Origin of the sequence: Halomonas sp. AOP25-F1-15, from assembly GCF_052378675.1 — a bacterium.
Lineage (GTDB): Bacteria > Pseudomonadota > Gammaproteobacteria > Pseudomonadales > Halomonadaceae > Vreelandella > Vreelandella casei.
The window spans coordinates 168,156-219,556 of the sequence record NZ_JBQSXV010000007.1 but is presented as its reverse complement, the minus strand read 5'-3'; the positions used below and the strand labels follow the sequence as shown (position 1 = coordinate 219,556).

The 51,401-nt window shown below is 55.1% G+C and carries 44 protein-coding genes, 4 tRNA genes and 1 pseudogene (1 of these 49 only partly in view); 25 read left to right on the top strand and 24 right to left on the bottom strand.

Annotated elements, in window-relative coordinates; all coding sequences use genetic code 11:
- From ACT3TF_RS14540 to uvrA, 4 genes and pseudogenes are all read right to left on the bottom strand, one after another.
- Positions 1-266: pseudogene (locus tag ACT3TF_RS14540) on the bottom strand (SDR family NAD(P)-dependent oxidoreductase); the annotation flags it as partial.
- 155 nt (positions 267-421) lie between these two features.
- A complete protein-coding gene (locus ACT3TF_RS14535; protein WP_096282225.1) occupies positions 422-952 on the bottom strand; it encodes a hypothetical protein in 531 nt (176 codons plus the stop codon).
- 47 nt (positions 953-999) lie between these two features.
- The gene (locus ACT3TF_RS14530; protein WP_096276611.1) at positions 1,000-1,743 is read right to left on the bottom strand and encodes a Crp/Fnr family transcriptional regulator; all 744 of its coding nucleotides are present in this window, start codon (positions 1,741-1,743) and stop codon (positions 1,000-1,002) included.
- A 162-nt stretch (positions 1,744-1,905) separates the two neighbouring features.
- Complete coding sequence (uvrA, locus tag ACT3TF_RS14525; RefSeq protein ID WP_444672410.1) at positions 1,906-4,752, bottom strand: excinuclease ABC subunit UvrA; 2,847 nt, start codon at positions 4,750-4,752, stop codon at positions 1,906-1,908.
- 204 nt (positions 4,753-4,956) lie between these two features.
- On the opposite strand from uvrA, the gene ACT3TF_RS14520 reads away from it, so the two are divergent.
- From ACT3TF_RS14520 to ACT3TF_RS14505, 4 genes are all read left to right on the top strand, one after another.
- The gene (locus ACT3TF_RS14520; RefSeq protein ID WP_444672409.1) at positions 4,957-6,336 is read left to right on the top strand and encodes an MFS transporter; all 1,380 of its coding nucleotides are present in this window, start codon (positions 4,957-4,959) and stop codon (positions 6,334-6,336) included.
- Between the two features lie 78 nt (positions 6,337-6,414).
- The gene (gene ssb / locus ACT3TF_RS14515; RefSeq protein ID WP_444672408.1) at positions 6,415-7,080 is read left to right on the top strand and encodes a single-stranded DNA-binding protein; all 666 of its coding nucleotides are present in this window, start codon (positions 6,415-6,417) and stop codon (positions 7,078-7,080) included.
- A gap of 52 nt (positions 7,081-7,132) precedes the next feature.
- Positions 7,133-8,023 carry a sugar nucleotide-binding protein gene (locus tag ACT3TF_RS14510; protein ID WP_444672407.1) on the top strand — a complete coding sequence of 297 codons (891 nt, stop codon included), beginning with the start codon at positions 7,133-7,135 and terminating at the stop codon, positions 8,021-8,023.
- A complete protein-coding gene (locus ACT3TF_RS14505; RefSeq protein ID WP_441685825.1) occupies positions 8,020-8,754 on the top strand; it encodes a lysophospholipid acyltransferase family protein in 735 nt (244 codons plus the stop codon). Before ACT3TF_RS14510 ends, ACT3TF_RS14505 begins: the two co-directional genes overlap by 4 nt.
- Before the next feature lie 126 nt (positions 8,755-8,880).
- On the opposite strand, the gene fabB is transcribed toward ACT3TF_RS14505, so the two are convergent.
- From fabB to ACT3TF_RS14450, 11 genes are all read right to left on the bottom strand, one after another.
- Positions 8,881-10,104: a beta-ketoacyl-ACP synthase I gene (fabB, locus tag ACT3TF_RS14500; RefSeq protein ID WP_441685826.1), complete on the bottom strand. Its 1,224-nt coding sequence runs from the start codon at positions 10,102-10,104 to the stop codon at positions 8,881-8,883.
- Positions 10,105-10,117: 13 nt separating this feature from the next.
- Complete coding sequence (gene fabA, locus ACT3TF_RS14495) at positions 10,118-10,633, bottom strand: 3-hydroxyacyl-[acyl-carrier-protein] dehydratase FabA (RefSeq protein WP_096276597.1); 516 nt, start codon at positions 10,631-10,633, stop codon at positions 10,118-10,120.
- 294 nt (positions 10,634-10,927) lie between these two features.
- Entirely contained in the window at positions 10,928-11,437 is a 510-nt protein-coding gene (locus ACT3TF_RS14490; protein WP_444672405.1) for a DUF2878 domain-containing protein, read from the bottom strand.
- Positions 11,438-12,706: a class I SAM-dependent methyltransferase gene (locus ACT3TF_RS14485; RefSeq protein ID WP_444672404.1), complete on the bottom strand. Its 1,269-nt coding sequence runs from the start codon at positions 12,704-12,706 to the stop codon at positions 11,438-11,440.
- Positions 12,703-13,458 (bottom strand): DUF1365 domain-containing protein, encoded by a 756-nt coding sequence (locus tag ACT3TF_RS14480; protein ID WP_225734364.1) that lies wholly within the window; start codon positions 13,456-13,458, stop codon positions 12,703-12,705. The genes ACT3TF_RS14485 and ACT3TF_RS14480 overlap by 4 nt, the downstream gene beginning before the upstream one ends.
- A gap of 17 nt (positions 13,459-13,475) precedes the next feature.
- Complete coding sequence (locus tag ACT3TF_RS14475) at positions 13,476-14,843, bottom strand: NAD(P)/FAD-dependent oxidoreductase (protein ID WP_444625730.1); 1,368 nt, start codon at positions 14,841-14,843, stop codon at positions 13,476-13,478.
- On the bottom strand, positions 14,840-15,625 hold the full coding sequence (locus ACT3TF_RS14470) for an SDR family NAD(P)-dependent oxidoreductase (protein WP_096276588.1): 786 nt from the start codon (positions 15,623-15,625) through the stop codon (positions 14,840-14,842). Before ACT3TF_RS14470 ends, ACT3TF_RS14475 begins: the two co-directional genes overlap by 4 nt.
- Before the next feature lie 36 nt (positions 15,626-15,661).
- Complete coding sequence (locus tag ACT3TF_RS14465) at positions 15,662-16,093, bottom strand: nuclear transport factor 2 family protein (protein WP_096276586.1); 432 nt, start codon at positions 16,091-16,093, stop codon at positions 15,662-15,664.
- A gap of 37 nt (positions 16,094-16,130) precedes the next feature.
- Positions 16,131-17,543: a deoxyribodipyrimidine photo-lyase gene (gene phrB, locus ACT3TF_RS14460; protein WP_096276584.1), complete on the bottom strand. Its 1,413-nt coding sequence runs from the start codon at positions 17,541-17,543 to the stop codon at positions 16,131-16,133.
- A 78-nt stretch (positions 17,544-17,621) separates the two neighbouring features.
- Entirely contained in the window at positions 17,622-18,542 is a 921-nt protein-coding gene (locus tag ACT3TF_RS14455; protein ID WP_176483346.1) for a MerR family transcriptional regulator, read from the bottom strand.
- Positions 18,543-18,788: 246 nt separating this feature from the next.
- Positions 18,789-18,962 (bottom strand): hypothetical protein, encoded by a 174-nt coding sequence (locus ACT3TF_RS14450; protein WP_176483345.1) that lies wholly within the window; start codon positions 18,960-18,962, stop codon positions 18,789-18,791.
- Between the two features lie 225 nt (positions 18,963-19,187).
- Between ACT3TF_RS14450 and ACT3TF_RS14445 the strand changes: the two genes are divergently transcribed.
- The gene (locus ACT3TF_RS14445) at positions 19,188-20,090 is read left to right on the top strand and encodes a TIGR01777 family oxidoreductase (protein ID WP_444672403.1); all 903 of its coding nucleotides are present in this window, start codon (positions 19,188-19,190) and stop codon (positions 20,088-20,090) included.
- 13 nt (positions 20,091-20,103) lie between these two features.
- On the opposite strand, the gene rapA is transcribed toward ACT3TF_RS14445, so the two are convergent.
- On the bottom strand, positions 20,104-23,049 hold the full coding sequence (gene rapA, locus ACT3TF_RS14440) for an RNA polymerase-associated protein RapA (protein ID WP_444672402.1): 2,946 nt from the start codon (positions 23,047-23,049) through the stop codon (positions 20,104-20,106).
- 112 nt (positions 23,050-23,161) lie between these two features.
- Positions 23,162-23,965: a TlpA disulfide reductase family protein gene (locus tag ACT3TF_RS14435; protein ID WP_096276575.1), complete on the bottom strand. Its 804-nt coding sequence runs from the start codon at positions 23,963-23,965 to the stop codon at positions 23,162-23,164.
- Positions 23,966-24,042: 77 nt separating this feature from the next.
- On the opposite strand from ACT3TF_RS14435, the gene ACT3TF_RS14430 reads away from it, so the two are divergent.
- The 3 genes from ACT3TF_RS14430 (at position 24,043) to ACT3TF_RS14420 (ending at position 27,181) form a co-directional block, all read left to right on the top strand.
- A complete protein-coding gene (locus ACT3TF_RS14430) occupies positions 24,043-24,279 on the top strand; it encodes a hypothetical protein (protein ID WP_096276573.1) in 237 nt (78 codons plus the stop codon).
- Complete coding sequence (locus ACT3TF_RS14425; RefSeq protein ID WP_444625734.1) at positions 24,266-25,813, top strand: phospholipase D-like domain-containing protein; 1,548 nt, start codon at positions 24,266-24,268, stop codon at positions 25,811-25,813. Before ACT3TF_RS14430 ends, ACT3TF_RS14425 begins: the two co-directional genes overlap by 14 nt.
- 159 nt (positions 25,814-25,972) lie before the next feature.
- The gene (locus ACT3TF_RS14420) at positions 25,973-27,181 is read left to right on the top strand and encodes an ABC transporter substrate-binding protein (RefSeq protein WP_444672401.1); all 1,209 of its coding nucleotides are present in this window, start codon (positions 25,973-25,975) and stop codon (positions 27,179-27,181) included.
- 114 nt (positions 27,182-27,295) lie between these two features.
- Here the strand turns inward: ACT3TF_RS14420 and ACT3TF_RS14415 are convergent, their stop codons facing one another.
- From ACT3TF_RS14415 to typA, 6 genes are all read right to left on the bottom strand, one after another.
- Entirely contained in the window at positions 27,296-28,621 is a 1,326-nt protein-coding gene (locus ACT3TF_RS14415; protein ID WP_444672400.1) for a branched-chain amino acid ABC transporter permease, read from the bottom strand.
- Entirely contained in the window at positions 28,621-29,625 is a 1,005-nt protein-coding gene (locus ACT3TF_RS14410) for a branched-chain amino acid ABC transporter permease (RefSeq protein ID WP_193063255.1), read from the bottom strand. The genes ACT3TF_RS14415 and ACT3TF_RS14410 overlap by 1 nt, the downstream gene beginning before the upstream one ends.
- 16 nt (positions 29,626-29,641) lie before the next feature.
- Positions 29,642-30,301 (bottom strand): ABC transporter ATP-binding protein, encoded by a 660-nt coding sequence (locus ACT3TF_RS14405; protein ID WP_226938602.1) that lies wholly within the window; start codon positions 30,299-30,301, stop codon positions 29,642-29,644.
- Between the two features lie 181 nt (positions 30,302-30,482).
- Positions 30,483-31,253 (bottom strand): ABC transporter ATP-binding protein, encoded by a 771-nt coding sequence (locus ACT3TF_RS14400; protein WP_444672399.1) that lies wholly within the window; start codon positions 31,251-31,253, stop codon positions 30,483-30,485.
- Between the two features lie 49 nt (positions 31,254-31,302).
- On the bottom strand, positions 31,303-32,748 hold the full coding sequence (locus ACT3TF_RS14395) for a sodium-dependent transporter (protein ID WP_444672398.1): 1,446 nt from the start codon (positions 32,746-32,748) through the stop codon (positions 31,303-31,305).
- 274 nt (positions 32,749-33,022) lie between these two features.
- Entirely contained in the window at positions 33,023-34,873 is a 1,851-nt protein-coding gene (typA, locus tag ACT3TF_RS14390; protein ID WP_444625738.1) for a translational GTPase TypA, read from the bottom strand.
- 234 nt (positions 34,874-35,107) lie between these two features.
- Between typA and ACT3TF_RS14385 the strand changes: the two genes are divergently transcribed.
- From ACT3TF_RS14385 to rpsG, 16 genes are all read left to right on the top strand, one after another.
- Entirely contained in the window at positions 35,108-36,115 is a 1,008-nt protein-coding gene (locus ACT3TF_RS14385) for a biotin--[acetyl-CoA-carboxylase] ligase (RefSeq protein WP_193063246.1), read from the top strand.
- The gene (locus tag ACT3TF_RS14380; protein ID WP_096276552.1) at positions 36,112-36,951 is read left to right on the top strand and encodes a type III pantothenate kinase; all 840 of its coding nucleotides are present in this window, start codon (positions 36,112-36,114) and stop codon (positions 36,949-36,951) included. The genes ACT3TF_RS14385 and ACT3TF_RS14380 overlap by 4 nt, the downstream gene beginning before the upstream one ends.
- Positions 36,952-37,082: 131 nt before the next feature.
- Positions 37,083-37,166: transfer RNA gene (locus tag ACT3TF_RS14375), tRNA-Tyr, on the top strand.
- Between the two features lie 145 nt (positions 37,167-37,311).
- A tRNA-Gly gene (locus ACT3TF_RS14370) sits at positions 37,312-37,385 on the top strand.
- 13 nt (positions 37,386-37,398) lie between these two features.
- Positions 37,399-37,473 (top strand) — tRNA-Thr (locus ACT3TF_RS14365).
- Positions 37,474-37,635: 162 nt separating this feature from the next.
- Positions 37,636-37,711: transfer RNA gene (locus ACT3TF_RS14360), tRNA-Trp, on the top strand.
- A 71-nt stretch (positions 37,712-37,782) separates the two neighbouring features.
- Entirely contained in the window at positions 37,783-38,166 is a 384-nt protein-coding gene (gene secE, locus ACT3TF_RS14355) for a preprotein translocase subunit SecE (RefSeq protein WP_193063244.1), read from the top strand.
- An 8-nt stretch (positions 38,167-38,174) separates the two neighbouring features.
- Positions 38,175-38,708 (top strand): transcription termination/antitermination protein NusG, encoded by a 534-nt coding sequence (gene nusG / locus ACT3TF_RS14350; protein ID WP_096276548.1) that lies wholly within the window; start codon positions 38,175-38,177, stop codon positions 38,706-38,708.
- 110 nt (positions 38,709-38,818) lie between these two features.
- Complete coding sequence (gene rplK / locus ACT3TF_RS14345) at positions 38,819-39,250, top strand: 50S ribosomal protein L11 (protein ID WP_007112017.1); 432 nt, start codon at positions 38,819-38,821, stop codon at positions 39,248-39,250.
- Positions 39,251-39,252: 2 nt separating this feature from the next.
- On the top strand, positions 39,253-39,945 hold the full coding sequence (gene rplA, locus ACT3TF_RS14340) for a 50S ribosomal protein L1 (protein WP_193063242.1): 693 nt from the start codon (positions 39,253-39,255) through the stop codon (positions 39,943-39,945).
- A gap of 323 nt (positions 39,946-40,268) precedes the next feature.
- The gene (gene rplJ / locus ACT3TF_RS14335) at positions 40,269-40,775 is read left to right on the top strand and encodes a 50S ribosomal protein L10 (protein WP_096276544.1); all 507 of its coding nucleotides are present in this window, start codon (positions 40,269-40,271) and stop codon (positions 40,773-40,775) included.
- A gap of 112 nt (positions 40,776-40,887) precedes the next feature.
- Positions 40,888-41,256 (top strand): 50S ribosomal protein L7/L12, encoded by a 369-nt coding sequence (gene rplL / locus ACT3TF_RS14330; RefSeq protein ID WP_096276542.1) that lies wholly within the window; start codon positions 40,888-40,890, stop codon positions 41,254-41,256.
- 278 nt (positions 41,257-41,534) lie between these two features.
- The gene (rpoB, locus tag ACT3TF_RS14325; RefSeq protein WP_193063240.1) at positions 41,535-45,611 is read left to right on the top strand and encodes a DNA-directed RNA polymerase subunit beta; all 4,077 of its coding nucleotides are present in this window, start codon (positions 41,535-41,537) and stop codon (positions 45,609-45,611) included.
- 10 nt (positions 45,612-45,621) lie between these two features.
- The gene (rpoC, locus tag ACT3TF_RS14320; protein ID WP_444625740.1) at positions 45,622-49,836 is read left to right on the top strand and encodes a DNA-directed RNA polymerase subunit beta'; all 4,215 of its coding nucleotides are present in this window, start codon (positions 45,622-45,624) and stop codon (positions 49,834-49,836) included.
- Positions 49,837-50,061: 225 nt separating this feature from the next.
- Positions 50,062-50,436 (top strand): 30S ribosomal protein S12, encoded by a 375-nt coding sequence (gene rpsL, locus ACT3TF_RS14315; protein ID WP_008959173.1) that lies wholly within the window; start codon positions 50,062-50,064, stop codon positions 50,434-50,436.
- 138 nt (positions 50,437-50,574) lie between these two features.
- Positions 50,575-51,045, top strand: a complete 471-nt coding sequence (rpsG, locus tag ACT3TF_RS14310; protein ID WP_096276536.1) for a 30S ribosomal protein S7 — start codon at positions 50,575-50,577, stop codon at positions 51,043-51,045.
- On the opposite strand, the gene ACT3TF_RS14305 is transcribed toward rpsG, so the two are convergent.
- Complete coding sequence (locus tag ACT3TF_RS14305) at positions 50,978-51,145, bottom strand: pentapeptide repeat-containing protein (RefSeq protein WP_444672415.1); 168 nt, start codon at positions 51,143-51,145, stop codon at positions 50,978-50,980. The genes rpsG and ACT3TF_RS14305 overlap by 68 nt on opposite strands.
- 145 nt (positions 51,146-51,290) lie before the next feature.
- Between ACT3TF_RS14305 and fusA the strand changes: the two genes are divergently transcribed.
- A protein-coding gene (fusA, locus tag ACT3TF_RS14300) for an elongation factor G (RefSeq protein WP_444625741.1) crosses the window boundary here: on the top strand, positions 51,291-51,401 show its 5' portion. The gene runs 2,013 nt beyond the window's last position; 111 of the gene's 2,124 nt are visible here — the first part of the coding sequence; its start codon is at positions 51,291-51,293; the stop codon falls past the right edge of the window.

The window sequence follows — 51,401 nt, the reverse complement described above, 5'->3', positions numbered from 1 at the left end:
TACCATTCAATAGGCTTACCATTCCAATCCCAAAAACTTCCGCTGTCATCGGGAGTCCTCTGTGAAATCACCGCGAGCAGCTGTTCGGCTACAAATGCGGGACTAAAAAGCTTTTCGCTAGGCACTCTTGCCTGAAAGGGTTTAGAGAGGGCGGTATCGGTGGTGCCTGGATGCAGGCAAAGTACGACCGTCTGTTTGTTAAGCCGCTTAAGTTCTATGGCGGCGGTTTTGAACAGCATATTGTGTGCTGCTTTGCTGGCACGGTAGCAGCGCCGTATAGTGATGAGGCAGCAAGCTAAACATGAGAGGCCTTTGAATGTCCGCTAGATCAAGGCTTCCATTGAAACGTCATGTGCAGAGCTTGTCGAGAGAATGGCGTGATCAGTCAGGGGCGTTAATTGAGTACAACGCTCTGCCGCGATTATTTAGAATCACCCGCACCTTCACACTGGCCAAGCATATGATTAATGGCCGTGTCGGCTCCTTTCAAGCTAAAGGTCATGTACCAAGGCTCTCGGTCTTCTTGATCAAAGCCAAGAAACAGCTGCTCACCCTGACGCATATCGGCCATTAACGTCGTTAAGTCGCTTAAGTAAAAATGTGCGTAAAATCCATCGTCGCCGCGTTCGGTAATAAACTCGGCCATGGTATCTATCACCGGCTGCTCATCGATGCGTAGCCGAGAGGGTACTAAGTTCACCGTGCGGCTCTCATCCTGCTGCTGATCAAGCGTGACGCGCATTTCTAGCCACGGTAGATCGCATATGCCAGCCGTCGCGTTTAGGCTCAGCATCGCGTCCGAGTAGCTAGAGGCTTCAACCGCACGATAGTGCTGTTCACCATCCAGCGAGAGTGTCATTGACTGCCAATCTTCATGGCTTTGCATGTCATCGGTATGAAACGTCACCGCGTTTGCCAAGGGCGTAGCGGCCATCCATGTGATGGCCGTCATAGTAGCAAGCGTTATCGAGCAAGAGCGCAGAGGGTGAATCGCAGACATTATACAGCGTCCCCTAATAGGGGCCGGACGTTGTCGTTGAGATAGCAGTTGTCAAACTCACCTTCGTCGCTGAGTGCTTGTAAGTCCGGAATCGTTAAATGATGGCGATCGCGAAAGACCAGCCCATCATCACTGAGCGCGGTGAAGGTGCGGCTAACGTGTACCGGGCTGAGGCCAAGCACATCGGCCAACTGCTCTTGTGAAAGCGGTAGGCGAAACTGGTTGCTAATATCCGGGTTAGTTTGGCGCAGCCGCAGAAACATCTCGTAAAGAAAATGGGCCATTTTCTGACGAGCGCTGCGTCTAGCGAGGGTGATCAACCGTTCGGTTAGCAGTGCCTGCTGGCGGCTACTAATGGCAAACATAACGGATGTGAGTGGCAGCGACTGACGAAATATTTCCAGCATGCGCTTATGCGGGAAATGGCAAATAACGCCATCTTCAATCATGCGCACACTCTCAAGCCGTTGCGAGAATGCAAACTCGCTTAGCCCAATAATATCGCCAGGCAAAAATACTTCAAGAATTTGTCGATCGCCGTTTTCAAGGTGACGATAAGAATAGGCCCAGCCGCTTTTCAACGTGCAGAACTCATTGGCGGTATCGCCCACCTCCCAAAGTAGCGTGCCTGACTTAATCTCAGTAGGGCTTTCCTCGAGGTTGATGAGCAGCTGTTTCTCCTCATCGGTTAGCGAGCAATAGTGGCTAAAGTGACTGATAATACAGCTTTTTTCATGGCCCATAACGTGTCCCTTTAAGAGAGAGCAAGTATTTCTCTCTCCTGTTTTTGCTCAATACTACAAAAATATGGCTACCAAAAATGCATGGCCACTATACCCCTCTTGTCGCCAGGAGGGGCTCCCTTGTTACCCTGTGCAACTAAATTTAGCCGCCTTCTCTGGCGGTCAGCGTTTAGTCGCGCGATTACCGCGTGCCAGCAATGGTGCTAAGAAGTGGCCAGTATGCGAGGCCTCAAGCTTGGCGATCTGTTCAGGCGTGCCTTCTGCAATAATCTGACCGCCACCTGAGCCACCCTCGGGACCTAGATCAACAATCCAGTCAGCAGTTTTGATCACGTCCAAATTATGCTCAATGACCACGATGGTGTTGCCATGGTCGCGCAGGCGGTGGAGCACCGTGAGCAGTTGGCGAATATCTTCAAAATGCAGGCCGGTGGTGGGCTCATCCAATATATAGAGGGTTTTACCCGTATCACGTTTGGCTAATTCACGAGCGAGTTTAACCCGCTGTGCTTCACCACCCGATAGGGTCGTCGCGCTTTGCCCCAGGCGAATGTAGGAGAGCCCTACATCTAGCAACGTCTGTAGGCGACGAGCAATGGCGGGCACCGGGCTAAAGAACGCCAAAGCATCTTCCACTGTCATGGCCAGCACTTCGTGAATCGTTTTGCCTTTGTAGTGGATATCAAGCGTTTCACGGTTATAACGCTTGCCTTTACACACGTCGCAGGGCACGTAAATATCCGGCAAGAAGTGCATTTCCACCTTGATCATGCCTTCGCCCTGGCACGCCTCACAGCGCCCGCCCTTGACATTAAAGCTGAAGCGCCCTGGCTTATAGCCTCGCGAGCGCGCTTCCTGGGTGCCCGCGAACAGCTCGCGAATCGGTGTGAAAATGCCGGTATAGGTCGCTGGGTTGGAGCGCGGCGTTCGCCCAATCGGGCTTTGGTCAATATCGATAACCTTATCCAGCTGATCGAGCCCCTCAATTTTTTGATAAGGCGCCGGGGTTAGCGTCGTTGCACGGTTCAGTTCTCTTGCCGCAATCGGCATTAAGGTGCCGTTGATCAACGTCGATTTGCCTGACCCAGAGACGCCGGTAATCGCGATAAACAGCCCTAATGGCAGCGTCAACGTAACGTCTTGCAAGTTGTTGCCAGTGGCGCCACGCACAATCAGCTGTTTCTCCGGGTTGCCGGGAATGCGCCAAGGCGGTACGGCGATTTCACGCGTGCCAGAAAGATATTGACCGGTCAGCGAGTTAGGGTTGTCCATCACATCTTGCGGCGTGCCCTGGGCGACAATCTCGCCGCCGTGGACGCCAGCCCCTGGGCCAATGTCCAGCACGTGGTCAGCGGCACGGATAGCGTCTTCGTCGTGCTCGACAACAATCACGGTATTGCCCAAATCGCGCAGTCGCTCAAGGGTTTTCAACAGCCGGTCATTGTCGCGCTGGTGCAAGCCGATTGAAGGCTCATCAAGAATATACATAACGCCGACGAGGCCAGCGCCAATCTGGCTGGCTAAGCGAATACGCTGCGCTTCACCGCCGGAAAGCGTGTCAGCGCTGCGCTCCAAGTTGAGATAGTCCAGCCCTACATTGACCAAAAACTCTAGCCGAGCGTGGATCTCATGAACGATTTTATCGGCAATCTCACCCTTGCGCCCCGGTAAGCTGAGGTCGGCAAAGTAGCGCCATGCTTCGCCAATCGGGAAACGCACAATCTCGGCAATGTTGTGATCATCCACGTACACATGGCGCGACTCTTGGCGTAGTCGCGAGCCACTACAGGTAGCGCAGGGCTGCACCGCGATATACTTAGACAGATCATCGCGCACCATGTTGGACTCGGTTTCCCGATAGCGGCGCTGCATATTGGGCAGAACGCCCTCGAAAGCATGCTCGCGGGTGACTTTGCGACCACGATCACCCACGTAGACAAACGGCACCTGCTCATCACCGCTGCCGTTTAAGATAATTTCCTGCTCGTGGCGAGCGAGCTCCTTCCACGGGGTTTCAAGCTCAAAGCGATAGTGCTGAGCCAACGCCTGGAGCTGAGTGAAGTAGTAAATATTGCGTCGATCCCAGCCTTTGATAACGCCCTCCGCCAAGGAAAGCTCAGGATGGCTGATCAGCTTGTCAGGATCGAAATACTGCTGCACGCCCAGGCCATCACAGGTGGGGCAGGCGCCGGCTGGATTGTTGAACGAGAACATGCGCGGCTCAAGCTCTGCCAGCGAGTAGCCGCACACCGGACAGGCAAAGCGCGAGGAGAAGGCAAGATCACCGCGCTCACCGTCCATGAAGTGAATCATGGCGGTCCCATCGGCTAGATTTAGCGCTGTTTCGAAAGATTCCGCCAGCCGTTGAGCAAGGTCATCGCGCACTTTAAAGCGATCAACCACCACGCTGATATCATGCTTTTTGCGCTTATCGAGCGGTGCAATGTCATCGAGTTCAAGCACCTGGCCGTCGACGAGTGCGCGAACAAACCCCTGGGCCCGCAGCTCAGCTAATAATTGAAGGTGCTCACCTTTGCGACCTTTAACGACCGGCGCCAGCAGCATCAGCTTGGTGCCTTCGGCGAGATTCATGACCTGATCGACCATCTGCGAGATAGTTTGCGCTTCTAAGTCTTCACCGTGTTCTGGGCAGCGCGGCGTTCCCGCGCGGGCAAACAGCAGGCGCAGATAGTCATAAATTTCGGTAATCGTGCCCACGGTTGAGCGTGGGTTGTGGGAAGTGGACTTCTGTTCAATAGAGATCGCAGGCGAAAGCCCTTCAATGTGATCCACATCGGGCTTTTCCATGATCGACAGGAACTGACGCGCATAGGTGGAAAGCGATTCCACGTAGCGGCGTTGGCCCTCGGCATATAACGTATCGAACGCCAACGACGATTTGCCCGACCCAGAGAGGCCGGTAATCACAATGAGCTTGTTACGGGGCAGTTCCACATCGATCTGCTTGAGGTTGTGGGTGCGGGCACCCCTGACCAGAATGCTGTCCATCAACACCTCGAATCGCGCGGTAAAAACGTGATTATACGTTTGTCGTGCCCCTCCCGGCAAAACCGCATTATTAACCTGCGGCAACGTGCGACGTTTCCAGCGTGAGCGCAAACCGCTAGAATGGAGGATTATCTCAAAACGTTATGCTTATTCACCGCATGTTTATCCATCACGTAGCTATTTTTCATTGTACACAGGGGCATTATGCGCAAGGTTTCCGCGTTATTGCTGGGCTCTGAACGCCGTGCAATTAGCGGTTTGGCCGGGCTTTATGCGTCTCGTATGCTGGGTTTGTTCATGGTGCTGCCGGTGTTGGCGCTATACGCCGACACGCTGGAAGGATCGACACCTCTGCTAGTGGGCGTGGCGCTGGGTATTTATGGTCTAACTCAGGCGACGCTGCAAATTCCGTTTGGCTTACTTTCAGACCGTATCGGTCGCAAACGGGTGATTGCACTGGGGCTGGTGATTTTTGCGCTTGGCAGCATGGTGGCGGCCCTTTCCGACACCATGGTGGGCATCATCGCCGGGCGGGCCCTCCAGGGCGGGGGCGCCGTTGCAGCGGCTATTATGGCGCTTCTTGCCGATCAAACCCGTGAAGAGGTTCGTACGGCCGCTATGGCGATCATTGGGTTATCGATTGGCGTATCGTTTGCGATTGCCATGGTGTTAGGCCCTTGGCTGGCGGCCTGGGCAGGATTAGCCGGCGTTTTCTGGTTTACTGCGCTACTGACGCTGGTGGGGTTGCTAGTGCTGTGGCGTTGGGTGCCTGCCGCGCCACGCCGTCGCCGCCATCGTGATGTCAGCATGGATCGTCAGCAGTTCAAAAGCGTGATTATGCGCCCCGATTTATGGCGGCTTGACGTGTCGATTTTTGCACTGCATTTGGTACTGATGGCGATCTTTGTGGCGGTTCCTTTCCGTCTATTGGGTGCCGGTGTTCCGATTGAGTATCATGGGCTGGCTTATCTAGGCATTATGGCACTCTCGTTTGTCGCTATGGTGCCGCTCATTGTTGTGGCGGAAAAAAAGCAGCAAATGCGGCTGATGTGTTTGCTGGCAATCGGCGCTATTGCCATTAGCTTGGCCGGGCTCGGGTTGCCATTTTTCGCGGGAGATTGGCTATTTGTATGGCTGTTTGTGTTCTTTACCGGCTTCAATTTGCTGGAAGCCACATTACCTTCCATGCTCAGTAAGTTGGCGCCAGCCGGAGCGAAAGGCACGGCGATGGGGGTTTACTCTACCAGCCAGTTTTTAGGTGCTTTTTTAGGCGGTACTCTGGGGGGGCTTTTGGCCCATTTCGGAGGGCTCAATGCAGTCTTTATTGGCTGTGCAGGGCTGGCCCTTTGCTGGTGGGTGGCAATGTGGTGGATGCCGTCGCCACCGCCGCTATCCAGTGAAATAGTTGCGTTAGATGACACGCATGCGGATACGCTGGACCTACTCATGGAGCATTTAGCCGACGTGGTCGGTGTTGAAGACGTTATGCTGGTGCCGGAAGAACGCTTGGTCTATTTGAAAGTGAATCGCCAGCAGCTGGATCGAGCGACATTGACTAGGCTAATGTCGCCACCCCAATCATAACCAAGCAGGGCCGCGACATTGGCCTTGGCTGGCAATTAACCCTACGTGACACTTATTAAAAGATAAAAGGAGCACCTTATGGCTCGCGGTATTAACAAGGTCATTTTGATTGGTAACCTCGGGCAAGACCCTGAGATGCGCTTCACGCCAAGCGGTACAGCCGTGGCAAATTTGAACGTGGCGACCAGCGATACATGGATGGATCGCCAGAGCGGTCAGCGCCAAGAGCGCACCGAATGGCACCGTGTCGTTATGTTCAATAAGACGGCCGAAATCGCCCAGCAGTACCTGAAAAAAGGCTCTAAAGTCTACATCGAAGGGCGCCTGCAAACGCGTAAATGGCAGGATCAGAACGGCCAGGATCGCTACTCAACTGAAATCGTTGCTAACGATATGCAGATGCTGGACGGCCGTACGGGTGATTTCCAGGGCGGCGGCGCGCCGCAAAATAGCTATCCTCAAAATAACGCTGCTCAGAACGGCCCTGCCCAGAATGCGCCGGCTCAAAATAGTCCTGCTCAGCATAGCCCGGCTCAAAACCATGCCGCACCGAGCAGCCCGGCCCAGCATAATCAGGGGGGCGGTTATTCTCAGCAGAATAGCCCTCAGTCGACGCCTCGCCCCGCGCAGCCAGCACCGTCGCATCAGGGCAATCAAGCACCTCAGCCTCACCAGCAAAACAACAGCTATGGCGCTCCAGATCCGGGCAACTTCGATGACTTCGACGACGAGATTCCGTTCTGAGAGCGCTATTAGCCGCGCACCTTAGAATGAGGCGTGACGAGGAGATGCTGTCTTGAAGCTGCTGATACTGGATGCCGGACATTGCCTGAGCCTGGCATTGGCCCGGGAAGTAAGTCGTCGCACCGACACAGAGCTGGTCATTGAGCAAGGTACGTCTATCACGGCGTCACGTCTTGAGACAATCGCGCCTGACGCTGTGATTATTCCGCCGCTGGCACGTCCGCTGGAGATGGCGCCAGCGGAGGTCACGGCTCATGCTGATGCGGTTGATGCCTGTTTGGATGCCTGCATATCGCAAGACGTAGCGCTGATATGGTGTGTCTCTGATCAGCTCTATGAAGATGGTTTGGACGTTCCTATCGACGAACATGTCGTGCCTGCCCCGCGAGACGAAAGCCTGCGTCGGCTGGTGCAGGCCGGGGATCGTATCCGCGCCGAGCTGCAGCGTCATTTGATTGTGCGCCTAGGCCCGCTGTTTGCTTTAGAGGGCAGCCATGCGTGGCTCAATGACATCATCGATAGTTTGGTCGCTCAAGAAGCGGTACGCGCGGCGGAAGACGTGATTTTTTGCCCGACATCTGCAGATGCTGTCGCGATGGCGCTAATCGGCATGCTTCAGCAACAGATCGGTGGTGCGAATGCTTGGGGGGCGTATCATCTTGCCGGCACCGAGCCCGTCAGCGCTTTTACGTTCACCTCGATGATACGCACTCAGCTGTTAACGCACCTTGAAGGGCGTGGCGAGCAGATTGTGCTGGGTGAGGTGCAACCGCTGAAGCACCATCACGATGCTAAGCTACGGCGCGTTTTAAACTGTCGGCGAGTGCTCGATGTCTTCGGTGTTCATCAAAAACCTTGGCGTTTAGAGGCGGGGCGTATGCTCGATGCATGGTGTTTGACCCGTGAGAATGACCGTGCTGACGATACAGGAGCATCGGCTTGATAAATGTAGTTCGCAGCCTGATCTTTTATGCTGGCTATTTTCTAGCTATGCTGATGATTGGCGTACTCTTTTTACCGATCGCTCCCTTTTTGCCGCTGTCGGGCCGCTATCGATTACTGAATTTGTATAACTACTTCTTAATGGTGTGGTTTCGAATCGCGTGCGGGGTGAGCTACGATATTCAAGGGCGAGAAAATCTGCCTAGCGGCCCCTGTGTGATTCAAGCCAATCATCAGTGCGAATGGGAAACCGTGTTTCTACAGGTGATGAAACCACCGGTATGCACCGTGCTGAAACGCGAATTACTGCGTCTGCCTATTTTTGGCTGGGGGCTACGACTGTTGCGCCCAATTAGCTTGGATCGCTCTAAACCAGCGCGAGCGATGAAGCAGGTGTTGACTCAAGGCGTTGAGCGGCTGGGCACCGGGCTATCGGTACTTATTTTTCCGGAAGGCACGCGGGTTGACCCCGGTCAGCGTAAACGTTACAACAAAAGTGGCAGCGTAGTGGCATGCCGTGCTGGCGTGCCGGTGTTGCCCGTTGCCCATAACGCAGGGGAGCGTTGGCCTGGGCGTCATTGGGTTAAGCGTCCTGGCGTGCTGCGTGTGCGCATTGGCAAGCCCATTGAAACAGCGGGGCGTATGCCCGATGAAGTGCTCGCCGAAGTGGAAGTATGGATCGAGGCACAGCTGCAAGAAATTTCTGAGGTGCCACGACCTACCACTCGATAACGACATAGCTTTTAACAACATTGTTTTTAACGACATAGCTTTGAACCAATAATGGCGCCCATAGGGCGCCATTATTGTATCAACCGTCGATATTACCCTGCGGTACTTATCAAGCCGGTCGTCGCCCTAGCGTCCATCGTTATAGCGTTGGAAGACCAAGCACGCATTGGTGCCGCCAAAGCCAAAGCTATTAGATAACGCACGCTCGATGGTCACGCCATCTCGGCGTTCGGTGACAATATCAAAGCCATCAGCCTGCTCATCCAACTCTGTGATATTCGCCGAAGCCGCTACAAAGCTGTGCTGCATCATCAGCAGTGAATAGATCGCTTCCTGCACGCCAGTAGCGCCTAACGAGTGGCCGGTGAGCGATTTAGTTGAGCTCATCGCAGGTGTTGTGTTGCCAAAGACCATGCGTATGGCTTTTAACTCCGCAACATCACCTACCGGCGTCGACGTGCCGTGGGTATTGATGTAATCAATAGTGCCGTCAACCGTGGCCATCGCTTGATGCATGCAGCGCATGGCACCTTCGCCGGAAGGGGCGACCATATCATGGCCGTCGGAGGTCGCGCCGTAACCCACCAGCTCGCCATAGATCTTAGCACCGCGCGCTTTAGCATGCTCCAACTCTTCCAGTACCAGCATGCCGCCGCCGCCTGCAATGACAAAGCCATCGCGCGCTTTATCGTAGGGGCGCGATGCCTTATCAGGCGTGTCGTTGTAGTGGGTCGAGAGAGCACCCATGGCATCAAAGAGGCAGGAAAGTGTCCAGTGCTCTTCTTCACCGCCGCCGGCAAACACCACGTCCTGCTTGTTTAGCTGAATTTGCTCCATTGCACTGCCAATACAGTGTGCAGACGTCGCACAGGCAGAAGAGATAGAGAAATTCACGCCTTTGATTTTGAATGGCGTCGCTAAGCACGCAGAAACGGTGCTACCCATTGTACGCGTGACTCGATAAGGCCCAACGCGGCGCAGGCCTTTTTCGCGCAGCACATCGGCTGCCTCGACTTGGTTGGCGCTTGAAGCGCCACCAGAGCCGGCAATAAGGCCAGTACGCTCATTGGATACCTGTTCGTCACTGAGACCCGCATCTTCGATAGCTTGTGCCATAGAAACATACGCGTAGGCCGCGGCGTCACCCATAAATCGGCGCAGCTTACGGTCGATCAGCGCGTCAAGGTCAATATCGACGCTGCCCGCTACATGGCTACGGAAGCCACGCTCAGCATACTCTTCCTTAAAACGAATACCGCTACGCCCATTTTTGAGCGCGTCCAGGACCTGTCGTTGGTCATTGCCAAGGCAAGATACAATGCCAAGGCCGGTGACTACCACTCGTCGCATGGGAGCCTCCTGTTCAGAAATTCGCAGTGGAGGTGAATAGGCCAACGCGCAGATCATTAGCCTGATAGATGTCGCGTCCGTCGACGGTTACCGTTCCGTCGGCGATACCCAAAATGAGGCGGCGGGTAATAATACGCTTAATATTAATACTATAGGTCACTTTTTTAGCCTCAGGCAGGATCTGTCCGCTGAACTTGACCTCACCACAGCCCAGCGCGCGTCCGCGACCTGGATGGCCTAGCCAGCCCAAATAGAAACCGACCAGTTGCCACATGGCATCAAGGCCTAAACAGCCAGGCATGACAGGATCGCCAGGGAAGTGGCAGTCAAAAAACCACAAATCAGAGGCGATATCCAGCTCAGCGATCAGTTCGCCCTTGCCATGCTCACCGCCTTCTTCGTGAATGTGCTTGATGCGATCAAGCATCAGCATGTTAGGAGCTGGAAGCTGTGCATTTCCAGGGCCAAAGAGCTCGCCACGCGAGCAGGCCAGCAGTTCTTCGCGATTAAAGGAATGTTGCTTGGTCACTGAATCGTTCCGAGTATCAAGATGGTTGTTGGCCGCATGCGGCACCTAGAGCCGAGGCATAGCACCGGAGCATAACACGTGAGTCTAGCGTCAACGCTCGGCCCGCAAGGCAAAGCCTAGTCTACTTCCCGAAACCGCTGAATGCACGCCATCCTCTACCTGCCCTGTATTTTTACCACTTCCTTGCTGCGTCTGAAAGCGTGTAATAAGAGATGGCAATTCCATTAAATAGGAGGAGTTTGCGATTTCGTACTTTAAATAGAGCATTATGGCTTGCTAAAGGCGAGGTAATCATTAGAGGCTACTTTGCCGAATAGTAATATACCGGCTAATGCCGTAACAAAGCGTTGCCCATACAAGCGCATGAACGGGAAGAAGCCAGGGAGCTAGGCTCACTCCCGCGAGCAGTGCGCCGCCGTAATAAGACAGCGGGGCGCTGACGGCGCCACACAGTGCGGCCAGCCACGGGAAGCGCCACAGCCAGGCAAGCGAGTGATAAGCCAGCGTGGCAAACAGTGGCCATAGCATCCACAGCCAAAGCGGTATTAGGCCAAACACTAGTGCTTGGTTATGAAAATCAAAGCCGCCTAGTAGGCGTAAGCTGCCATCAATGACCAGCCCGAGCAGCGTAAACACGGCGATAAATTGCCATTCCCCTGGCCGCCTGAAGCGCCACAGGTGCCATGTTAATAATCCGCCTCCTGCAACCGCTGCAACCCATGGGCCACCTAACACGCAGAGCAGCCAGCCCGCCTCAAAGCGCAGGGCGTTAAACAGCAGTGCTTGCCATCGGCGTGCTGCCATTTACAGTGCGCCCGTTAACGGCGTTGGTTTGGCGGCTGGTTTCGCCAGCAGGAGGTGGCAGGTGCCGATAGAGCGTTCAATAAAGCCGCCCTCGCAATAGCACAGATAATAGCGCCACATGCGGATAAAACGCTCGTCATAGCCCAGCTTGCGCACTTGCTCAAGGTTGGCTTCAAAACGATGGCGCCATTCGCGCAGCGTGCGCGCATAATGTGGGCCGATTTCGTCTAATGCCAGCACGTTAAACGACGTTTTGCGCATAACGCTGCTTAGCATGGCATGGTGCGAAGGTAAAAACCCACCGGGAAAAATGTAGCGTTTGATAAAATCCATGTCGCGCTTTGCATCTTCAAAGCGCTGATCACGAATGGTGATTGCTTGCAGCATGGCCTGGCCATCATCGGTCAGGAGGCTATCCAACTTATTTAGATAGGTGTCGAGATACTGATGACCTACCGCCTCTATCATCTCTACCGAAATGAGCCGGTCATAGCGGCCGGTTAATTCACGATAATCCTGCTTTAGCAGAGTGATTCTGTCGGCCAAGCCCTCTTCCTGAATACGGCGCTGGGTGTGAGCATGCTGCTCATCCGAAATAGTGGTTGTCGTGACACGGCAGCCGCGAGTTTTTGCTGCGTGAATGGCCAATCCTCCCCAGCCTGTGCCGATCTCTAACAGATGATGCTCTGGCTGTACGTCGAGCTTTTCAAGCATCAGATCAAGCTTATAGGTGGAGGCCTCTTCCAGGCTAGCTTCTGGATGAGGGAACACCGCGCTGGAATACATCCAGTGATGGCGATCTAAAAAAGTCGAAAATAGATCGTTACCTATATCGTAGTGCGCGGCGATGTTGCGTTTAGAGCCGCTTAGGCTGTTGCGCTGAAAGCGATAGGCCGCACCTAGCAGCCAACGAGCTAAGCGCGCGCTGCCGTTTTCCATTTTGCCATTCACTTGCTCAAGGTTGGCAGCGAACAGGCGTACCAGGGCGACGAGGTCGTCTGCATCCCAATCGCCGTCCATATAAGATTCAGCCGCGCCGACGGTGCCCCCGAAAGCCAGCCGTTTCCAGGCCCTGGAGTGGCGAATGACCACGGTGACCTGCAGTGATCCTTCTTGGCCCAGATGATGACACTGGTCGCCTTCAATCAGCGTGATGCGACCGCCGCGAAAAGTATTCAACTGAGCCATGAGCCGTGGTTTTAACCAGCGAGTAAAGCGATCCTGGCTAACCGGTTGAACGTCCGGTGGCGTGGAATTCAGCGTGGTCATTTTGAGCTCTCCTTGCGCTTAGGATGGTTATGAATGGGGACACCCTTTAACCATACGCGCAGCGCTTCAAAATGGATGCCTGCGACCGTTTTTAAGCTCATCCATGGCTGGCGAAGCAGTGTTTTAATGAGCACCGGGCGGGTAGCCGGGGCGGCCTTGAGCATCAGCGTGGCGTCAAAATGGCGCTGCTCGTTTTGCCAGTTTTCCATATGTAAAAAGAGCATGTCTTCCGGGGTGTTAAATTTCCAACGGTAGGTCATGTCCATCGGATTGAAGGGCGATACGTGCAGGTCTTTATCAAAATGCGCATGATGGCTGTGCCTTAGAGGGTCCACGGCGCTAGCGTACCGAGTCCGTTCACGCCAAGGGGTGTTAGTCACTTCGCTTAACACCGCTGCCAGTCGCCCCTGCTGATCAAAGGCGTAATAGACTGAAATAGGATTAAACATGCAGCCTAACGTGCGCAGTTGGGTCAATACGCAGATTCGACCACTTGGCGCGCTACCCAGCTGGCGAATGAGTTCTTCGCGTACAGCCGTTTTAAGCGGGCGGTCTACCGGGCCGAGATAGTCTTCGCGGCGAAAGCGGGCTAGTGCCGGCCGTCGGGCGCTAAACCCCGGCACTTTGTCGAACAGTTCTGGCAGCTCATCAAGATCCAGCCACGCCATCCACACCTGGTAACTAAAGGTATGAGACTTCGGCATAAAGCGGCGGTGGCGAAGGGTGCCGCGATAAATGCGCGAGCGGGGCATGGTGGTTGTCCCCGCCATCATCCCAGCCCCTCAGCACCTTGCGGCGTCACCAGTTCATGGGCAGGCAGTGCGGATGGCTCGTCGGGTGTTGGGGCCGACTCATCACACCCCAGCGCTTGGGCGACGCGCAGAGCACTCCATACGCCGTCTTCGTGGAAGCCGTTGCGCCAATAGGCGCCGCAAAAGTGAGTCCGCTGAGCCGTGGACGATATCTCGGCGTGGCGAGCCTGGGCGGCTTGGCCCTCCAGCGTGAACTGTGGATGCGCGTAGCGGTAGTGCCCCAGCACTTTGCTGGGGTCAATGCTGGCGCTGTCGTTCAAGGTGACACAAAACGTGGTGTCACTTTCTATGCGCTGAAGAATATTCATGTCATAGGTGACAGAAACCCGCTCATCGCTATCGCGCTTATCTAAGCGGTAATTCCAGCTCGCCCAGGCGCGCTTACGGCGCGGTAGAAGGGCGGTATCGGTATGCAGCACAACGTCGTTAGTTTGATACGGCATGGCGCCGAGCACGTCGCGCTCGACGTTACTCGCGTCGCCCAGCATCGCCAGTGCCTGGTCGGCATGGCAGGCCAGCACTACCTGATCAAAGTGCTGAGAACCGGATGCGGTGGTAATCGTGACACCAGCGCTTTCGCGGGTAATACGTGTCACCGGCGTATTGAGATGAATGCGCGACGCATAGGGCGCCGTTAAGCTGGGGATATAGCTTTTTGAACCCCCGATCAAGGTGTACCACTGAGGACGATGACTGACCGACAGCAGGCCGTGATTGCGAAAAAAGCGTACAAAAAAGGCCAGCGGAAAGGCGCGCAAATCGCTAATGCTGGCTGACCAAATCGCGGCCCCCATGGGCAGCAAATAGTGGCGTTGAAAATCGCGGCTGTAATGATGTTGGTCTAGATACTCGCCCAGCGTCATGTGATCGGGAAGCTGCTGACTTTCTAGCGCTTTGGTCGCCTGTTTATTAAAGCGCATGATATCGCCCAGCAGGCGATAGAAAGACGGATTGAACAGATTACGCCGCTGGGCAAATAGCGACGTTAAGGTATGCCCGTTGTACTCAAAATCGCGCTTCGTTTCGTGAACCGAAAAGCTCATTTCTGTCGCCTGAGCGGCAACGCCCAGCGTCGCCAGCAAACGCTGAAAGTGCGGGTAGGTCCAGTCGTTAAACACAATAAAGCCGGTGTCGATAGCGTATGAGCGACCCTCAACGTCCACGTCCATGGTGGCGGTATGGCCGCCCAGGCGCGAGTCGGCCTCAAACAGCGTCACTTCATGCTGAGCTGACAGATACCAGCCAGCGGCCATACCGCTAATGCCGCTACCTACAATCGCAATACGCTGCGATGCCACTGGCCCGTGGGCTGCCGTGGAACTCATGACGATTCCTTCTGAGCGCGGGTCATGCGCAGGCCAATTAGGCGGCGTACGGCGGGGGGCAAAATGCCCAGGAACTTGACGAGATACGTAAAGCGGCGCGGAAAGTGGATATCCAGGCGACCTTTCACTAGCCCTGCAATAATGGCGTCGGCCGCTTGTTCTGCGGTCACCTGCATTGGCATGGGGAAGTCATTACGTTCGGTAAGCGGTGTCTTCACAAAACCAGGGTGGATAACGCTAACATCGATGCCTTCCTGGTCAAGATCTAAGCGCAGCGATTCCAGAAAGTAGCTGACGGCGGCTTTCGATGCCCCGTAGGCTTCCGCACGGGGAAGCGGGAGGTAGGCGGAGGCGCTAGACGTTGCCGCCAGTCGCGCGGGCAGGCCTTCTTGGCGTGCCGCTCGCAGTAGCGGCAGCGCGGCCTCAACGCCGTACAGCGTACCCAATAGATTCGGTTTAAATACCCGCTCGACTAAATCCATATCGAACTGCTGAGCATTAAGGTATTCGCAGGTGCCTGCGTTAAACAGCGCCAAGTCCAGCGCGCCTAAGCGCTCGCGGATGGTCTCACCAGCGTCAAGCACCGCCTGACGATCGCTAATGTCCAGCGCCAGATAAGAAGCATGAGGATGGCCCTCGCACAGAGCCTCCAACGCCTCAACGTTGCGTGCACTAAGCACCACGTGATGGCCTTGGGCAATGAGCTTGCGTGACAGCGCCTCACCAATGCCGGACGTCGCGCCGGTTAACCAAATGCGTTGGGGCGTTTTCCATGTGCTCATCAAACCTCCTAATGCGCCCCAATGCTATATATCAGCTTAGTTAAGGCGTTTTTTTAACCAGCGAATGATGCTGCCCATCAGCGGTAAATGCTCATAAAGCATGGCGCCAGCATCAAAGTAATCGCGATGTTTAGAAACGCGGCCATCTTCAGCAAACGTTAAGGCGCTGCATCCGTCTATTTCTATCGTACGTCCGCCAGCTAACTTTGGATGCACAAACGCCATGGTCCAAGTCACGAATCCTTGGTCACCCTGACATTGTTGAACGTGATAGGTGAATTGGCAGCGCTCAACGTTTTCATACATGCTGGAAAAATAGCGCCCTAAGGCGTCGCGACCTTCAATGTGGTGCAGTGGATCGTTGAAAACAATATTTTCAGTATATACCTCGTATAATTTTTCTGTACAGGTTTTGTCTAGTTTGTTGAAGAAGCTACAAAATGCTGCCAGCGCCGTAGGATCAGCCATAGAAATCTCCCTAACTGTACCGTGAATATAGTAGTGGCTATTTACTGAGCGCTTTAAAGGCATCTAAGGCACGCAGGCGAGCCGCCTTGTGATCGACAATGGGGGCAGGGTAGTCCACATCGGTGAGCAGGTCTTGGCGAGGCGCATGGCGCACCTTCGCCGGCAGTTCAGCCAGCTCGGGCAGCCAATGGGCAATAAACTCACCCTCTGCATCAAAGCGGGTCGACTGGGTCGTAGGATTGAAAATACGAAAATAAGGTGCGGCGTCCGTGCCCGTTGACGCTGCCCACTGCCAGCCGCCGTTGTTAGCGCAGAACTCCCCATCCACCAGATGGCGCATAAAGAAGGCTTCGCCGCGCCGCCAATCAATCAATAGATGCTTGCTCAAAAACATCGCCGTGACCATACGCAGGCGATTATGCATCCAGCCTGTGTTTACCAGCTGGCGCATGGCCGCATCGACGAGAGGATAGCCGGTGCGCCCTTCGCACCAGGCCTGAAAGCCTTCATCATCATCACGCCATGCCAGCTGTTTTGTGTGTTCCTGAAAGGGGTGATAGCGGCAGACCTGGGGAAAGCCAACTGCGACGTGTTGATAGAATTCGCGCCAGATCAGCTCATTGACCCAGGTGGTTAAACCCAGGTCGCCATCGCCTAAATGACCGCTATTTTCGGCCATTACCGCTTGTAAACACTGGCGGTGGGAGATCATGCCTAGCGCTAGGTAAGGGGAAAGTTCGCTGGTGCCGCGCACCTTAGGCAAGTCACGTTGGGCCTTATAATGGCGCCCGCGAAAGCGCAAAAACCGCGCTAAGTTATCGGCCGCAGCGCTTTCACCGGCCGGCCAAAGGCGCTCATCAATAGGCGTCTCGTTAAGTTTGGGCAGTGACGGCAGCGGGTCGCTATTAATCGCCAGTTTGGCCTGTACGCTGGGCGTATCGCGCAGCGCGAGCTGATCGGCGGTGATGTGCTTGTGCCATGCGTTGGAGAACGGTGTAAATACGCCATAGTAGCTGCCTTTGCCTGTTAGCAGGCTGCCGGGTGCGAAAGCCACGCTATCGTGATAGCCATGGGCCGCAATGCCGGCCTGCTTAAAGGCGTCCTGCACGACTTGGTCTCGGCGCCGTTCGTTGAGTGCGTATTCATGATTAAAATGCAGCTGTTCTACGTCGTGTTCGCGTGCGATTTCAAGTAATACCGCTGGCGCCTGGTCATAGCGCTCAATGTCGCGATGCAGCAGCGGGATATTCAAGCCGTTGAGCGCTGTTTTCAGCGCTGCTACGCCGCGCCCCCAAAAATCTAGCTTATTGGCACCGTGGCCGTGCTCTTGCCACTGGGGAATACTGCGCAAAAACACCGCTATTACAGGGCCTTTGGCCGCAGCGGCGGCGAGTGCGCTGTTGTCATCAATGCGCAGGTCGCTGCGCAGCCAAATCAACTGTCGTTTCATAGAATCTCCGGCGCGGCATAAACAAAAAAAATGGCCGCTCACCGCGAGGGCGAACGGCCAAGATAAAAATGAGCGGTTTTACAGTACGCCTGACTCGCGTAGCAGAGGGCGCAAGCGAGCAATCGCTTGAGGAAGATCATCGCCCAGCAGATGTAGCGGCCCATCGCGCAAGTCGTCCGCACGCAGGCGAGCGACCTCGCCACACACCCCAATAGGTACGTTGAGCGCCTTAGCCGCATTGGGTAGCTCGTGCTTGATATAGCGATCGCTTTCACGCTGGCCGCTGGAAAGCAGCACCATCGATGAGTGCAGCCGCGCCACGGCCTGTGGTAGCGCCTCTAATGGCAATGAGTGATCTAGCATTTGCACTCGGTAGCCCTGCTCGCTGGCCATTAACGCGGACATCAGCACCCACAGAGGCCCCGGATCATCGGGCATCGCATTGAGTAAAATCAGCGGCCCGCGAGTGGTTTGATTAGCATAGTGCAAGCGAATGCCGACTTGACTGCGTAAAAAGGCTTCCAAGGTGCGGCGCACTAGCGGATCTGGGCTAATCGCCCATTTAGCTTCTAGCGTTAAAATAACCGGTTGCCACAGCTCGTCGATCGCAATACTTAGCGGGTAAAGCGCCAGGCTTTGATGATAAAACGCCTCTAATTTCGGCAAATCTAGCGCTTCTATAATGCCTTGCAGCTGCTGGCGCTGGCTGGTCCAGTCACCGGCATCTGTCGCAGGGGCTTCAATTGTTTCTGGCTGGTCAAGCAAGTCCACGACTTGACTGACCGGCACACCACGATTTAACCACTGCAGAATGCGTTCGATGCGGGTAATGTCGTTCTGGGCATAGAGGCGGTGGCCTTTCGGCGTGCGCTGGGGGCGAATAAGCCCGTAGCGTCTTTCCCAAGCGCGGAGGGTGACGGAGTTCACGCCGGTTAAACGAGACACTTCCCGTATGGGGTAAAGCGGTGTATCGGGTGGGTGGGTCGCCTTGAAACTCATGGGCGCCAGTACCTCTTCTTAGTTAACTGCCGTTGAGTCGTAAACGTTGGCATCGTCGTTAGCTGCAGCATAGGGCTACAGGCGCATCGCATTGTTCGCCGCGGCGAAGATGATTCATATTCCATGTAACGTTGTCCGATTAAAAAGCTGAACATGAACACGGTACTGTATGCCCATTTGTACAACTTGTCGCTACTCGGTACAACCTTTATAAGAATCCTTCTTACTAGTAAATATTTGTAACTATTAAACCGACCGGCCTATTAGCGCTTCTCCTAAGCGATGCCCTGATAACCAGGCATCTTCAACACGGCCATCGCTAAAACTGTCACCGCATAACGCCAACCCATCTCGACTGTATAAGTATTCACTGTCGCAGGGCGTCGCCAGCTCGGCGTAGCGCCAGCGATGGGCGCCCATGTCAGTGACCGATGGCAGCAGGGAAGGGGTCGGCAGAATGCTTGCGATGTCATCATAGTTCCTCTAGGCCTTAGTCTTTCGCAAACATAGTTTTCACGATAGTTAGGCGTGTATTAGTCAAATTGTAGCAGGTTGGTATAAATGTCGTACAATGTAAGGGACACTTTACGATGCCGCGTGACGCGGTGATGAGTTTGCTCAGGCGGCATCAACAGGAGTAATAGCATGCGCGTATTAATAACCGGCGGCAGTGGCTTTGTCGGCCAGCGACTATGCCAGCAGCTGATTGAGCAAGGCCATGAGGTGCAGGTGGTTTCCCGACACCCGCACAAGGTACGTCAACGACTGCCTAGCGGCTGTGACATACGCGATAGCGCTCAGGCATTTATTCAATCGCCGCCGGACGCCATGATTAATCTAGCCGGCGAACCAATTGCTGCCAAGCGCTGGAGCGACGAGCAAAAAGCCAAGCTGATTAACTCGCGAAAGGCGGCGACACAACAGCTAGTAGCGCTGTGTGAGCAGTTGCAGGCTAACGGCCAGCCGCTGCCGAAGGTTATGATGTCGGGCTCGGCAATGGGCTATTACGGCGATCAGGGCAACCGTGAGGTAAGCGAAGACACGGTGCCCAACGAGGAGTTTGCCCATCGGCTATGCCAGCAATGGGAGGCTGCGGCCCAGCCGATTGAGGCGCTGGGTGTGCGCTTAGCGATTGTGCGGATTGGATTAGTGCTGGAGATAGGTGGAGGCAGCCTGCAAAAGATGCTGCCGCCATTTAAGCTGGGTTTAGGGGGCCGTTTTGGCAGTGGCGAGCAGTTTATGCCATGGATTCACCGCGATGATTTAGTCGCAGCGCTGCTATTTCTGGTTCACCAGAACAACCTAAGCGGTGCTTTTAATGCCAGCGCGCCGCATCCTGTCACCAATGCTGTCTTTACCAAAACCTTGGCCAAGCAGCTCAACCGCCCGGCCATTTTCCCGGTACCCGCCTTTGTACTCAAAGCGGGATTTGGTGAAATGTCACGGCTGCTGCTGACCGGTGCCGACATGCGCCCGGAACGCCTTGAGGCCGCTGGGTTTACTTTCCAGTATCCCACCTTGGACAAGGCGCTTGGGGCCATTCTTTGAGCAACAAAAAAGCTTAACGATCGGCGTCAACGGTGATAATCACCCGCACGGAATCAAGCCGCAGACGGGTGTTTTCAATCGCGTCGCTGAGCGCCTGGCGTTCGTCCTTCAGTGCGTCGATTTCAACACTACGCACCGCCGGGTTGTGCTCGGCCAGCGCGGTTAAACGAGCAAGCTCAGCGTCCAACTGATCACGCATGCGCGCCTCGGCATTTTCTACAATGCTGGGCAGCTGGCGCTCAGCTTCGCTCTCACCTTGAGTGAGCAGGCCACGCAGCTGATCGTGACGGCTTTTGATCAGGTCGCGCGCCAGCGATTTATTGACCTTCTGCAGATTTTTACTCAGCCCAGTGAAGGAGATTTTGCTGGTCAGATTGGCGCCTGATTCATCCAGCAATACGCGCACGGCAGTGGGCGGCAAGAACCGGTTTAGATGCAGTTTTTTGGGCGCAGGACACTGGGTGCGAAACACCAGTTCGGTCATCAAACGGCCGCTGGGAATAGCGTCGTGGCGCAGCAGCGCGAGCGCCGAGTTACCCATAGTGCCGTCCAGTACGCGGCCCATCATTTCGCGTACCAGCGGGTGCTCCCAGGAAAGCCGCTGCACATCGTCGCGCGCTAGCGCCTGGCTGCGGCTATACGTGGCGGTAAAGCCTTCTTCGCCTTTCACCAGGCCGGGCAGCCCATCCAGCATGTGCTGGCTGGGCTGCAGGTGCATTAAACCCTTGCCAATCTCCTGGCTGTCTACCCCGAAAATATCCAGCGCGCGTTCAAGATAGCGCGGCAAGGCGGTGTCATCGTCAAGCTCGCGTACGGCATCAATGACCTGCTGAGCGCGGGCTGGACGGCAGGCATTCAGCTCCAGCAGGCGATTACGCCCCGCATCGTGCTCGGCCAGTTTGGCGTTAAATAGCGTGCGCGTTTCAGCGATAATCTCGTCAAGCGCTTCATCATCCAGCAGTGCGTCAGCCAGGGCGTCGCCAAAGGCATCATACAAATCGTTGCCGACCCCGTGAGGTGCGCTAAAAGCATCCATACCTTCGTGATACCAGCGCAGCAAGCGTTCGCCGGGGCTACCTTCAAAGGTAGGGATATGCAGCTCAATCGCATGACGCTGGCCAATACGATCCAGGCGGCCAATACGCTGCTCCAACTGATCCGGGTGTTGGGGCATGTCGAACATAACCAGATGGCGACAGAACTGAAAGTTGCGCCCCTCTGAGCCAATTTCCGAGCACACCAGCACCTGTACGCCTTCATCTTCATCGGCAAAGGCCGCCGCTGCACGGTCACGTTCTATCAGTGAAAGGTCTTCGTGGAATACCGGTGCGTTGTAGCCACCCAGTACACGCAGCCCTTCGGCGAGACCTTCTGCGGTTTCACGATGGTGAGCAATGACCAGGACTTTTTCGTTGGCGAAGCCGCTGTCGCTATCGTCGCTGAGTTTTTCCAGCAGCCAATTAACCCTAGGATCGATGTGCCACCAGTCTTCGCTATTGAGCGGGTCGTTGCTGAGTTCGCGGTAGGCGGCATCGGGATAAATCAGCACATCCGGGTGATCCATCCCGGTCTCAATTAGCAGTTCATCGAGGTAGTCGTCGTCACGCTCGAGGCGGCGAACGACGCGGCGGTAAGCTGAGGGCAGCGCTAGCGGGGCTAAGTTTAAGCGCCGCTCAGGAAAGCCCCCTACGTGGCGTCGGCTGTTGCGAAACATCACGCGCCCCGTGCCGTGGCGGTCAAGCAGTGCCTCTCTCAGCTGAGCGCGCGCGGCATCTTGCTGTTCGCTACTGGCCTCCACGTTGCAGAGGGTGGCCAACAGCGCCTGGCTATCACGGTCATCGGCGACGGCGGAAACGGCGGCGCGCGCGTTAGGATCGCTTGGCAGTGTCTCTAACGCATCGATGGCGCGAGCAACGTCGGTGTAATGGCCTTCTTCTGCCTGAAAGCGCGCTAGGTCGTGGTAGCGCTCGCCATCCAGCAAGCGCAGACGGGCAAAGTGGCTTTTGATGCCCATCTGTTCTGGCGTAGCGGTAAGCAGCAATAGGCCCGGAATGGCCGCGGACAGTTGCTCTACACACCGATAGCCGGGGCCGCTGCCTTCCTCGTTCCAGTCGAGGTGGTGGGCTTCATCGACAATCAGTAGATCAAACTGGCTGGCGAGTGCCTGTTCTTGACGCTTCGGGTTGGCAAACAGCCAGCCTTGGCTCGCCAGTACAAGCTGGGCATTTTCAAACGGGTTCTCGTTCCCGTAGGCCTGGCTTTGGATTTCATCTAACAGCGAGACCTTGAGTGAGAAACGCCGTAGTAGTTCGACTAGCCACTGGTGAGTAAGGCTATCGGGCACCAGGATCAGCGCGCGCTCTACGCGGCCATTGAGCAACAGGCGGTGCAGAATCAGGCCGGCTTCGATGGTTTTACCCAAACCCACTTCGTCCGCCAGCAGCACGCGTGGGGCGTGGCGATGGGCGACTTCATCGGCGATGTAGAGCTGGTGGGGAATTAAATCGATCCGCGGCCCAGAAAAGCCCAGCGCGCTATGCTGCTCAACGCGTTGGTAGTGGTGCAGGGTGCGAAAACGCAGGTCAAACCAGTCGTTACGATCGACTTGACCGGTCAACAGACGGTCGCGAGCCTGGTCAAACTGCATGGTATCAGCGAGCTTGGCTTCGGGCAGTTCGCGCGTGTTGCCCTCTTTGTCTTCACCAATGTAGGTGATCAGGCCATGGGATTCTTTGCTGTCATCGACAATGATCTGCCAACCGTCGGCTGAAAGCACGCGGTCGCCGCTACCGAAAATCACGCGGGTGAGCGGGGCTTGACGGGTATTGTAGGTACGGGTTTCCTGGCTGGCACTGAACAAAATGGTAACGCTACGGGCGTCGCAGTTAAGCACGGTGCCAAGCCCAAGCTCAGCTTCGCCGTCGCTAATCCAGCGTTGGCCGGGAGAAAAATCGCTCATGATGCCTCGGAGGAGTCTGCAAAACGGGTTGTCTACCGCCGGAGGGGAAACCGGCGGCAACAGGGCGGGGGATTCTAACGCAAAGCGGCGGGAGGATTAAGGTGTATCGCTATCAATCTTCTAACCAGCGGTCCAGATGGGCGCGGGTGAGCTCACCCACGTGAACATCCAGCGTATTGCCCTGACGGTCGAACAGCACGGTGGTGGGCAGCCCGGGGGCTTTAAAAAGCGCCATTAATTGCTGGCTGGGATCACGCAGCGCATAGCGAAACTTCAGCTGCTGGTCGTCCAGGTAGCGTACTGTGGGCAGTAGGTCTTCGCCCTGATTGGCGACGACGACGCTAATACCCTCACGCTGTGCGGCGGCCTCAAGTAGCGGCATTTCGCGTCGGCATGGTGGGCACCAAGTGGCCCACAAGTTGACGATAATGAGATCACCACTTTTCGTCAGCGAGGGTAGATGCACGTCATTACCGTCCACATCTTCCAGGGTCACGTCCGGCAGGCTATCAACGACAAAGTCATTGCCCAAAGGCCCAAGCATGACCAGCATCAGCCATAGACTAGACGCAGCGGCGAGCAGCGCCATCGCACCGCCCATTGCCATTAGCCGTGCGCGTAAGTTCCAGGCGGTCCATGCTAATCCCGCAGCGAGGCCCCATAGGCCGTGATAACCCGGTTGCCAAACTTTTAGTATTTCAAGCGGTGCGCTGCTGTAGCTATCAAGATTGAGCAGTATGTGGCCTGCTCGCGCGCCGATGAGCCATGCAATAATCAGCCCGTAAAACCAGCGCTGTTGGGCCTGGCGTGAAAGTCCTAACAACCACCCGGCGCACAGCAACAGCAGCAATGCACAGCCAATGGCATAAAGCCGAGGCAGCGAAATTAACAGTGGCCCAAGAGCAATAGCGTTCATGAGTTTCCAATTATGTTTTCCGTGAAGCAGGTACACTAGCAGACCATACCCGGCGAGCAGAACATTACGGAGACGTTATGCCCCCCCCCGCTTTTGATCGGCTGCGCGCGTTAGCGATCGGCTCCCAAGCGATTGGCTTGATATTGATTATTACCCTGGAAACAGTCATGCGGGATGCGGCCCGTCCCTGGCAGGGCGTTGTTCTAGCCGTCATGCTTGTGACGGCGCTAGCGCTCGCGCTGGTGCGCCTTTATCGGCGTAATCAAGCTCGCAAACGTTGGGCTCAGCGCCTGGACGATCATGACGATGCCTAGCGCTGGCCGCTGGTCTCAATGGTTCTGCTTGCTGTGGCTGTGCAGCCTGTTGGTAGGCTGCACTCACGCGGTGGTGCGCGAACATCATACCGCGCTTTCCTTAACCGACGCGCGGGATACCTGGCTCGGCACGCGAGCGCATCAGGCGCTAGCGGAGCAAACGGAGCCTGATGGTTTTGCGTTACTGGCCAATGGGCAGCAAGCATTTGCCGCCCGGGTCGGATTGATTCGCCAAGCACAGCGCGAGTTAGATATTCAAACCTATCTGTTGGGCGATGGACAAACCACACGCTTGATTTTATCGCAGCTGCTCGAGGCGGCTGAAGAGGGCGTTCGCGTGCGGCTGCTGGTCGATGATATCGGCGCGATTGGGCAGGGTGAGCGCCTAGCGGCACTGGCAAGCCATCCGGGTATTCATGTACGCGTTTATAACCCGCTGCCGGTAGGACGGGGGCATCTACTCACGCGGGTATTGGCGTCCGCTGTGAACCCCGCGCAGCAGCATCGGCGTATGCATAACAAGCTGTGGGTGGCTGACAACAGCGTCGCTATCGTGGGTGGGCGTAACCTGGGCGACGAGTATTTTGATGCCAACGACTCGCGCAATTTTGCTGATTTAGATTTTGCGACCATTGGCGCCGTCGTGCCCGAGCTTTCGCGCAGTTTTGATGTGTATTGGAATCACGGCTTGGCGCAGCCGATTGAGCGCTATCACGCGGTCAATAGCGATGCTTGGCAAACGCTTAAAGCCGGGCTTGCGGCGTGGTTAGATGATAATGCCGACTCGGAATACTTTAACGAGCTGCGCCACCGGTCGCGTAATGCCCCGCCTTGGGAAACGTTGCACTGGGGAGAAGGGCTGGCTATGTGGGATTCTCCGGGCAAGCTGTCGTCCGCGACACCTGAGTGGTCTGACACTCTGCTTGGTGAGTTAACCGAGGCCACCGAGCTTAGCCAGCGGCTGGTGATTATTTCGGCCTACTTTGTGCCCACCGAGCCCGGCGTTAAACGCCTAACCGAGCTAGCAGACCGCGGTGTGACCGTTGAGATTATTACCAATTCATTGGAGTCCACGGATGCCGCCGTGGTGCACGGCGCTTATGCGCCCTGGCGTAAAACGCTGCTAGAGCACGGTGTCAGGCTGTACGAGCTGCGACCAGAGCAAGAAGCCGGCAGCGACGATGGTATGCGCGTGCCCGGCGCCTCTGCCTCGGCGCTGCACATCAAGGCGCTAAGTTTTGACGATCAGCTTTTCGTGGGGTCATTTAACGCTGACCCGCGGTCTATCTATTGGAATACTGAGCTTGGCGTGCTGGCGCGTAGTGAGTCATTAATGCAGGCATTTAACGAGCTGGTGGCCGTAGGGCAAGAGCCGTCGCTAAGCTACCGGATTGATCTGACGCCGGACGGTGAGCTGAGTTGGCACCTTGAAAGCGAGGGTGAAATGGAGGTTTTAACCGCTGAGCCCGGCAGCGCTTGGCGTCACTTCAACGCATGGTTAAGCCATACGCTCAAGCTAGAGCGCTGGTTGTAGTGTGTTTGTCGCTGGTTTTAGCTTGTTTATCAAAGTAGCGTTAGAAACCGGCGCTTGTATTTTTGGCGTTCCAGTTCCAGATTAATAGCAGCCCTGCATGTGAACAGTGGGGCGCATTAAAAAAACAGACAGGTTTTTTCACTGGGAGCGACAAACAATATGATCAATAAGCGCGTATTAGCCACCGCTGTGGCGGCCTCTTCGCTGGCAATGGCCGGATTTGCTCAGGCCGAGGTGAAGGTTGGCTTCTTGGGCGGCTTCACGGGCGGTATTGAGAGCTTAACGCCACCGATTTTTGCCGGTGCGCAGCTGGCCGTTCAGCAAGTGAATGAGCAGGGCGGCATTTTAGACGGCCAAACGTTAGTGATGCCATCTGGCGACACCACCTGCTCCGATGCATCGGCTGCCTCTAACGCCGCCGACCGTATGGTCAACTCTGAAAACGTTACCGCTATTGTTGGTGCGCTATGTACCGGTGCCACGATTGCCGCGGCTAATAATGCCGCCGTTCCTGGCGGTGTGCTGATGGTCTCGCCAGCCTCAACGGCACCGGCAGTCACCGAGCTTGATGACAATGACTTAATCTTCCGGACAGTGCCCTCGGATGCTTTCCAAGGCGAGATGCTCGCTAAGCTATTGCTCGACAAAGGGATCGATGCGGTCGCCGTCACCTATGTCAATAACGACTACGGTCAAGGCCTGTCGGATGCTTTTGGCGAGGCCTTTGAAGCAGGCGGCGGTGAGGTGGCGGAAAACCTTGCCCACGAAGATAATCGTGCGGACTACCGCTCTGAGCTGGGTTCGCTCTCGGCCAGCGGTGTCGAGACGCTGGTAGTGCTGGCCTATGCCGACACTTCGGGTCAAACCGTGCTGCGTCAAGCCTATGAAAGCGGCATGTTTACGCAGTACGTGGGCGCTGACGGAATGGTAGGTGATAGCCTCATTGAGGCTATTGGCGCTGACGTGCTTGATGGCATGATCGCTACTCGCCCCGGTAGCCCCGACCTACCCGGTACGGATATCTTTATTGAAGCGGCGCAGGCTGCAGAGCTAGACCCGAGCGCGGTGTTTGCCGCCCAGGCTTATGATGCCGCGTTCCTGGTGGCATTGGCCATTGAGCAAAATGGCAGCGCTGATCGTGAAGGGCTTTCTGAGGCGCTGCGCAGTGTTTCCAGCGCACCGGGTGAGGTCATTCTGCCCGGCGAGTGGGAAAAAGCAGTTGAGCTGATTGCGTCAGGTACTGACATCAACTACGAAGGCGCCTCCGGCTCCCATGAGTTCGACGACAACGGCGATGTGCCCGGCGTCGTGGTTGAAATGGTAGTTGAAGATGGCACCTTTACCAGTAAAGGTCTGGTTGATCTTTAAGCGCAAAATGTCAGTAGTTTGAGCACCGGATGATGGTGCCCGACGACTGGCGCTACATGTAGAAATACCCGGCTGATGCAGCCGGGTATTTTTTTCGCTCAACATTGGCAAGGGTTAGCTGTGGTTCTTGATCTTTTCCGGTAGCAACCCTTTGGGCGCAAAGCGCAGCACCATCGTGATCAGCAGGCCAATCACCAGTACGCGTGCCTGTAGGGCGCGGCTATCCATATTGCTGGGTGCATCCCAGCCGAAGGCGCCTTCACCGAAAGCCACCGCAAGTTGCATCAAAAACAGCGCTAGCGGCTCGGACATAATCCAGATGATGTACACCGCCACGGCACCTAAAATCGTGCCCAGGTTATTGCCCGGCCCACCAAGGATCACCATGACTAGCACCAGGAACGTGTGGTTGAGTGGCAGGTAGCCTTGGGGGTCAAAAAGGCTGTTAAAGGTGCCCAGCATGCCGCCGCCTAATCCCATTAGCACGCAGCCCAGTACAAAGATTTCTAAGCGGCGCTTATTGATATCTTTGCCCATCGCGGCAGCGGAGACTTCGTTATCGCGAATCGCCCGGATCATTCGCCCCCAAGGCGCATGGTAGGCGCGATGGAGAAGAAAGAAGATGGCGGCAATCACTACCGCGGTAAATGACAGATAGATGGCCCGAGAAAGCGTGAAGCCTAGCTCTGCCGGCCCTGGCGTCGGCCAGGGTAGGGGAGACACCGTGGCGGTGCCGCGGGTGAGCCAGTCCGAGTTTTTCAGAAACGCTTTAATGATCTCGGCAATGCCTAGGGTGGCGATGGCAAGATAGTCGCTGCGTAAGCCTAGGCATATATGGCCGATAAAGTAGCCCACGCCGCCGGCTAATGCGCCGCCAACAATCCAACCGGTCCAAGCGGGCAGGCCAAAGCCGCCCACAAATCCTGCCCGCGATTGAATTTCACCGGTGACCTCACGCAGCAGGCTGATAACCACCATATAAAGCACGAGTGCCAAGACAACGGCGATCAACGTACGCAGCTTCTTAGGCACGCCCAGGCGGTCAAGTTTGGTGGCTGCGACGACCAGAAGCGTGGCAGCGATACCATAGAGCAATACGCGCCCTAGCTCGCCCGGCAGCTCGGTTCCCCAGAAGGCATCGTTCACCGGTACGCTGAACAGCATCGCGCAGAAACCGCCGAGCGCGACAAAGCCCATGACCCCGGCATTGAACTGGCCGGCGTAGCCCCACTGGATGGTGAGGCCTAGGGCAAGAATGGCATAGCAGGCAGCTTCCACTAACATTCGCGTGCTGTAGGCGGCGCCCATGACGGCGTATACCGCTAACACGGCGATTAGCAGCACCCCGAACAAAATGAGCTCGCGTAGCGGGAAGCGACGTGCCTGAGTGGCGTCTTTAGGGGTATAGGCAGGGTTGCGCATTTTGGCTGAATTGCTCATTAGATCACCTTGCCCTTAAAGAGTCCGGTGGGACGCCATACCAAAATGGCCACGAGAATGAAAAACGGCACCACGATTTTGTATTCTGTGCCTACAAAGGCCAGGTTCGACGGTAGCTCCAGCCAGGCCGGCAGGCTGTCGTGAAAGGGGCGTAGCAGTACGTTCCAGTTAAACACCGCTAGCGTTTCCGCAAACCCCACCACAAAGCCCCCGGCAATCGCGCCATAAGGGTGGCCCACGCCGCCCACAATGGCCGCAGCAAAAATAGGCAGCAGCAGAAAAAAGCTTAGGTCGGGCTTGAAGGTCACGTCCAGGGCGAGCAGGGTGCCGGCAGTAGCGGCCAGCGCTCCTGCAATCATCCATGTCACGGCCACAATGGTGTTGGTGTTAATCCCCGATGCCTGGGCAAGTTCAGGGTTGTCTGACATCGCCCGCATCGCCTTGCCAAGCCGTGAGCGATGAAGAAATAGATGCAGTGCGACAACGGCAACCAGCGTAAGCACAAACAGATAAATTTGCGGCTCGGTGATCACGATGGGCGCGCGAGCACCTTCAAACGGCAGGGCGAGGCGAAAGATTTCTTTACGGTCATCGACATACAGACTTTGCCCGCTAGTGCCTGCAAATAGCCGGATAAGCCCCTGCAAAATAAGCGTGACGCCCAGCGAGCCAATAACCAGCACGATGGGCTTTACCCCATGAGCGCGCAGTGGTTTGTAGAACGCTTTGTCGATGCCTACCGCTAATGCAGCGGTCAGCAGCATGGCCAGCGGTAGCATTAAGATAGCGGTGGGGATGCCAAGGCTCGCACCTGCGGCTGGAAACAGGGTGGTGAGCAGTAGCACCATAAAGGCACCGAAGGTCATCATGTCGGCATGGGCAAAATGGGCAAAGCGCATAATGCTGAATATCAGCGTTACGCCGACGGCTCCTATGGCATAGATGGAGCCGCTCACGCTGCCCGCAATCACCACATTATTAATAAAAAAAGCCAGTTCGTTCACGTGTTTCTCCCTGGGGCTAGCCGCCCAAAAAGCTTTTAGCGACGTCCGGATTAGCCAGCAGTGCGGCCCCTGTGTCGGTAAAGCGGTTTTGGCCAGCGGCTAGCACGAAGCCTTTATCGGCAATCGCCAACGCCTGCTTGGCATTCTGTTCCACCATCAAAATGCCAACGCCTGCGGCATTGATCTGTTTGACGCGATCAAAAATTTCATTCATGTACAGCGGTGACAGCCCTGCAGTGGGTTCATCAAGTAACAGCAGGCTAGGCTCGGCCATAAGCGCGCGCCCCATGGCGACCATTTGGCGCTGACCGCCAGAAAGCTCGCCGGCGGGCTGGCGACGCTTCTCATGAAGCGGCGGGAAGAACTCATATACCTGCGCGAGCATCCGCTTGACGTTTTGCGGCTTTAAAAATGCGCCCATCTCTAGGTTTTCCTGCACGGAAAGACTAGGGAAAATATTTTTCTCCTGAGGCACAAAACCCATACCACGCTGTACCAGCTGGTTAGGCGGCAAGTTATGAATCGGCTGGCCGAGGAGCAGTATGTCGCCCTGGTTGACATGTAAAAGGCCAAAAATCGCCTTCAGCATGGTGGATTTACCTGCCCCGTTAGGGCCAACGATAACGCCAATTTCATCCGCTGCTAGCGTCATGTTTACCCCGTTAAGGATATTCATACTGCCGTAGCCACCGTGCACATCGCGCGCGTCGATTAATGGCCGGTGTGCCGTTTCAATGGTTGAAGCCCCGGCTGTTGAGGGGCCGATGTTTGCAGGCATAGGGTAAGGAGTCTCTGCTAGGTCACTTACAGGAAGCGACATCATTGTAATCATTGGGTGTGGCTAGAGTCGGTCACGCTTAGGCGGCATCGCTGCCAAAGTAAGCTTCGATGACCTCTGGGTTATTCTGAATATCGCTAATGTGGCCTTCCACCATGACGCTGCCTTGGGCCAGCACAATGACCGGATCACACAAACGGGCAATCATTTCCATGTCGTGCTCAATGACTAAGAAGGTGTAGCCCATCTCGCGATTCAAGCGCTCGATATTGCCCATTAAATCGCCCAGCAGCGTGCGGTTTACCCCGGCGGCGATCTCATCTAAGAGCACGACTTTGGCATCGCTCATCATGGTACGGCCTAGCTCAAGCAGCTTTTTCTGCCCGCCCGACAGATTGCCCGCCAGCTCGTTACGCACGTGGTGCAGACCCACGAAGTCGATGACTTCCAGCGCGCGGCGGCGCACCTCGGCTTCTTCCCGGCGCACCGTGGCAGGCCGTAACCACGCGCTAAATAAATCCTCACCGGCTTGTTTGGGCGGCACCATCATCAGGTTTTCCAGCGCGCTCATCTGGCTAAATTCGTGGGCAATCTGAAAGGTGCGCAGCAACCCTTTATGAAACCGCTGGTCGGCGCTGAGCGCCGTTATATCTTCACCATCAAGCAACACGCGACCGCTGTCGGGGGGCAGTGAGCCGGCAATCAGATTAAACAGCGTCGATTTGCCCGCGCCATTGGGACCGATCATGCCGGTAATAGAGCCTTTTTCTACTTGTATAGAGCAGTCGTTAATAACCTGCAGGCCCCCAAATGCTTTGTTGACTCGCTGTACTTCAATAAGAGGGATCATGGTGTCTCCACGCGATGCAGGCGGCTAAGAAGCCGCCTGCGCACTATTATTAAATTGTTTGTCGTGGTTTTTTGAGCCACCGCTGGCTGGCAGCAAATGCGCCGACGATCAGTAGCGCGCCAAGGGTGGGGATAAGATAGCCATCCACCAGAGGAATCGTGCGTAAAAACACAAAGGCTACCGCCGCGGGCGCGACAAAGCGCACCAGGAACCGCCAGAATCTAAACCAAGTGACGTTGGTGCCCAATTCTTTCATCACCTCGCTTTGGGTGAGCGTCCACCCTGCAAACAAGGCAATCATCAGGCCCCCTACGGGCATAAAGATATTGGTCAGTAGTTCAATGAAATCAAACGCGGTGCGCCCAAAGAGGAGGTGGAAAATCGTCCCCTCGGCCCACACGTTAAAGCTCACGACGGTTAATAGCCCCATCGCCCAGGCGGCGGTGGCCATAATAGCGACCGCCTGCGGGCGGGTCATATCAAAGCGCTCCACCAGAAAAGCCGCAACGGGTTCAATCAGCGAAATAGATGAGCTGATCGCGGCGCCAAGCACCAATATAAAGAATACGCCACCGACCAGCGCGCCCATCGGCATGTCAGAGAACGCTAGTGGTAAGGTAACAAACATAAGCCCAGGGCCTTGCCCCGTTTCCAGGCCTGCGCCAAATACCAGCGCGAAAATAGCTAAGCCGGCCACCATCGCTACGGCGGTATCAACAATGGCCACGGCAAAGGCCGTGCGGGTCAGCGACACGTTGCTGGGCATATAGGCGCCATAGGCCATGATTGCCCCCATCCCTAGGCTCAGCGTGAAGAATGATTGCCCCATTGCCTGAAGCCAGCCCTCTAAGCTGAGGTCGGCAAGATTGAAGGTGAATAAGAAGGTCGCAGCGGCGCCCACATCGCCATTGATCACGCTGTAGGCCAGCACTACCAGCAGAATCACAAACAGCGCAGGCATCATAATGCGTAGCCCGGCTTCGATGCCGTTATGAATGCCCATGCCGACAATAAGCGCCGAGGCGGCAATAAATAGCGTGTGGTAGAGCGTCATCAAGCCCGGTGCCGCCAGTAGCGCATCAAAGCCTTGGCTAATCGTTTGCGCATCGGCACCGACTAGCGAGCCGGTGAGCATCAGCCAGGTGTAGTGAATCGCCCAGCCGGCAATCACGGAGTAGAAGCTTAAAATTAAAAAGGCGGAGGCGGCGCCCAGCCAACCAATCGATTCCCACGCACGGGAAGTGCGGTGTGTTTTGGTGAGGTGTCGCATACCCATAATCGGGCTTTGACGGCTGGTGCGCCCCAGCATGATTTCAGCAATCAAAATAGGAATGCCGACCGCGAAAATCGTCAGCGCGTAAATCAGAATAAAAGCGCCGCCGCCGTTTTCACCGACCAGATAAGGAAAACGCCATAAATTGCCCAGACCGACGGCAGAGCCAACGGCGGCCAGAAGAAACGTGCCTTTGTGCGTCCAGACGTTATGACCGCTCATGGATAAGAGTGTCCAGGTTCGGGTGCAAGAACGGGGATAAGTATCCAAACACCTGTATGAATATAGATAAGTCAGCGTGCCATGGACGCGCCGAAGTTAACGTTACTGTGCGATAGAATGCGCCGTCTTTCCAGAGCACTAGCGTTTAGGTTGCGTTAAGGAGCATGGCTTGGCAATTGGCTCGCGGTTAATGAAACATTGAAAAGCGCGGCGTACAGGCACAAAAAAGCCCGCTTGCGCGGGCTTTAATGATTTACCTATACGACTAATAGGCTTACTTCTTGCTATAACGCTTACGCTCGGTTTCTTTGAGCAGCTTTTTACGCAACCGGATGTGTACCGGCGTTACTTCGACTAGCTCGTCGGAATCGAGGAACTCAATCGCCTGCTCCAGCGAGAATTTCACCGGCGGCGTCAACACGATGTTCTCGTCGTTACCGGTAGAACGCATGTTGTCGAGCTTCTTACCTTTAGTGGGGTTAACCACCATGTCGTTAGCACGATTGTTGATACCAATCAGCATGCCTTCGTAAACTTCCGTGGCGTGATCGATAATCAGCTTGCCGCGCTCTTGCAGTGCATACAGCGCATAGGCAAGGGCTTTGCCGTCAACCATCGAGACCAATACACCGTTACGACGCTCGATAGAGGCATCAGGCTTCAGTTGACCGTAGTGATCAAAGCGGCTGGTCAAAATGCCGGTGCCGGAGGTCAGGGTCAGGAACTGACCGCGGAAACCGATCAGACCGCGTGCAGGAATAATAAAGTCGAGGCGAACCCGTCCTTTACCATCGGGCAGCATGTTGGTCATCTCGCCTTTGCGGTAACCCAGCTCTTCCATGATAGAGCCTTGATGCTGCTCTTCACAGTCGATGATGACTTCTTCGTACGGCTCTTGCTTCTCGCCGTCGATTTCTTTGATGATAACTTCTGGGCGGCCAACGGCCAGCTCAAAGCCTTCACGACGCATGGTTTCGATCAGCACCGAAAGGTGCAGCTCGCCACGGCCCGACACTTTGAATTTCTCAGGGGTTTCGCCCTGTTCAACGCGCAGCGCTACGTTGTGAATCAGCTCTTGCTCAAGACGATCCTTGATATTACGGCTGGTCACAAACTTACCGTCTTTACCTGCGAACGGTGAATCGTTGACCTGGAAGGTCATCGAAACGGTCGGCTCGTCGACAGATAGCGGCGGCAGTGCTTGGACATTCGCAGGATCACACAGGGTGTCAGAAATCGATAGATCATCGATGCCGGTGATGCAAACGATGTCGCCTGCGGTGGCTTCGTTGGTCTGCACACGCTCAAGACCCATATGCGTCATGACCTGGCCGATTTTGCCCTTGCGTACGTTGCCGTCAACGCCGATCACTGAGATCTGCTGGTTCGGCTTCACCGCGCCGCGCTTGATGCGGCCAAGGCCGATAACGCCTACGTAGCTGTTGTAGTCCAGTGCAGAGATCTGCATCTGGAAGGGGCCGTTAAGCTCAACCTGAGGCGGCTCAACGATATCGACGATGGCTTGGAACATGGGATCCATGTTGTCAGCCAGCGCGTCAGGATCCATGCCCGCAATGCCGTTTAGGGCAGAGCAGTAGATGATCGGGAAGTCGAGCTGTTCGTCGGATGCGCCCAGGTTGTCGAAAAGATCGAAAATCTGGTCGATAACCCAGTCAGGGCGAGCGCCGGGGCGGTCAATTTTATTGACGACCACGATCGGACGAAGGCCTTGGGCGAACGCTTTTTGGGTTACAAAGCGAGTTTGCGGCATCGGACCGTCGACGGCGTCTACTAATAGTAGTACCGAGTCGACCATCGACATAACGCGCTCAACTTCACCGCCGAAATCGGCGTGCCCAGGCGTATCCACGATGTTGATGTGGTAGTCATTACCGTGGCTGTCTTGCCACTGGATGGCCGTATTCTTGGCCAAAATAGTAATGCCGCGCTCTTTTTCCTGATCGCTTGAGTCCATAACGCGCTCTTGACCTTCCGCTTTGCGGTCAAGGGTGCCGGACTGGCTCAGGAGTTTATCGACCAGAGTTGTTTTGCCGTGGTCAACGTGGGCAATGATCGCTACGTTGCGCAGGTTATTAACCGCGCTGGAATTTTGCTGGTTTTGCATGCTGGGAGAGAACTCTTGTGAACACCCGTTTGTCCACGGGTCGGAAAATGCGGGTCGCAAGGGCTGGCAAATGCCGACCATCTTGGCTCAGGGCTTGCGTCCAACGATTATTCTACCATGTTGAAGGCTTCGCTGATATTACTGGCGCACTTATCGACCTTCGTCGCCCCCAGGAAAGTTTTCGGACTGGGGCTCCATCCGCTAGAATAGCGCTTTTCCCACTGGGGCAGGAGCATGACCATCGGTAATCTGATGCGTTTATTAAGCGATGGCGAGGTTCATTCTGGCGAGCAGCTGGGTGAGACGCTGGGTATTTCTCGTGCTGCGGTGTGGAAGCAGTTAAAAAAATTAGAAGTGCTGGGCGTTGAAATTATCGCAGTGAAAGGCCGCGGCTATCGACTGTCGCAGCGGCTGGAACCCCTGGAGGGCGCTAAAATCGTTGAGCGGCTGCCTGCTCAAGCGCGTCATCACCTTACGCGGCTGTTTGTTGAAGATCAGTTGCCCTCCAGCAATGAGTATCTGCGCCAGCGTTTTGAGCAGGGTGCCGGGCATGGCGAAGTTTGTTTGGTTGAGCTGCAAACCGCTGGGCGCGGCCGGCGTGGGCGGGTTTGGTCGACGCCCTGGGGGCAAAGCCTCATGCTCTCGTTGGGCTGGCGGTTTGAATCCGGTATTGCGGTGCTGGAAGGTTTGAGTCTGGCGGTCGGCGTGGTCGTGGCCCAGGTGCTTGAGCAGCACGGCGTGGCGCCGAAGTTGAAATGGCCGAACGATATTTTGCTCTCTGAGCAGGCACCGACGGGCGACGCTGGCGCGCATAGTGAGCTGGGCAAGCTGGCCGGTATTCTTGTCGAAGTCACGGGGGATGCTGGCGGTCCGTGTGAAGTGGTGATCGGCATGGGTATGAATCTGTGGCTACCGGCTGCACAGCGTGCCGCGATTGATCAACCTGTAGCGGCGCTTTTCGAGCGCCTGCCCAATATCTCGCGTAACCAGCTGGCCTCCGATGTGGTGGCGGGTTTATTGTCCATGCTGGCTAATTTTGAGCGAGTGGGTTTTAGTGCTTGGCGCGATGACTGGAATGATCGTCATGCCTATGCAGGGCTGCCCGTTCGCGTTATTCAAGGACAACAAACCAGTGATGCCGTCGCAGGGGACGTGGATGAGAGTGGTAATCTATGGGTTACTGAAAATGATCACTCTCGACGCCTCGCTGGCGGTGAGATCAGCGTGCGTAGGCGTTTATGATTCTGGATCTTGATATCGGCAACACGCTGTCTAAATGGCGGCTGAAGGATGCCGAGAGTAGCGAGATACGTTCACGCGGGGCAGTCTGGACGCGTGAAGAGTGGCGCCCCGGAGCTGATATTCCCGATCTCGATGTCGTCGAGGCGGTGCGTATCTCCAGCGTGGCGCGAGCGGCGGTGTTGGAGGAGACGGTCGCGTTACTGCGCCGCCGCGTTCGCCATGTGCATGTTGCCCACTCGACGTATGAAGCGCTGGGAGTTATTAACGGCTATGAAGAGCCGGGGCGCTTAGGTGTCGATCGCTGGATGGGAGCGCTGGCCGGCTATCAGTTGGCCGGTGGGTGCTGCGCGGTGGACTGCGGTAGCGCAATTACTATCGACTTCGTACTGCCGGGAGGCAGCCATCTCGGTGGCTATATCATTCCCGGCCTGCGGCTGATGAAAGAGAGTTTAAAACTTGGCACCCGCAACGTAGCGATCGATCCAGAAAGCGAGGCCGACGAGCTGCTAGAGCCTGGCCGGCGGACGGTTGACGCGGTGAATCACGGTATCTATATGGCGGCGGTCAGTGCTATTAATCGCATCTATAGTGAAGTGTGCGATCAGGAGGGCATTGCACTGCCGATGTTGCTAACCGGTGGCGATGCGCGGGTAGTGTCGCGGGGCGTGCAAGTGCCTCATGCGGTATGGCCCGATATGGTTTATGGCGGACTAGAGGCCTGTTTTCCAATGACCTTCGCTGAGCGAGCGGGTAAAATGTCCGGCGCGCCGCGAGTACCTGAACCTGTTTCGCTAGAAAAGATTCGTGCAGGACTTGCATTCTCAATGCTGCTTTGACAAAATGCAGCGCGCTCTAGGGCGTGTCACAGATGCAACATCTCGCTAAAAGTTATGCGATGAGCTTTGATAAATAAGTGATTATCTGGCTTGACACTGTGATAGAGGTTGGCATAATGTGCCGCCACGTTGGAGAGATTCCCGAGTGGCCAAAGGGAGCAGACTGTAAATCTGCCGCGTAAGCTTCGAAGGTTCGAATCCTTCTCTCTCCACCAGATTTATATGCCAGCGATTGTTTTCGATGAGATTGCTTTCGATGGCGTAGAATGAAAAGCCGGTAGCGGGCACGGTCTACAGTTCAGTTTTACCAAGCTGTAGATTGGCAGGGCGGCGCAGCGGGTTGTCATTCGAGACAGGTTCGCGGGCGTAGTTCAAAGGTAGAACCTCAGCCTTCCAAGCTGATGGTGCGGGTTCGATTCCCGCCGCCCGCTCCAGTTGATGTGTTTCGCTCATGTAGCTCAGGGGTAGAGCACACCCTTGGTAAGGGTGAGGTCGACGGTTCAATTCCGTCCATGAGCTCCATATTGCGAAAAAAGCGAGCCGAGCTCGCTTTTTTTGTTTCTGTAGTTAGGCGAAGATTGGTGCCTGAGTGCAGGGTGGGGGTTGCCAGGAGTGGTTTTCTCCGCTACCATGGCGCCCGCTGTTGTCTAGGCGTTTTAAAGCGCTTATGCAATGTGATGATACAGGCCAGTGGCTCAATTGGCAGAGCAGCGGTCTCCAAAACCGCAGGTTGGGGGTTCGAGTCCCTCCTGGCCTGCCAACCTTCCCCAGGTTGGCATGTTATTTTTCAGAATTCCTTTACTGTAGCTGCACCCTAAGGAGTCTCGTTTTATGAAGCCTGGTTCTGTAAAGCACGGTACCGAGGTGCAACAGGCGCGCCATGACGGGCTCAAGTGGGCAGCGGTTATAGCGCTGCTTGTCGTTGCTGTCGTTGGTAATACCTATTTCGCCAATATTGGCCTGCTCTACCGCGTCATTGGCGTAGTGGTGTTGTGTGTGATTGCTGGTTTGATCGCGCTGACCACTGCCAAAGGTCGTGATTTAGTGGAGCTAGCCGTTAGCGCCAAGAAAGAGATTCAGCGCGTTGTATGGCCGACCCGTCCCGAAACAATTCAGACCACCGCAATTGTTCTGGTGGCTGTTGTTGTGGTGGGTTTGATGCTGTGGTTGATTGACACTCTTCTTGGCTGGGCAATGTCCGGCGTCATTGGTTAGGAGTTTTCATGTCCAAACGTTGGTACGTCGTTCACGCTTATTCTGGGTTTGAAAAGCATGTCATGCGTTCACTGATTGAGCGTGTGAAGATGTATGGCATGGAAGATCGCTTTGGCGAGATTCTGGTGCCGACAGAAGAAGTCGTCGAAATGCGTGACGGTAAGCGACGCAAGAGTGAGCGAAAATTCTATCCCGGCTACGTATTGGTCGAGATGGAAATGGCCGACGAAACATGGCACCTGGTTAATGAAACACCCCGCGTTATGGGTTTCATTGGCGGTACCAAAGAAAAGCCGGCTGCTATTACCTCTCGCGAAGCGGATGCTATTTTGCTGCGCGTTAAAGATGGTACTGACAAGCCGCGGCCCAAAACAATGTTTGAGCCGGGTCAGTCAGTGCGTGTAGTCGATGGTCCGTTTGCAGATTTCAACGGCGTCGTTGAAGAAGTGAATTATGAAAAGAGTCGCCTGCAGGTCAGCGTGCTGATCTTTGGGCGCTCTACGCCTGTTGAGTTAGAATTTTCTCAGGTTGAAAAAGAGTAAGTTCGCAGGTTGAGAAAGAGTAAGCACGATATTCGTGCGAGGCGGCTAAATAGCCGTTTCGCTGGTACCGGGGAGCCTTCGGGCGTTATTACCCAATTGGAGTAAAAACGATGGCCAAGAAAGTACAGGCTTACATCAAGCTGCAGGTTGCTGCAGGTAAAGCCAATCCAAGTCCGCCGGTAGGTCCAGCACTGGGTCAGCACGGCGTGAACATCATGGAATTCTGTAAAGCGTTCAACGCCGCGACTCAAGAAATTGAGCCGGGCCTGCCGACGCCAGTTGTGATCACTGTCTACTCAGACCGTAGCTTCACGTTCGTCACCAAAACACCGCCTGCTGCCGTGCTGCTGAAAAAAGCCGCTGGTATCAAGTCGGGTTCCGGTGAGCCGAACAAGAAGAAAGTCGGTACCGTTACGCGTGAGCAGCTTGAAGAGATCGCCAAGACTAAAGAGCCTGATTTGACGGCTGCTAATCTTGACGCCGCAGTGCGCACCATTGCTGGCAGTGCTCGCAGCATGGGCCTAAACGTGGAGGGTCTTTGATCATGGCTAAACTGTCTAAGCGTGCGAAGGTAATTCGCGAGAAAGTAGACACTAATAAAGCTTACTCTATTGAAGAAGCCGTAGCGCTGCTCTCTGAGCTGTCTACCGTTAAATTCAAAGAGTCTGTTGATGTTGCCATCAACCTAGGCGTTGACCCACGTAAATCTGACCAGGTAGTGCGTGGCGCTACGGTTATGCCTAACGGCACTGGTAAAGATGTACGTGTCGCGGTCTTCACTCAGGGTGCCAATGCCGAAGCCGCTAAAGAAGCGGGCGCCGACATTGTGGGCATGGAAGATTTAGCTGAGCAAGTGAAAAAAGGCGTGATGGATTTTGACGTCGTTATCGCTTCTCCTGACGCAATGCGCGTTGTCGGTCAGCTGGGTCAGATTTTAGGTCCGCGCGGCCTGATGCCTAACCCCAAAGTTGGCACCGTGACGCCTGACGTCGCGACAGCGGTTAAGAATGCTAAAGCTGGTCAGGTACGTTTCCGTACCGACAAAAACGGCATTATCCACACTACCCTGGGTAAAGTGGATTTTGACGTAGCAGCCATTAACGGTAACTTAGAAGCACTGGTTGCCGACCTTAAGCGCCTCAAGCCGAGCGCGTCGAAAGGCATTTACTTCAAAAAAATGACGCTGTCCACTACTATGGGCCCGGGTCTAACAATCGATCACTCTGCTTTTGCGTAAAGCGGGCGATCGTTGGTTTTTTTGAAAGAACAGAGCAAGAACTTTGCGGTCCCCCGTTTGGTGGCTACCACTGGCCGGGGCATCGTCAAAGACCGCAGGTGCCGCACTTAGTACGTACAGCTTGTACGCACAAGGGCGGCTTAATTGCCCCATAAGCGCCTGCGCAGATGGTGTGGCCGCCAGTTGGTTAAAGCTTTAAGCAGCTTTCTGGTGAGCACCATCCCTAAGGCTTCTCACGCTTTCTAGCTGTATGGCAGGGCGGTGTGGGAAGAGATGGTAACCACCGGAACCTTCTTGGGTTCCGGCACGAAGGAGTGATCACTGTGCCACTAGCACTTGAAGGCAAGAAAGCGATTGTTGCCGAGGTCAGTGAAGCGGCCAAGGGCGCACTCTCCGTCGTAGTTGCTGATTCTCGCGGCGTAACGGTTGGTAAAATGACCGATCTGCGTAAGCAGGCGCGTGAGAATGGCGTAGAGCTACGTGTTGTCCGTAACACGTTGGCTCGCCGCGCACTCGAGGGCACTCAGTGGGAGTGCTTAAACGATAGCTTCGTTGGTCCTACGTTGTTGGCCTTCTCTACAGAACACCCGGGCGCTGCCGCTCGACTGTTCAAAGAGTTTGCTAAAGTAGACAAAAACTTCGAAGTGAAAGCGTTGGCCTACGAAGGTGAGCTGATTCCGGCTGCTGACATCGATCGTCTAGCAACCCTACCGACTTACGACGAAGCAATTGCCAAGTTGATGTCGGTAATGAAAGAAGCCTCCGCTGGCAAGCTGGTTCGTACTCTGGCCGCCCTGCGCGATCAGAAGCAAGAAGCAGAAGCTGCATAAGCAGCGTTTCTTGCAGGCAGCGTGAACTGTTTTATCGGCGTGCTGCCTGAACCAAGCAATGAATCCTGAGTTCTCGGCTGACCGAGACTCCCGCAAAGTTAGGAATGAGACAATGGCACTGACCAAAGACGATATCATCAATGCAGTAGCCGACATGTCCGTAATGGAAGTTGTCGAGCTGATCGAAGCAATGGAAGAGAAATTCGGCGTTTCTGCAGCGGCTGCCGTTATGGCTGGTCCTGCTGCTGGCGGCGAAGTTGCTGAAGAACAGACTGAGTTTGACGTTGTTCTGACCTCTGCTGGTGAGAAGAAAGTTAACGTGATCAAAGCAGTTCGTGAGATCACCGGTCTTGGCTTGAAAGAAGCTAAAGGCGCTGTTGATGGCGCTCCTGCGACCATCAAAGAAGGCCTGTCTAAAGACGACGCTGAAGCTGCTAAAGCTAAGCTGGAAGAAGCGGGCGCCACCGTCGAGCTCAAGTAATTTTTGTGCGGACGGCTTTGCGCGCTGCGTAAGCTTCCACGGCTGGCGGCGGGATATCCCGCTGCCGGCCTTTTTCTGTTGTAACTGATGTTTACTAGCAGCAGCGGCAGAAATGTAAGAACGTAATTGAATATAGTGTTATCGACTACAGTGTTATCGAACTAGATTTTCGACGGCGAGCTACCGATTTAGGAGCTTGCTGTCTGCGTCTGACGAAGCCCGCCGGGCAGCGATGACCACGCATCGGTCACCCATGGTGAACAAGCTGGGGAATACAGATGGCTTACTCATATACTGAGAAAAAACGCATCCGCAAGGATTTCGGCAAACTGCCCCAAGTGATGGATGTGCCTTACTTGTTGGCTATCCAGCTTGATTCCTATTACGACTTCCTCCAGCAAGATCGTTCGCCCGACGAGCGTCACGAAGTCGGCCTGAACGCGGCGTTTAAGTCCGTGTTTCCGATTGAGAGCTTCTCCGGCAATGCGGCGCTTGAGTATGTCAGCTACCGTTTCGGCACGCCGGCGTTCGATGTTAAGGAATGCCAGCTACGCGGCGTCACTTACTCCGCTCCGCTGCGCGTTAAGGTTCGCTTGATCATCTATGATCGCGACTCTTCGAACAAAGCAATCAAAGATATAAAAGAGCAGGAAGTCTACATGGGGGAAATCCCCCTGATGACCGAGAACGGTACCTTTGTTATCAACGGTACTGAGCGGGTTATCGTTTCCCAGCTCCACCGCTCGCCCGGTGTGTTCTTCGATCACGACAAAGGCAAGAGCCACTCTTCCGGCAAACTGCTCTACTCAGCCCGCGTTATTCCTTACCGTGGCTCCTGGTTAGACTTTGAGTTTGATCCCAAAGACAACGTCTTTGTGCGTATTGACCGTCGCCGTAAATTACCGGCCTCGGTGTTGATGCGTGCGCTGGGAATGAGCACCGAAGAGATCCTGGCCGAATTCTTTGAAACCAGCGTCTTCCACATCGAGAAATCAGGTTTCTCTGTGGAGCTGGTGCCGTCGCGTCTACGCGGTGAAACCGCTACGTTTGATATCAAAGATACCGCCGGTGAGACGATTGTTGAAGAAGGTCGTCGGATTACCCAGAAGCACATTCGTCAGCTTGAAAAAGCCGGCCTTGAGCGCCTGGATGTGCCGATGGAGTATCTCTTTGGTAAAACGCTAGCCAAAGACCAAATCGACACTAAAACCGGTGAGCTGATCTGTCCGTGTAATACCGAGATCACCCCGGAAGTGCTGGAGCGTATGGCTCAGGGCGGCATTGCGCTGATTGAGACCCTGTACACCAACGATCTAGACTGCGGTTCTTTCGTCTCCGATACCTTGAAGCTGGATGCTACGAATTCCGCGCTTGAAGCATTGGTCGAAATTTATCGCATGATGCGTCCAGGCGAGCCGCCCACTAAAGAGTCTGCAGAGACGCTGTTCAACAACCTGTTCTTCTCTGAGGACCGCTACGACCTGTCGGGCGTTGGCCGCATGAAGTTCAACCGTCGCCTGCGTCGCGAGACTGACACAGGCTCTGGGGTATTGGATCGCAAAGACATCCTCGACGTGCTGCGCGAGCTGATCAGTATTCGTAACGGCTTCGGTGACGTTGACGATATCGATCACCTGGGTAACCGCCGTATTCGCTGTGTAGGCGAAATGGCCGAAAACCAGTTCCGCGTTGGCTTAGTGCGCGTAGAGCGCGCCGTTAAAGAGCGTCTTTCCATGGCGGAAAGCGAAGGCCTGATGCCCCAAGACTTGATCAACGCCAAGCCCGTAGCGGCGGCGGTGAAAGAGTTCTTCGGTTCCAGCCAGCTTTCGCAATTTATGGACCAAAACAACCCGCTTTCTGAGGTTACCCACAAGCGTCGTGTGTCTGCACTCGGCCCCGGTGGTTTGACCCGTGAGCGTGCTGGCTTCGAAGTACGTGACGTACACGCCACGCACTACGGGCGTCTATGCCCAATCGAAACGCCAGAAGGCCCGAACATCGGCCTGATTAACTCCTTGGCAACATATAGCCACACCAACAGCTACGGCTTTCTAGAAACGCCGTACCGGAAAGTGGTTGATCGCCAGCTGACTGACGACATCGTTCACCTTTCGGCGATCGAAGAGGGCGATTTCGTTATCGCTCAGGCGTCGGCGGCGGTCGATGAGTCTAACAAGCTGACCGATGACCTGGTGCAGGTGCGTCACCGCGGTGAAACCACCTTTATGCGTCCCGAGCAGGTTACCCTGATGGACGTATCGCCTCGTCAGGTAGTTTCGGTCGCTGCGGCATTGATTCCGTTCCTGGAGCACGATGACGCCAACCGCGCCTTGATGGGTTCGAACATGCAGCGTCAGGCAGTGCCGACACTGCGTGCTGATAAACCGCTCGTAGGTACCGGTATGGAGCGCTTTGTTGCTCGTGACTCCGGTGTCTGTGCGGTCGCGAACCGTGGCGGCGTGATTGACTCCGTTGACGCTCGCCGCGTGGTCGTACGTGTCAATGAAGATGAAATCATCGGCGGTGAAGCCGGTGTTGATATCTACAACCTGACCAAGTACACCCGCTCGAACCAAAACACCTGTATGAACCAGCGCCCCATCGTGCGTCCTGGTGACAGCGTAGCGCGCGGCGATATTCTTGCCGACGGCCCGTCTGTCGACATGGGTGATCTGGCCCTGGGCCAGAACATGCGCATCGCGTTCATGCCTTGGAACGGTTACAACTTCGAAGACTCCATCCTGCTTTCTGAGCGGGTGGTTCAAGAAGACCGTTTCACTACGATTCACATTCAGGAACTGACCTGTGTGTCTCGTGACACCAAGTTGGGCTCGGAAGAAATCACTGCCGATATTCCTAATGTAGGTGAATCCGCGCTCTCCAAACTGGATGAAGCCGGCGTCGTTTACATCGGTGCTGAAGTAGGCCCTGGCGACATTCTGGTTGGTAAAGTAACGCCGAAGGGTGAAACCCAGCTGACGCCAGAAGAGAAGCTGCTGCGTGCCATCTTCGGTGAGAAAGCGTCTGACGTTAAAGACACCTCGCTGCGTGCCCCTACCGGCATGAAAGGGACGGTCATTGATGTCCAGGTCTTCACCCGTGATGGCGTAGAGAAAGATTCGCGCGCGCTGACCATTGAACGGATGCAGCTTGATGAGGTTCGTAAGGACCTTCAAGAAACATACCGTATTGCCGAAGAAGCGACGTTTGAGCGTCTTCAGCGCACCCTGGAAGGTCAAGCGGTTAACGGTGGCCCGAACCTTAAGAAAGGCGATGTGCTTGATGATGCCTACCTTGAAGAGCTGCCACGTCAGCAGTGGTTCAAACTGCGTATGCAGGATGAGTCGTTTAATGAGCTGCTTGCTCAGGCCGACGAACAGCTGGAAAACCGTCGTAAAGAAATGGACGAGCGCTTTGAAGATAAGAAGCGCAAGTTAACCCAGGGCGATGACCTCGCGCCGGGTGTGCTGAAAATCGTCAAAGTTTATATGGCCGTCAAGCGCCGCATTCAGCCGGGCGATAAGATGGCCGGTCGTCACGGTAACAAAGGTGTTATCTCGGCGATTATGCCGATTGAAGATATGCCGTTCGATGAGAAGGGCGAGCCGGTCGACGTGGTGCTTAACCCGCTGGGTGTACCGTCACGTATGAACGTCGGTCAGATCCTTGAAACTCACTTGGGTATGGCGGCACGTGGCTTAGGCGTCAAGATTGAAGCCATGCTGCGCGATGCACGCGGTCAACAAGTTGCCGAAATTCGCGACTTCTTGGGTCAGATCTACAATACGCCAGGTACTCGCGTTGAAGATCTCGATTCTCTGACCGATGATGAAATCATCGCGCTGGCGAAGAACCTGAAAGGCGGTGTGCCCATGGCGACGCCGGTGTTTGACGGTGCTAAAGAGCACGAAATCAAGCATCTGCTGAAACTGGCGGACATTCCTGAGTCAGGTCAGATGGCCCTGTTTGATGGCCGTACCGGTGACGTCTTTGATCGTCCGGTTACCGTCGGCTATATGTACATGTTGAAGCTTAACCACTTGGTAGACGACAAGATGCACGCGCGTTCTACCGGTTCTTACTCGCTGGTTACCCAGCAGCCCTTGGGTGGTAAGGCGCAGTTCGGTGGTCAGCGCTTCGGTGAGATGGAAGTGTGGGCGTTGGAAGCTTACGGCGCGGCATACACGCTACAAGAAATGCTCACCGTCAAGTCGGACGACGTCGAAGGCCGCACCAAGATGTATAAAAACATCGTGGATGGCGACCACACCATGCAGGCAGGCATGCCGGAATCCTTCAACGTACTCGTGAAGGAAATCCGCTCGCTGGGCATCGATATCGAGTTAGAGAGCTAGGAGCCGTCCCATGAAAGATTTGGTGAAAGTACTCAAATCGCAGTCTCAGTCCGAAGAATTTGACGCGATCAAGATTACCCTGGCGTCGCCGGACATGATTCGCTCCTGGTCGTTTGGCGAGGTGAAGAAGCCTGAGACCATTAACTACCGTACCTTTAAACCGGAGCGGGACGGCCTGTTCTGCGCCAAGATTTTTGGCCCGGTAAAGGACTACGAATGCCTGTGCGGCAAATATAAGCGCATGAAGCATCGCGGTATTATCTGCGAAAAATGTGGCGTTGAAGTCACCAAAGCCGCCGTGCGCCGTGAGCGCATGGGGCACATTGAGCTTGCCTCACCGGTCGCTCACATTTGGTTTCTGAAGTCATTGCCGTCGCGTATAGGCATGTTCCTCGATATGACGTTGCGTGATATCGAGCGCGTGCTGTATTTCGAAAGCTTTGTGGTGATCGATCCAGGCATGACCACGCTAGAACGTGGTCAGCTGCTGAACGACGAGCAGTATTTCGAGGCACTGGAAGAGTTTGGCGACGACTTTGATGCCCGCATGGGTGCCGAAGCCGTTCAAGAACTGCTGAAAGACATCGATCTGGAAGAAGAGATTAATCATCTGCGTGAAGAAATTCCGCAGACGAACTCTGAGACCAAGATCAAGAAGCTTTCTAAGCGCCTGAAACTGCTTGAAGCGTTCTACCACTCTGGCAATGCGCCCGCGTGGATGGTCATGGAAGTGCTGCCCGTGCTGCCGCCGGATCTGCGTCCGCTGGTACCGCTGGACGGTGGCCGCTTCGCGACCTCTGATCTCAACGACCTTTACCGTCGTGTGATCAACCGCAACAACCGTTTGAAGCGTCTGCTGGATCTTAATGCGCCGGATATCATTGTGCGCAACGAGAAACGCATGCTTCAAGAAGCCGTTGATGCGTTACTCGATAACGGTCGTCGTGGCCGTGCGATCACGGGCTCTAATAAGCGTCCGTTGAAATCACTTGCCGACATGATCAAAGGTAAGCAGGGCCGCTTCCGCCAGAACTTGTTGGGTAAGCGCGTCGATTACTCGGGCCGTTCAGTAATCACCGTGGGCCCGACGCTGCGTCTGCACCAGTGTGGTCTGCCGAAGAAAATGGCGCTGGAGCTGTTCAAGCCGTTTATCTACTCCAAGCTTCAGTCGCTGGGCTACGCCTCGACGATTAAAGCCGCCAAGAAGATGGTTGAGCGCGAGTTGCCGGAAGTATGGGACATCCTTGCCGATGTTATCCGCGAGCATCCGGTACTGCTTAACCGTGCGCCTACGCTTCACCGTTTGGGTATCCAGGCGTTTGAGCCGCTGTTGATCGAAGGTAAGGCGATTCAGCTGCATCCGCTGGTCTGTGCTGCCTACAACGCCGACTTTGACGGTGACCAGATGGCGGTACACGTACCGCTAACGCTGGAAGCGCAGCTTGAAGCGCGTGCGCTGATGATGGCGACAAACAACGTGCTGTCGCCTGCTAACGGCGAGCCGATTATCGTACCGTCGCAAGACGTTGTTCTGGGTCTGTACTACATGACCCGCGAAAAGATCAACGCCAAAGGCGAGGGCATGGTGTTCTCTGACCTCAACGAGGTAGAGCGCGCGTTTGGTACTCAGTCGGTTGCGCTACACGCTCGTGTCAAAGTGCGTTTAGACGAGATCGACGTAGAAGAAGAAACTGGCGAGCGCAGCTTCCACCGCCGCATTTATGACACGACGGTGGGTCGTGCCATGCTATTCCGTATTTTACCGGAAGGCGTGCCGTTCGCGCTGATTGATCAGCCGATGAAGAAGAAGGCGATCTCCAGTCTGATCAACGAAGTGTATCGTCGTGCTGGTCTGAAGCCGGCCGTTATCTTCGCTGACCAACTGATGTATACCGGCTTCCGTTTGGCCACCTGGTCCGGTGCTTCTATCGGTGTTAACGACTTCGTTATTCCCGATGAAAAAACCGCGATTGTTGACGCCGCTGAAGCCGAAGTTAAAGAAATTGAAGACCAGTTCTCTTCTGGCCTAGTAACAGCGGGTGAGAAGTACAACAAGGTTATCGATATTTGGTCCAAGGCCAACGATAAAGTCGCCAAGGCGATGATGGTCGGTATCTCTAAAGAAACCGTCATCGATCGTGATGGCAACGAAGTTGAGCAGGATTCGTTTAACAGCGTCTTCATCATGGCTGATTCCGGGGCGCGTGGTTCTGCTGCCCAGATCCGTCAGTTGGCCGGTATGCGTGGCCTGATGGCCAAGCCGGATGGTTCGATCATCGAAACGCCGATTGTTGCCAACTTCCGTGAAGGTTTGAACGTACTTCAGTACTTCATCTCGACTCACGGTGCGCGTAAAGGTTTGGCGGATACGGCACTAAAAACAGCTAACTCCGGTTACCTGACGCGTCGTCTGGTCGACGTGGCGCAAGACTTGGTTATTACCGAAGTTGATTGCGACACTGAGAACGGTTTGACGCTGCACCCGATCATCGAAGGCGGCGACATCATTGTACCGCTCTCTCAGCGTGTGTTGGGTCGTGTTGTTGCACAAGAAGTCGTGCATCCGGGTACCGGCGAGATCTTGATTCCTCGCACAACATTGCTGGACGAGAAGTGGTGCGCCGAGCTTGACACCATGGGTGTCGACGAAATTATCGTGCGCTCGACCATTACCTGTGAAACTGCTCACGGTGTATGTGCTTCTTGTTACGGTCGTGACTTGGCGCGTGGCCATCAGGTCAACATTGGCGAGGCTGTCGGCGTTATCGCGGCACAGTCAATTGGCGAGCCGGGTACCCAGCTGACCATGCGTACGTTCCACATCGGTGGTGCGGCATCGCGTTCTTCTGCGGTTGACAGCGTACAGGTTAAGCACGGTGGCAAGGTTCGTCTGCATAACATCAAGCACGTTGAGCGTGTCGACGGCAAATTGGTCGTGGTCTCTCGTTCCAGCGCCTTGGCAGTTGCCGATGAGCATGGCCGTGAGCGTGAGTACTACAAGCTGCCCTATGGTGCTGAGCTTTCCGTACGTGACGGCGATGTCGTTGATGCCGGTGCCATTGTTGCTAAATGGGATCCGCACACTCACCCGATCGTTGCTGAAGTAGAAGGTAAGGCGCAGTTTATCGATCTCGACGAAGGTGTCACCATGCACCGCAGCGTCGATGAAATGACCGGCCTGTCTTCTATTGAAGTTATCGAATCGGCGGCACGTCCGATCTCTGGTCGCGATAAGCGCCCGATGGTAATGCTGCAAGATAGCGCGGGCGAGTACGTGTCTGTTTCCGGTTCAAACACGCCGGTACAGTACTTGCTGCCTGGTAACTCGATTATTTCGGTTGATGACGGTGTCACTATCGGTGTGGGTGAAGTGGTTGCCCGTATTCCTGTAGAGGCTTCGGCTAACAAAGATATCACCGGTGGTCTGCCACGGGTTGCTGACTTGTTTGAAGCACGTAAGCCGAAAGAGTCGTCTATCTTGGCGGAAATCAGCGGTGTTGTTAGCTTCGGTAAAGAAACTAAAGGTAAGCGTCGTTTGATGATTACCCCGGAGTCTGGCGATCCGTTTGAAGCCTTGATTCCGAAATGGCGTCAAATCGCCGTCTTCGAAGGTGAAGCCGTCGAGAAGGGTGAAGTTATTTCTGATGGCCCGAGCAATCCTCACGATATCCTGCGTTTGCTGGGTGTTGAGGAACTTGCCAAGTACATCACTGCCGAAGTGCAGGACGTTTATCGTCTGCAGGGCGTAGGTATCAACGATAAGCACATCGAAGTGATCGTGCGTCAGATGCTGCGCAAGGTAGAGCTTACCGACTCAGGTGACTCTGATTTCATCACCGGCGACCAAGCTGAGCTGGTTCGCGTGCTGGAGCAGAACGTTCGTCTCGAGAAAGAGAAGAAATTCCCGGCTAAGTATCAGCGTATGCTGCTGGGTATTACCAAGGCCAGTTTGGCCACCGAGTCGTTCATCTCTGCGGCCTCCTTCCAGGAGACAACACGAGTACTGACCGAAGCAGCGGTGACCGGCAAACGCGATTATCTGCGCGGCCTGAAAGAAAACGTGGTAGTGGGTCGTCTCATACCAGCCGGTACGGGTTTGACTCACCACGCAGAGCGTCGTCGCAAGCGCGAAGACGTTGAGCAACTGTTCAACCCCTCGGCCACCGAGGTAGAGCAGGAGCTAGGTGCTCAGCTAACCGCTCTCGATTCTGACGATGAGCTGTAACGCTGGGGCTAGAAATAGTAAGTGAAGACAGTAAGTGAAAACGTAAGTAAAACGAATAGCTGACCTGAAAAGCGCAGTCTTGCCGGTTAAACCGCCGGCAAGGCTTGACGCCACATAGGGTCAGCCTTTAGAATGCGCAGCCTTTAACAGTGGGGTGGGTGCGCCCGCATCCGCTGCTTGTATTTGTTAAAAGGCTAAGGCAACCATTGGAGTCAGCTAAACACCATGGCAACGATTAATCAGCTAGTGCGCAAGCCGCGCAAGCGCCCCGTCACCAAAAGTGACGTGCCAGCGCTGCAGGCCTGTCCGCAAAAACGCGGCGTATGTACGCGCGTTTACACCACCACCCCGAAGAAGCCTAACTCGGCCCTGCGTAAGGTTTGCCGTGTGCGCCTTACCAACGGTTTCGAAGTATCTTCTTACATCGGTGGTGAAGGTCACAACCTTCAAGAACACTCTGTCGTTTTGATTCGTGGCGGCCGTGTAAAGGATTTGCCAGGTGTGCGTTATCACACCGTTCGTGGCGCCCTTGACACCTCCGGCGTTCAAAATCGTCGTCAGGGTCGTTCTAAATACGGTACTAAGCGTCCTAAGTCCTAAGTCTACGCTTAGAGTCTGCTGAGTAACGTTTTTCACGAATTTGACGGTCTGATAAGAGTAAGGTCGGGCGCCGCGAGTACTAGTAGGCGCAGCACGAGTCCCGGGTTTACCTGAAAGATCCTTAATTGAGGGCTTATCATGCCTAGAAGAAGAGTAGTAGCTAAACGCGACATCCTGCCGGATCCTAAGTTCGGAAGTGAGCGTCTGGCGAAGTTCATGAACCACCTGATGGTCAGCGGCAAAAAGTCCATAGCTGAGCGCATCGTCTACGGTGCGTTGGACAAGGTTGCCGAGCGTAGTAAAGAAGATCCGCTGGAAATCTTCGACAAGGCGTTGGAAGCCATCCAGCCTATGGTCGAAGTGAAGTCGCGCCGTGTGGGTGGTGCGACCTATCAGGTGCCGGTTGAAGTTCGTCCGTCACGCCGTCAAGCGCTTGCAATGCGCTGGCTGGTAGACGCTGCGCGTCGTCGCGGTGAGAAAACCATGGTGCACCGTCTGGCTGGTGAAATGCTGGATGCTGCTGAAGGTAAAGGTTCTGCTGTTAAGAAGCGCGAAGACGTGCATCGCATGGCAGAAGCCAACAAAGCCTTCTCGCACTACCGTTTCTAGATTTCGCGTTTTTAGATTTTTTAAATTCGGCGTTTCTAAAATCGGCGTTTTTAAACTCGGCGTTTTTGAGTACGACGTTTTTAAGTTCGGGTTTATATATGCACGTAGTTCAGCATGCGAATGTACGCTGAGTCGCTGTGTTGCAATACTTAGCCACTATCCTTCTAGGGTAGTGGCGGTAGCATAAGCCTCGCTTGCATGCGCCGCTAAATTAACGAGCATCGCCAACAAATGGGAGTTTCATCGTGGCACGCAAGACTCCACTGAATCGTTATCGCAATATCGGTATCGTTGCTCACGTTGACGCGGGTAAAACCACGACAACTGAGCGCGTACTGTTCTACACCGGCCTTTCC

Excerpts from the sequence above, each read along its gene's own strand:
- ACT3TF_RS14470 (WP_096276588.1), bottom strand. The coding sequence starts at position 15,625 with ATGAGCACATGGAAAACGCCCCAACGCATTTGGTTAACCGGCGCGACG.
- ACT3TF_RS14430 (WP_096276573.1), top strand. The coding sequence starts at position 24,043 with ATGCCCCCCCCCGCTTTTGATCGGCTGCGCGCGTTAGCGATCGGCTCC.
- uvrA (WP_444672410.1), bottom strand. The coding sequence starts at position 4,752 with ATGGACAGCATTCTGGTCAGGGGTGCCCGCACCCACAACCTCAAGCAG.
- ACT3TF_RS14455 (WP_176483346.1), bottom strand. The coding sequence starts at position 18,542 with ATGAGTTTCAAGGCGACCCACCCACCCGATACACCGCTTTACCCCATA.
- ACT3TF_RS14450 (WP_176483345.1), bottom strand. The coding sequence starts at position 18,962 with ATGGGCGCCCATCGCTGGCGCTACGCCGAGCTGGCGACGCCCTGCGAC.
- ACT3TF_RS14480 (WP_225734364.1), bottom strand. The coding sequence starts at position 13,458 with ATGCCCCGCTCGCGCATTTATCGCGGCACCCTTCGCCACCGCCGCTTT.
- rpoB (WP_193063240.1), top strand. The coding sequence starts at position 41,535 with ATGGCTTACTCATATACTGAGAAAAAACGCATCCGCAAGGATTTCGGC.
- ACT3TF_RS14400 (WP_444672399.1), bottom strand. The coding sequence starts at position 31,253 with ATGATCCCTCTTATTGAAGTACAGCGAGTCAACAAAGCATTTGGGGGC.
- ACT3TF_RS14415 (WP_444672400.1), bottom strand. The coding sequence starts at position 28,621 with ATGAGCAATTCAGCCAAAATGCGCAACCCTGCCTATACCCCTAAAGAC.
- rplA (WP_193063242.1), top strand. The coding sequence starts at position 39,253 with ATGGCTAAACTGTCTAAGCGTGCGAAGGTAATTCGCGAGAAAGTAGAC.
- ACT3TF_RS14380 (WP_096276552.1), top strand. The coding sequence starts at position 36,112 with ATGATTCTGGATCTTGATATCGGCAACACGCTGTCTAAATGGCGGCTG.
- rplL (WP_096276542.1), top strand. The coding sequence starts at position 40,888 with ATGGCACTGACCAAAGACGATATCATCAATGCAGTAGCCGACATGTCC.
- phrB (WP_096276584.1), bottom strand. The coding sequence starts at position 17,543 with ATGAAACGACAGTTGATTTGGCTGCGCAGCGACCTGCGCATTGATGAC.
- ACT3TF_RS14385 (WP_193063246.1), top strand. The coding sequence starts at position 35,108 with ATGACCATCGGTAATCTGATGCGTTTATTAAGCGATGGCGAGGTTCAT.
- fabB (WP_441685826.1), bottom strand. The coding sequence starts at position 10,104 with ATGCGACGAGTGGTAGTCACCGGCCTTGGCATTGTATCTTGCCTTGGC.
- ACT3TF_RS14435 (WP_096276575.1), bottom strand. The coding sequence starts at position 23,965 with ATGAACGCTATTGCTCTTGGGCCACTGTTAATTTCGCTGCCTCGGCTT.
- ACT3TF_RS14395 (WP_444672398.1), bottom strand. The coding sequence starts at position 32,748 with ATGAGCGGTCATAACGTCTGGACGCACAAAGGCACGTTTCTTCTGGCC.
- ACT3TF_RS14520 (WP_444672409.1), top strand. The coding sequence starts at position 4,957 with ATGCGCAAGGTTTCCGCGTTATTGCTGGGCTCTGAACGCCGTGCAATT.
- ACT3TF_RS14405 (WP_226938602.1), bottom strand. The coding sequence starts at position 30,301 with ATGAATATCCTTAACGGGGTAAACATGACGCTAGCAGCGGATGAAATT.
- typA (WP_444625738.1), bottom strand. The coding sequence starts at position 34,873 with ATGCAAAACCAGCAAAATTCCAGCGCGGTTAATAACCTGCGCAACGTA.
- rpoC (WP_444625740.1), top strand. The coding sequence starts at position 45,622 with ATGAAAGATTTGGTGAAAGTACTCAAATCGCAGTCTCAGTCCGAAGAA.
- ssb (WP_444672408.1), top strand. The coding sequence starts at position 6,415 with ATGGCTCGCGGTATTAACAAGGTCATTTTGATTGGTAACCTCGGGCAA.
- ACT3TF_RS14475 (WP_444625730.1), bottom strand. The coding sequence starts at position 14,843 with ATGAGTTCCACGGCAGCCCACGGGCCAGTGGCATCGCAGCGTATTGCG.
- rpsL (WP_008959173.1), top strand. The coding sequence starts at position 50,062 with ATGGCAACGATTAATCAGCTAGTGCGCAAGCCGCGCAAGCGCCCCGTC.
- secE (WP_193063244.1), top strand. The coding sequence starts at position 37,783 with ATGAAGCCTGGTTCTGTAAAGCACGGTACCGAGGTGCAACAGGCGCGC.
- ACT3TF_RS14420 (WP_444672401.1), top strand. The coding sequence starts at position 25,973 with ATGATCAATAAGCGCGTATTAGCCACCGCTGTGGCGGCCTCTTCGCTG.
- rpsG (WP_096276536.1), top strand. The coding sequence starts at position 50,575 with ATGCCTAGAAGAAGAGTAGTAGCTAAACGCGACATCCTGCCGGATCCT.
- ACT3TF_RS14485 (WP_444672404.1), bottom strand. The coding sequence starts at position 12,706 with ATGACCACGCTGAATTCCACGCCACCGGACGTTCAACCGGTTAGCCAG.
- ACT3TF_RS14490 (WP_444672405.1), bottom strand. The coding sequence starts at position 11,437 with ATGGCAGCACGCCGATGGCAAGCACTGCTGTTTAACGCCCTGCGCTTT.
- rapA (WP_444672402.1), bottom strand. The coding sequence starts at position 23,049 with ATGAGCGATTTTTCTCCCGGCCAACGCTGGATTAGCGACGGCGAAGCT.
- nusG (WP_096276548.1), top strand. The coding sequence starts at position 38,175 with ATGTCCAAACGTTGGTACGTCGTTCACGCTTATTCTGGGTTTGAAAAG.
- ACT3TF_RS14535 (WP_096282225.1), bottom strand. The coding sequence starts at position 952 with ATGACGGCCATCACATGGATGGCCGCTACGCCCTTGGCAAACGCGGTG.
- ACT3TF_RS14530 (WP_096276611.1), bottom strand. The coding sequence starts at position 1,743 with ATGGGCCATGAAAAAAGCTGTATTATCAGTCACTTTAGCCACTATTGC.
- ACT3TF_RS14465 (WP_096276586.1), bottom strand. The coding sequence starts at position 16,093 with ATGGCTGATCCTACGGCGCTGGCAGCATTTTGTAGCTTCTTCAACAAA.
- rplK (WP_007112017.1), top strand. The coding sequence starts at position 38,819 with ATGGCCAAGAAAGTACAGGCTTACATCAAGCTGCAGGTTGCTGCAGGT.
- ACT3TF_RS14445 (WP_444672403.1), top strand. The coding sequence starts at position 19,188 with ATGCGCGTATTAATAACCGGCGGCAGTGGCTTTGTCGGCCAGCGACTA.
- ACT3TF_RS14425 (WP_444625734.1), top strand. The coding sequence starts at position 24,266 with ATGACGATGCCTAGCGCTGGCCGCTGGTCTCAATGGTTCTGCTTGCTG.